Raw genomic sequence first — 56,479 nt, forward strand, 5'->3', positions numbered from 1 at the left:
AGTCGGGACATTGGCTCTCTCTTTCTTTGGCGGCAGGAGTTCGCAGAGACGGGATGCGGCACCTCTCACCCCGGTCGAGCGGGTGCAGCCGGCCCTCTCGTTCCGGAGGCGATGGCTAGGTCCGGACGCTTTCCCAGTGCTGTGTCAGCGCGTCGGCGAGTTCGCGCGGGCGTTGGACCGGTCCCCAGTGGCCGCTGTCCAGGCGGACGACGTTCGTGGCCCTGACGCTCTTGGCGAGAATGTCGGCGCGTTCCACCGGCTCGAACTGGTCGGCGATGCCCCAGAACACGAGGGAGGGGCTCATAAGGCTCGCCAGACCCATCTCCCATTCGTCACCGACGTGGGCAGCGGAGCGGTAGAGGCGAAGGATGCTCTCCTTCATCGTGGTGTCCAGCCGGCTTGCGGTCTGCTCGGCGCGATGGGTGGGCACGCCGCTGGCCTGCAGCAGCTTGCTCAGCTTGGGCGCGTCGAACTCGGCCATCCACTGCTCTCCGGCCTTGGGGGTCTGCCAGATCTTCCCGAGGTCGTGCCACTCGACCGCACCGCTGACCGAAGCGTCGCCGCCGGCCCAGGTTCTGACCAGGTCGGGACGCAGCGAGGCGACGCGTGCGGTGAGGGCGCAGCCCCAGTCGTGGCCGACGAGGTCGGCCGGGCTGCCGAGTCCCTCCAGCCGGGCGATGATCCAGTCGACGTACTCCTCCTTGGTGGAGGTGAAGCCTTCCGGTACGGGGCATCCGAAGCCGGGCAGTGCGAGGGTGAGGACATCGGTTCGTGGCAGGTGGTCAAGGACGTCGTCCCATACGTGGTGGGTGTCCGGGACGCCATGAACGAGTACGGCAGGCACAGGTCTCTCCGCTCGGCTGTTGGCTCGCAGGGGGGGTGCTGGGGTCCGGGCTCGGTGTCGTGGAAGCCCAAGGCAAGGGGGTGTGCCGACGAGCTGAGCGGGCCCGGGGGTGGCCCGCAACGTCACAACGTCAGCAGGGCGCGGGCAACTTCACGACCGGTCGTCCCGGGTGAGTGCCGATGCGGGCAGGGCCCGTCGTCAGATGGGTGAGGGACGGCGGCGGCAGTCAGGCGGCTTTCCAACGGCTCTTTGCTGCCGGTCAGTTGATCGCCCAGCGGGGCGCCGCAGCAACACCGGTAGTGGTGGTGTCGGTTACCGCCGGAGAGCGAGGTGTCTCACGCTCGGCCTTGTGCCCGATCGGGACCGGCGCGTCGTTCGGCGAGCGCGGCAGGGGCGCGAGCAAACGCTGCCCGAATGGTTCAGGGGCAGCGCGTGGTGCTGATCGCCGAGAGCCGGCCAGGACCGGGTGACGGCATCCGTGGTGACGGCCCTTCCGGCGTCCTCCGGAGTGAACTGCTCGGTGCCGGTGAGCTGTTCACTCGGGTCGAGCGGTAATCGATCACTTCGGCGGCTCGACGTGATCGCTGCGCGGTGGTGTCGGACGGCTCGGCCGCCTGCTGAAGCGCTCATGGCACACCTCGTCGTGTGACGGCCCCCGTCTCGGCGGCGGCCGGTGGAGCGGTGCTCGGCCATCTGATCCGAGCCGGCCGCCCACGTGCTCACGCTCGTTTGCGGGCTCGGGGGCTCACAGTAGGAGAGTCACTACCATCATGCAAGTGACTGGTTGTGGTGATCGTGGTCACCGTGCGATCACGAGGTCTGCCGATTCCTCCACTCGAGTACGGCTCGGAGCCGGTCGTCCGCGGACGGGCCCGGCATGAACGTGGTGTGTTCCTCGTCGATGGGGTGGCCGGTCGTCCGGTCGATCAGCAGCGGATCGACGTCGTTGCCCGACTCCTTGTCCACCAGGCGGACGTTCGGCTCGTTCGGCGGAAAGTGCTTGGTGCCAAAGGCGTACAGGGTGGTGAGGACCGGCTGGAATGCATGGCCGGCCTCGGTCAGGACGTACTCGTCCCTCGGGGGGCGCTCGCTGTAGCGGCGGCGCTCGAGAAGGCCGGCCTCGACGAGCGCGCCGAGCCGGCGCGTCAGGGAGTTCGGTGAGATGCCCAGGCTCTTCTGGAACCCGTCGAACCGGGTGATGCCATGGCTCGCGTCGCGCAGGATGAGGATGCTCCACCACTCGCCGACCCGTTCCAGCGCCAGCGCGACCGGGCAGCTCATGTCCTGAAAGCTCTTCCGTTCCATGATGGAAGTCTACGGACGGGGCAGCGGCGCCCGACGCGCCGGCACGGGTCGAACCGGCCGTCTCCGTAGTCCGCAGCAGGGCGATCGGCCGGGCCGGTGCGGTCACGTCGAGCCCGGTGCCATGGGCTGGAGGTGGCGGTGTCACCGATCGCGCAGGGTCGAAGGACCCTGCAGCGAGGATTCAGGACAGCCGGGCGGGCTCCGCCTCTGGCGTGCCCCGCCTGCGTGCGCGCAGTTGTCGGGGCGTTTCGCCGTACCACCGTCGGCAGGCCCGCGTGTAGCTGCTGGTCTCGGAGTAGCCGAGCATGGTCGCGATCCGGGAGATCTGCATGCCGGTGGCGGAGAGGTCCCATGCCATGTCGCGCCGCACGTCGTCGAGGATCTCCTCGAAGGACGTGCCCGACTCGGCGAGCCTGCGCTGGAGCACCCGCGGGTGCAGGGACATCGCCCTGGCGACCGCGACCAGGTCGGCGTGGTTGACGACCAGAAGCCGCTGGGCCATGCCGCGCACGTGATCGGCGACCGCCAGGTCGGGCCGTATGCCCGCGAGGTAGTTCTCGGCCAGGGCCAGCGCCGCCTCGTCCCGACCGCGGATCGACTGGTGCAACGAGTGCGGCGGCAGGTGGACGGAGTTCACCTCCCGCTCGAACTCGACCGGGCACCCGAACATCTCGCGATAGCTCGCCATCGGTGCGATGCGGCGGTGCTGCAGTGTGACCCGGAGCGGAACGAAGCTCTCGCCGAGCATCAAGCGGAAGGCGTCCATCGCGATGCCGAGGCCCTTCTCGACCATCTGGTCGCGATGAGCGAGACGTCGCAGGTTCGTCGAGAACGTGAAGATCGCCGCGTCCGGCTCGCGGATCAGTTCCGTGGAGTCGGGAGGCGCGAGGTGGTGCAGGCAGCGGGAGACCCCCTCGATCGCCGCCTGCACCGTTTCCGCGTTGCGGATGATGACCGCGACGGGGCCCAGCATCCGGATGCCCTGCCTGCGGGCCAGCCGCATCCCGAAATCGGGGCAGTCGAGTTCCCGGGCCGCCTCCCCGATCACGGCGGCCACCGACGGATACGGAAGAAACGTGTCGTAGTCGCCTGCCGCCCCGGGGTCGACACCGTGCGCCCGCATGAGGGCGTGGGGATCGCCGCCGAGACTGGACACCAGATCAGCGACGTTGAGGAGCGCGAGACCACGGATCAGGTCGGTCACAGTCGCCAAGTGTCAACTAATAGTCGCATCAAGACAAGTTTCAGAGCTTCTCCCGCTGCCAGCATCCTCATCGGCGTCACCTCGCCAGCGTGACGGATCTCCGTCTTCGAGGAAGCAGACAGAGCCATGCACAACCACGTTCATGCAGAACAGACCCTCGGCGCCAGCGGTCGCTGCGACGCCGGCGCGAGGAGCATCTCATGTCGATGAAGGCAGTCGTCATGATCAACAGCGGCCTCGAGGTGGTCCAGGCACCGCTCCCGCAGCCCGGCCCCGGAGAAGCCCTCGTCAAGGTCCTCGCGGCCGGGATCTGCGGCAGTGACCTGCACTGCGTCACCCACGGCGCCCAGCTGCTGGACAGCGCCAAACAGGCGGCGGGAGTAGAGCTGTTCAAGCTGGACGAACCGGTCGTCCTCGGCCATGAGTTCTGTGCCGAGATCGTCGAGTACGGTCCCGGCTGCCGCGAGACGCTCGCCCCCGGCAGCCGCGTCGTCTCGGTGCCGTTCCTGCTGCGGCCGGAACCTGTCACCCTCGGCTTCGGGGGACCGGGCACCCCCGGTGCGTACGCCGAGTACATGCTCCTGTCGGAGGATCTCCTCGTCCCGGTGCCCGACCACGTCCCCGACGACATCGCCACCCTCGCCGAGCCGCTCGCGGTCGCCCTGCACGCGGTCAACCGCGGCGGTCTGGGGCCCGACGACGTGCCGCTCGTGATCGGCTGCGGTCCCATCGGGCTCGCGGTGATCGCGGTTCTGAAGATGCGGGGCATCGGCCCGATCGTGGCGTCGGACTTCTCGCCCTCGCGCAGGGCGATGGCCGCCGCCCTCGGCGCCGATGTCGTGGTCGACCCGCGCGAGACGTCGCCCTACGAGTCCTGGCAGGAGGTCGCCGCCTCCTCCGACACGACGCGGTGGGGCCGTCAGACCCCGATGTTCCCCGGGGCGGGATTGCGTCCGTCCGTCGTCTTCGAGTGCGTCGGCGTCCCCGGCATCATCCAGCAGATCCTGGCCGGGGCCGCGGCCTGTTCGAAGGTCGTCGTCGCGGGCCTGTGCATGGTGCAGGACTCCTTCTACCCGAGCTTCGCGATCATGAAGGAGATCGACCTGGCCTTCTGCATCTCCTACACGCCCGAGGAGTTCGCCCAGGCGCTGGGACACATCGCCTCCGGAGAGCTGCAGGTCGAGGCGTTCATCACCAGCCGCGTCGGACTCGACGACGTGCCCGAGGCCTTCGCGAGGCTGGCCGACCCCGAGAAGGACGCCAAGATCATCGTCCTTCCCTGAGCCGATCCCGGTCCGACCGCCCTCCCGTCCCCTGCCGACGAGGGGACCCGCCTCGCAAGGCCGAGGCCATCGTGAGAAAGCAGGCACCCGCCATGACCGCTGAACTGACCGCCGACAAGGTCCCCGTCGTCTCGCTCCCGCAGACCGAGCTGCTCACGGTCAACGTGAACGAGATTCCCGTCCTGAAGGACTCCCTGGGCCCCGGGATCGACTTCCAGCCCCTGTTCCTCGATCCCGAGGTCGGGGTGTGGGTCATCCTCGGCACCTTCGCACCCGGTGTGGAGCTGCCCATCCACCTCCACACCGGCCCCGTGCACGGTTACACCCTGAGCGGGGAGTGGATCTACAAGGAGTACGCGGACCAGCCGCAGACCGCCGGGTCGTACCTCTACGAACCCGCCTCCTCGGTCCACACCTTCGCCGTGCCGGAGACGACCACCGAGCCCACGGTCGTGCTCTTCATCGTGTACGGCGCCAACGTCGGCTTCACCGACGACGGTCAGTTCCACTCCGTCCTCGACGCTGTCACCGTCCAGAAGCTGACCGCGGACTGCGCGCGGGCGCAGGGCCTGGGCCCCATCAGGTACCTGACCGGTGGGACCGCCAGGTTCACCGACGCGTAACCGGGACCGGCGGTGCGGCACCGGGCCGAAGCGGCGGCCCGCTGCCGCACCGCCCTCCAACCGGGGCGGCACGACGGGACCGTGCCGCCCCGGGAAACGTTCCATCACTCAAGAGCAGCACGGAGGCCGCCCATGCCCCTCTCAGACTGGGAACAGCGCACCGTCCGGGTCAACGGACAGCGCATCCACCTGCGGATCGCCGGCACGTCCGGCCCGATCGTCCTGATGGTCCACGGTTTCCCCGAGTCCTGGCACTCGTGGCGGCACCAGATGGATGCGCTGTCCGGCGCCGGCTATCGCGCCGTGGCGATGGACATGCGGGGATACGGCCGCTCGTCCAAACCCGCCGAGGTGGCCGCCTACCGGATCACCGAGTCGGTCGCGGACTGCGTCGGCGTGGTCGAGGCCCTGGGCGAGTCGACCGCCGTGATCGTCGGCCACGACTACGGGGCCCCGGTGGCGTGGGCCTCGGCGTGGACCCGGCCCGACGTCTTCCGCGGGGTCGTGGCGCTGAGCGTGCCGTTCGGCGGCCGGGGCCAGGCGGCGCTGCCGGGCAACGCCTTCGGTGAGCGCCGGCCGAGCGAGGTCTTCCGCGAGCTGGCGGGCCCCGACATGCTGTTCTATCAGGAGTACTTCGCGCTCCCCAGCGGCGTTGCGCAGCAGGAGATCGAAGAGGACGTGCGGTCGTGGGTCATCAGCGGCCTCTACAGCCTGTCCGCGGATCGTCCCCTGCCGCCGGAACTCGCCGGCGTCGACCTCACCTCGCTGCCGCCGGACTTCCTCCGCGAGTTCGTACGAGGTGCCATGTGCGTGCCCCGTACGGAGAAGTTCGGCGCGAGGCTGGAACTGCCGGAGAAACTGCCCCACTGGATCGGCCAGGACGAGGTGGACTTCTTGGTGGCCGAACTGGAGCACAGCGGGCTGACCGGCCCGCTCAACTACTACCGCAACCACGACCTGAACTGGGAGGTCCTCGGCGAGTACGAGGACAGGCCGGTGACTGTGCCCGCGCTCTTCATCGGGGGCGACCGGGACGTGGCGACGATCTGGAGTCAGGAGGCGATCGCCCGGATCGGGGAGAAGGTCCAGGACCTGCGGGGATCGGTGATCCTTTCCGACTGCGGGCACTGGATTCAGCAGGAGCAGCCCGAGGCCGTCAACAGGGAACTCCTCGGCTTTCTCGGCGGTCTCTGAGGCCGCGCATCGGTCGTCTGCGAACCGGGGACGGGCACACCGGCCGGGCTGGGCGGCGGTGAGGGTCGTCGCCGCCCGCCCCTCAGCTCGGCGTTCAACCTCGCAGGCACTCGTTCCTGCCTGCCTGCGGTTCTTCACGGGACAGCGGAGGCGGCCGTTCTCCACGCTTCGAGTGCACGAGGGAACGGCCTGCGTGCGGGGCTGTTGTCGGCAATGCCCGGAATCGAGGCGTTGGGCTTGTAGTCCCGCTTCGGGCCGAGTTCTCTGGGGCGAGGCCCGTCTGCCATGGCCCCGGCCCGGGCAGCAGGCCGGGGGCTCGCGTTCAATTCCCACGAACACGACGCGCTGGTCCTTGACCGCCCGATAGGCGGCGTCGAACGGCCGCGTCACCTACGTTGATCAGGGCCGGGCCGAGAGGGCGGCGTGGCCGGCACGCAACGAGGTCTTGTCGATCTTGCCGACCGCGTTCTTCGGGATGGCTTCCACCACGTGGAACGCGGTCGGGCGCTTGTAGCCGGTGAGGCTGCGCGCACAGAGGGCTTTCAGGGCCGACGGATCGACGGTCGACCCCGGTCGTGGTTGGACGTAGGCGACGACCACCTCTCCCCACTTCTCGTCGGGTACGCCGATCACCGCGGCCTCGAGCACCGAAGGGTCACCTGCGAGCACGTCCTCGATCTCCTTGGGGTAGATGTTCTCCCCACCCCGGATGATCATGTCCTTCGAGCGCCCGACCAGGGTCAGATAGCCGTCGGCGTCGAGATGGCCCACGTCGCCCGTGTGCAACCAGCCGTCGACGATGACCTTGGCCGTTTCGTCCGGGCGGCCCAGATAGCCACGCATGACATTGGCTCCCCGTACGACGACCTCGCCGTCACCGCCCGGCTCCACCTCGACACCGTCGGCGCCGACGATCCGTATCTCCTGGCCGGGGAAGGGCAGCCCCACGGTTCCGGCGCGTCGAGGGCCCGAGACGGGATTGATGGTGGAGCCGCAGGTCCCTTCGGACAGTCCGTACCCCTCGACGAGCGGAAACCCGTACCGGGCCTCGAACCGGGTCAGCAGCTCGGCGGAGGCGGGCGCCGCGCCGCAGACCCCGAAACGCAGGGATGAGGTGTCGGGGCGCACCTCGTCCGGGAGCGCCGCGAGCATGCTGTAGATCGTCGGCACCGCGCTGAAGAAACTGGGACGTTCCCGCTCGACGAGGTCGAAGAAGGTGCGGGGATCGAACCGGCCCGCGATGACGACACTCGCCCCCACGAGCAGAGGCATGAGCACGCTGACCACGATGCCGTTGACGTGGAAGAGCGGCAGGATCAGCAGGCACCGGTCGGCCGGCCCGACCTCCAGCGCCTGGCGTCCCATCTCCACCATGGCGTCGATGTTGGCGTGGTCGAGCATCACCCCCTTGGGCACGCCGGTCGTACCGCTGGTGTAGATGAGCAGGGCCAGCGTGGCCGGGTCCAGAAGCGGTGCCTGATCCGGCTCCGCCGTTCCTTCGTGCAGCGAGCCGACGGAGAGCAGTCCGACGCCCTGCGCCACTGCGGTCGAACCGTCCTCGACCACCAGCAGCCGCGCACCGGAGTCCTTCAGCTGTCGGACCACTTCGACGTCGGTCATGTTCGGGTTGACCGGTGTGATGGTGGCACCGAGCCGCCAGGCGGCGAACAGCACAAGCACGAACTCGACGCGGTTGGTCAGCTTGAGGGCCACGACGTCACCGGGACCTATTCCGAGGTCCTGGAGCTGACGCGCCGCCGCTCGGACCCGGCTCAGCAACTGGACGTTGGTGAGGGCCTGGCGGCCGTCGGAGACCGCGGCGCCGTCGGGGTCGAGGGCCGCGCGGCGGTCGGGCAGAGATGCGAAATTCATGGCGAGGCGTACCTGTCTCGGTGTGATGCGATCCGGTCACGGAGTCGACGCGGCTGCTGCCGGCGCCAACTGGCGGACGAGGAACTCGGTCTGGTCGCGCACCAGTTGCTCGAAGGTCTCGCCGGTGTAGAAGTCGAAGTGGCCGGCGTCGTACCGCTTGACCTCTCCGCGGGGCGCGGTGCGCGCGTAGCGGAGGGTCTGGGCGGGGGGTGTGACCGAGTCGGTGTTGCTGACACAGAAGAGGATCGGCATGGTGACCTTCTTCGCCGCGCGCCCGGGCCGGTAGGCGGCGATGGTCGGGATCACCCGAGCCGCCACCTCGTTGCGGAACGACGTCCCGGCCGGCTGCAGCGCCTGGTATCCGGGCAGGGCGTCCGAGGCGTTCATGAGGGCCGGTGAGCCGGGGGCGGCGGCGATGGGAACCAGCACGGGCGCTTTGCCGCGCACTCTGGCCGCCAGGTCCCGGGCGAGTACGGGGGTCATCCTGAGGGAAGCGACCGGGCCGAGCGCGAGCGCGGAGGCGAGGCCGTCGGTGAAGGGGCACTGGGCCACGGCCGCGCGCAGTTCGGGATGGCGTGAGGCGACGGTGATGGCGTGGCCGCCGCCGAAGGAGCTGCCCCACACCGCAACGCGTGTGCGGTCGAGGTCGGGGCGGCCTGTGACGTAGGCGAGCGCGGCATCCCAGTCGGCGAGCTGACGCCTGATCGACAGGAGCTGGCGCGGGTGGCCGCCGCTGTCACCGAAATGCCGGTAGGTGAAGGCCACGGCGGCGATGCCGGCCTGCGCAAAACGCTCCGCGAAGGCGTCCAGCCGCATCTCACGGGTGGCGCCCAGGCCGTGCCCGAGGACGACGACGGGCGGGCAGGGGACACCCGTGGGGAGGTAGAGCCACCCCGCACATCTGCTGTCACCGGAGGGGAACGTGATGTCGTGACGGATGAACGAGCGCACGGTGCTCACCGTCCGCTCGTCGAGCGGTGCCCGGGCACACTGCCCGAGGCGAGCGCCTGCGCATAGGCGTCCTGCCGGTAGAGCGGGAGCTCGCCGGTGGCGTCCGTCGTCTCCATGTAGTCGAGCATCAGCTGCTGCCCTTCCTTCGACATGACTCGCGTGAAGAACTCGGCGCGTTCGACGTGCAGGCCGTCCTCCAGTGACATCGAGCCGCCGAAGTACACCGACCTCTTGGCGGCCGCCACCGACCCCTTCGACCGCTTGCCGAAGCGTTCCGCGAGTTCGACCGCCTGGGCGAGCACCTTGTCCTGGGATACGACCTGGTCGACCGCCCCGTTGGCCAGAGCCTCCGCGGGGGTGAACGGCTTGCCCTCGAGGATCGCGGCCAGGGACCGATGGGTGCCGATCAGGCGGGTCAGCCGCTGGGTGCCGCCGCCGCCCGGGATGATGCCGAGGAGGATCTCCGGCTGGCCGATGAAGACGTCCCCGTCGGCCATGACCCGCAGATCGCACGCCCAGGCGAACTCCGCGCCGAGGCCGAGAGCCGAACCGTTGAGGGCGGCGACGAAGAGCACACCACTGGCGTTCATCCGCAGGAAGGTCGTGTGCAGACGTTCCAACTGCAGGGCTCCGCGCATCGGGGTCCTGCGCAGCACGGACCCGAGGAGACGGGACCGGTCCACGTACTTCGCGGCGCGTACGACGGCTGCGGCACCGCGCCGGCCGACCGTCGGGCTCGCGGCGCCCTCTTCCTGTAGCCACTGGACCGCGGCATGGCTGACGAACCGCTCGGGATGTGCCCCGGTGAAGACGACGGCACGGACGCTCGGATCGCGGTCGACCCGGTTCACCAGCTCGTCCAGCTGCTGGGCGATGTCGAGGCCGAACTCCTGGTGCGGGCCCCCGTCGACGCGGACGATCAGGACGGCCCCGCGATCTTCGATCTTCAGACGGCCCTTGTCTTTGTACGGCATGAATTCTGCTCCCGTGCTGAGTTCATGGGGGTGGGAAAGTACGTGGGGACAGCCGCGGATGCGTGTCGCAGCGATGAGGTCGGCTTCGCCCCAACAAGCTGTGTCCGCACGGGCGGCAGGAGACTGGACCAGCGCGGATGACGTGATCGAGGACGAAGGGTGTATCCGAGACGGCACGTCACGCACGATGTGTACTATTGCCGTGAAGAATTACATAACCAAGTTATTTCTGGTGTGTCAACGGTGGAGGCGTGCGGGATGGCAGGGCGGGCGAGGCTCGATGACGCTCCGGAACGGCTGGTGCGGGCGGCCGTCGGCCTGCTGGCCGAGCAGGGTCCGTCGGCTTTGAAGGTGCGCACGGTGGCCTCCGCGAGCGGACTGTCGACGATGGTGGTCTACAGCCACTTCGGCGGGATCCCCGAGCTGATGAGTGCTGTCGCCGACCACGGCTTCAAGGAACTCGGCGCGGCGTTCGCCCGGGTACCGGCGACGCAGGACCCGATCGCGGATCTCTTTGCCATGGCCTTGAGCTGCCGTCGGCTGGCCCGCGAGAATCCGCACCTCTACGACCTGATGTTCGGACTGTCCACCCGGGCGACGTACCGGCCTCTGCCGGATGCGGACCTTCGCCTGAGCGGGCATTCCCCGGCCTTTCGAGAAGCCCACGCTCATGTCACCGCGGCGTGTGAACGGCTCGTGGACTCCGGCAGGGTCGAGCGGCAGAACCCCGAACTCGTCGCCGCCCAGCTGTGGAGTCTGGTGCACGGTTACATCACCCTTGAACTGGCTGAACATTTCGTCGAGTTCGACGACGCCGTGGTGCAGGTGCTCCGGCCGATGGGTGTGAACTTCTCTGTCGGGCTGGGCGACGAACGGGAACGTGCGGAGGCCTCCCACGAGGCCGGCGCGCGCCTGTACGACTCGATCGTCCACGGCCGCTGAGAAGTCGGGCGGGGCGCTGCCTTGCTCAAGGCCGGGACGGCCTGGTCTTCACGGCAGGGGTGCCGGTGCCCGGAGTGAGCTGGTCGTGCCTGCCCAGGGCTGCAACCTCCCGTTCGAGGGAGGGAACCGCCCGGGCCGCGAAGCGCTTCGCCCAGGGCCAGGCCAGCGGTGAATTCAGCGCCGCCTTGGCCCAGTTGGCCACGACGACCGCGCGCGGCACGTACACGCGGCTGCGTCGGCGCACGAGCCCGTCCACGATCGCGGCGGCCGCCCGGTCGGAGCTCGTGGTGACGTTGCCCGGATAGGGCAGCCGTGCGCGCAGGCCCTGGAACGAGGGGAGGTCCGCCTCGGCGCCCCGGACGAGGTCCGTGTCGATCCAGGAGGGGTGCACCAGGCCGACCGTGACTCCGAGGTGTGCCACCTCCTGCCGGTAGGTCAGGGCGAGCAGTTCGGCCGCGGCCTTGCTCGCTCCGTAGGAGGCCATCGCGGCCAACGGCATGAACGACAGCGCGGACGCCACGACCAGCACGTGGCCCCGGCTTCGTTCCAGATGGGGTGTGGCGTACTTGAGGGTGCGGAACACGCCGTTGAGGTTGATGTCCAGGACCCGCTCGAACGATGCCTCGTCCGTCTGCCGTACCGTCCCGTACGCGACGACGCCGGCGTTGGCGACGACGAGGTCGATGCCGCCCATGACCTCGGCGGCCTCGTCGATCGCCGCTCGTAGGGCGGCTCCGTCGCGCACATCGGCCTCCCGCCAGGCAGCGGCGGGGCCCAGCTCGCCGGCGAGGGCGCGCAGCCGCTCGGCTTCGAGGCCGATCACGGTCACCTGGGCCCCTCGGGCGGCGGCCAGGCGGGCCACCTTCTCGCCGATGCCGCGCGCCGCTCCGGTGACAACCAGCCTTCTGCCCACCAAGTCACGTTTCATGGCGGCAACATAACTTCGTTATTGATGGAACACAAGAGACCGTGCGCCGGGCCGCTCCACGGTCACCTGCTGGGTCTCACGACGGGACGAACCTATGCTGGCCCTCATGAGGCGGACATCCTTTGCGCAGTGGCCTTGCTCGATCGCGCGGACCATGGACCTGCTCGGGGACTGGTGGACGCCGCTGGTGCTGCGTGAGGCGTTCTACGGGATCCGGCGGTTCGACGCGTTCCAGGAGTCGCTCGGGATCGCCCGCAACACGCTGGCGGACCGGCTGCGCCGACTGGTGGAGGAGGGGCTGCTGGAGAAGCGGCCGTACCAGACGGAGCCGGTCCGCCATGACTACGTGCTCACCGAGAAGGGGCGCGACTTCTTCGGCGTGCTGCTGGTGATGAACCGCTGGGGAGACCGCTGGCTGTCGGGCGAAGCGGGGCCGCCGGTGGCGATGCGCCACGAGGCCTGCGGGCAGGAGAGCCATGCCGCAGTGGTGTGCGCCGCCTGCGGTGAGCCCATGACCGCAGACAACACCCGCCCCCGGATGGGGCCCGGCTATCCACCGCACCTGGCCGAACGGCCGGATGTGCGGGAGCGGTTCGCGGACTGATTCGGCAGCCTTGTCGTACTCACGTCACCCTTGACAGGTGAATCTATCTACGCAACTTTACTGGCCAGGCGCTCATACGGGTGTTCTTGGCGGACAGGAAGGCTGCAGGGGCATGGAGTGGACGGGCGCGCGCTATGCGGACAGGCCGACGGCAGAGGTCCAGACCTGGATCGCCGCATCGCCGGCTCAGGTGTGGGCCGTGGTGTCCGACATCGAGCTGATGCCGCGCATGAGTTCCGAACTGCAGTCGGTGCAATGGCTGGACGGCAGGAGCGGCCCTGCTCTGGGGGCCCGGTTCGTCGGCCGGAGCAGGCATGAAGCCCTGGGGGAGTGGGCCACCACCTCCCACATCGTCGAGTACGAGCCGCCGGCGAGGCTTGCATGGGCGGTCGAGGATCCCCAACACCCCACCGCTCTGTGGCGGTTCACCCTGGAGCCGCAGAACGGCGGCACTCTGCTGCGGGAATGGATGCAGATGGGACCCGCCCGCTCCGGTCTGTCGTTCGCCATCGACCGCATGCCGGACAAGGAGCAGAAGATCGTCTTCGTGCGCATGCGGGAGTTCGAAGCCAACATGGCCTTCACACTCGAAGAAGCCAAGAAGCTGGCCGAAAGCGCCCAGGCCGCGGCCGAGGCGGCTGTCTGATGCGTACCTCCACCACGATCGAAGCCTCCGGGGGCGACTGGCGGGAGATCGTCGACTACGTCACGGAGGCGGAGAAACTCGGTCTGGACATCTGCTGGGTGGCGGAGGCGTGGGGCTCCGAGGCGCCCTCGCCGTTGGGCTACCTCGCCGCGAAGACGCAGCGCATGCTTCTCGGATCGGGCATCATCCAGCTCGGCACCCGAACACCGATGGCCATCGCCCGCGCCGCCATCACGCTGTCCCAGATCTCCGAGGGCCGCTTCCTCCTCGGACTGGGGCCCTCAGGGCCACAGGTGATCGAGGGGCTGCACGGAGTGCCTTTCGACCGGCCGCTGTCCCGGATGTGCGAGACCGTCGAGATCGTGCGGCAGGCCGCCTCGGGGGAGAAGGTCTCCCACTCCGGCCGTGAATTCCAGATCCCGCTGCCGGGCGGAGAGGGCAGGCCCATGCGCCTGTCCATGCGCGCCGAGCACGACATCCCCGTCTACCTGGCGACCCTCTCGCCGAAGATGCTGCACCTGACCGGTGAGATCGCCGACGGCTGGCTGGGCACCAGTTTCGTACCCGAGGGCGCCAAGGAGGCGTACTTCGACCACCTGGACCGGGGCCTGGCCAACGCCGGTCGTACGCGCGCCGACCTCGACATCTGCCAGGGCGCCGAGGTCGCCTTCGCGGACGACGAGGACGCGCTGCGCGCGATGGTGGCCGGACGCAAGAAGGAGCTGGCCTTCAGTCTCGGCGGCATGGGATCGGCGACCACGAACTACTACAACAACGCCTACAGCCGCCAGGGTTGGGCCGAAGTGGCGGCCGAGGTCCGGACCCGCTGGCAGGCCGGGGACCGGGACGGCGCAGCCGGCCTGATCACCGACGAGATGGTGCTGGCGACCACGCTGATCGGAACCGAGGACATGGTGCGCGAGCGGCTGCGCGTGTGGCGCGACGCCGGTGTCGACACCGTCCGTTTCTACCCCGCCGGCGTGACCCTCGACGCCAGACTCACCACCCTGGGCCGGGCCATCGACCTGGCCCGCGGCATCGAGGACGAGACAACGCGGTAGCGGCAGGCCGAGGCGGGTCGCCGCATACCGACGCCGCCCGCTGGATTGCGGTGCAGATCAGCCACGGGCGCCGTCGGCCGCAAGGCCCGACATCAGCAGGCTGATCGCATGGAACGTCCTGTTCAGGGCTTCCTCCCGGTCCGCCGAGGCGGCGATGATCTGGTTGCCCTCGCACAGACCGGCCAGCAGCAGCCGGGCGACAGTGGCGAGGGGAACGTCCGGTCGCAGTTCACCGCGCTCGGCCAGCACGGTCAGCAGCCGCTCGATCGGAGGCTGGGCGACGGTGTCGTTGATGTGCCGGTACTGCCCGCCCAGGACCGAGGGCGCCTGGACCATCAGCTCCCGGTGCAGGGGATCGTCGATGGTCCGCCGCAGGAAGGCGTGGGTGAGGTCGGCGACCGCAGTCATGGCGGGCTGGCCCGGCAGCGTGGCACGAAGCGCCTCGCACGTCGCGTCGCCCAGGGCGCCGACCTGCTCGAGCAGCTCGGTGTAGAGCTCGGCGAACATCGCCTTCTTGTCCGGGAAGTGGCTGTAGAAGGTGCCCTTGCTCACCCGGGCCGCCCCGGTGATGGCCTCGACCGACGTGTGGGCGAACCCGCTGTCCACGAACAGCTTCCGGGCGGCCGCCACCAGGTCCGCCCGGGTCTGCTCCGCATACATCTGTCGTCGGTTTGGCCTTTGCATGCGCACCATCGTATATTCAATGACCTGAGGTCAGTGAATGACTAAGGGTCATCAGGGTCGTGGCAGTGCCCTCCCGAAAGCAGGCGGAGCCGTGGAAAAGCGCAGGATCGTGTTGCTGGGTGCGACGGGGTACACCGGGCAGCGCGTGCTCCGGGAACTGCTCGCGCGAGGGGAGAAACCGACCCTGGCCGGGCGGAGCCGGACCAGGATGCTGACCCTGGCCGACCGCTTCGAGGCGGACCTGCCGGTGGCCGAGGTCGACGTCACCTCGACGGCCGACCTCACTCGCCTCGTGGAGCCCGGCGATGTCGTCGTCTCCACGATCGGACCGTTCATGCGGCTCGGTATGGCCGCGGTCACGGCTGCTGCGCGGGCGGGGGCACACTACTTCGACTCCACCGGGGAAGGGACCTTCGCCCGCCGCGTCCTCCTCGAACTGGACGCCGTCGCGGCCGTCCGGGGAGCAACCCTCGTGCCCGCGTTCGGCTACGACTACGTGCCGGGCAATCTCGCCGGCGCGCTCGCCCTGACGAAGGCGGGCGAGCGGGCACGCCACGTGGAGGCCGGCTACTTCATCACCCGTTCCGGACACGGGGACGAACTGCTCTACCGCAGCACCCTGCGAGACGCGTACACCCTGACCACGCCAGGCACGCGTCAGACGCTGGTCGCCGCGGCGGCCGAGGACGGGTTCGCCTACCGCAGCCCGCGCCCCTGGGCCGCCGCCCGAGTGGTCGACGAACGCGTGGGCAAGCGGGTGCGCACCTTCCACTACGGCGGCGTGAAACGTGCGGCCATGACCGCCCCGGGCACGGAGCATCTCGGACTGCCGGAGGTCTTCCCCCGGTTGGAGAGCGTCGAGGTGGGCCTCGGGTGGTTCGGACGCTGGACGCGCCCGGTACAGATCGCCGCCGCGATCCAGGCGCCCCTGTTGCGCTCGGCGAAGGTGCGGGCCGCTCTGGAACGGTGGTCCGAGCGGCTCCCGGGATCACAGCGCGAGCCGGACCCCGACGGCCGTTCCCTGGTGATCGCTGTCGCCCGCGACAGCCGGGGCCGGCCGCTGGCCACGGCGGCCCTGACCGGACCCGATCCGTACGAGATGACGGGAACCCTCCTGGCATGGGGTGCCGTCCACGCGGCCCAGTCGGATGCTGTCCTCAAGCCCGGCGTCCACGGCCCGGTCGCCGCCTTCGGCCTCGACACTCTCAGACTCGGTGCCGCCGAGGCCGGAGTACACGAAGTCGACGGGGCTCGCGGTCGGTGATGGCCGCATGGGCGTACGCCATGGCACCGGGGAGCTGAAGCGGATGTGCCAGGCCATCACCGACCGCCGGCACTGTCGGCTTCGCGCGCGATCTCGTAGCAGCTGGTGGGCTGGGCGGGCATAGATCACCGTGCCGCTGCGCTGAAGCTGACGTCCGGGGAGCTGCTGCCGGGATGGCGGACCATACGACCGCCTCCGGCGGTTTTCCGCGGCGAGCGTTGGCGGATGCCACCGCCGGCACGTTGGTGAACAGATTCTTCGATCGGGAGTGAGTCCGCCCCTCGCGTGGGTCGGCTGCCCCAGCGGAAAGGAAGCCGTCCATGGACGAGCAGGGTGAGCGCTTCGACGTCGTCGTACTCGGTGCGGGCCCCGGCGGGTACGTAGCCGCCATCCGGGCCGCCCAACTGGGCAAGCGTGTAGCAGTCGTCGAGGAGAGGTACTGGGGCGGCGTCTGCCTGAACGTGGGCTGCATCCCCACCAAGGCCCTGCTGCGCAACGCCGAACTGGCGCACCTCTTCACGCGCGAGGCGAAGACGTTCGGCATCAAGGTCGAGGGTGAGGTCTCCTTCGACTACGGGGAGGCCTTCCGCCGCAGCCGGAAGGTCGCCGACGGCCGCGTCAAGGGCGTCCACTTCCTGATGAAGAAGAACAAGATCACCGAAGTCAGCGGACGCGGCTCGTTCCTCGACCCGCACACACTCCAGGTGGCCGACTACGACGGCAACACCCGCACCATCGGCTTCGATCACTGCATCATCGCCGCCGGGGCGACCCCCAAGCTGCTGCCCGGCACCAAGCGCAGCGCGCGCGTGGTGACGTTCGAGGAGCAGATCCTCGCCGAGGACCTGCCGCAGTCGATCGTCATCGCGGGCGCCGGGGCCATCGGCGTCGAGTTCGCCTACGTGCTGCACAACTACGGCGTCAAGGTCACCATCGTCGAGTTCCTGGACCGGATCGCCCCGCTGGAGGACGCCGAGGTCTCCGCCGAACTGGCCAAGCAATACCGGAAGTTGGGCATCGACGTCCTCACCTCGACCCGCGTCGAGTCGATCGACGAGTCCGGCCCGCAGGTCCAGGTCACCGTCACCGGCAAGGACGGCACCCAGCAGGTCCTGGAAGCCGACAAGGTCCTCCAGGCGATCGGCTTCGCCCCGAACGTCACCGGCTACGGCCTGGAGAACACCGGCGTGCGCGTCACCGAGCGCGGCGCGATCGACGTCGACGGCCGCTGCCGCACCTCCGTTCCCCACATCTACGCCATCGGCGACGTCACCGCGAAGCTGATGCTCGCGCACGCCGCCGAGGCGATGGGCGTTCTCGCCGCCGAGACGATCGCGGACGCCGAGACCATGGAACTGGACTACGTGATGATCCCGCGGTCCACCTTCTGCCAGCCGCAGATCGCCAGCTTCGGCTACACCGAGGCGCAGGCCAGGGAGAAGGGCTTCGACGTCCAGGTCGCCAAGTTCCCCTTCACCGCGAACGCCAAGGCCCACGGACTGGGCGACGCGACCGGCTTCGTGAAGCTGATCAGCGACGCCAAGTACGGCGAGCTCCTCGGCGGCCACCTCATCGGCCCCGACGTCACCGAACTCCTGCCCGAGCTGACCCTGGCCCAGCAGTGGGACCTCACGGTCCACGAGGTCGCCCGCAACGTCCACGCCCACCCCACCCTGGGCGAGGCGGTCAAGGAAGCCGTGCACGGCCTCGCCGGCCACATGATCAACATGTAGCGCTGCGCGTCGGGTCGGGTTCGCCGCTGTCCTGGCCCCGGGCCGTCCGGCCCGGGGCCAGGACAGCTTCAGACGAGGGACGGAGGCGGCACGAAGCCGTCCACTTCCCGGCCGAGCAGCGCGGCGAATTCGATGGTGGTGAGATCGCCTCCGCTCGGGCCCATGGCCTGCAGCCCGATGGGCAGTCCGCTCCTGCCCCTGCGCACCGGGATGGTCGTTGCCGGCCCTCCGGAGACGTTGGCGACAGCGCTCCACTTGACCTGGTCCCAGTAGGGGCGTCGTACACCGTCGACCTCGAACGGCCGCCCGAACCAGTCGATGAGTTTGTGGTGATGGGCGGGCGCTGCCGTCGGCGTGACCGGCATGAGCACGATGTCGAAGTCCTGGAAGAACTCGAACCAGCGCTGCCGGATCTCGTTGCGCACCATATGGGCCTGCAGCCAGTGGAAGTGGGACTGGAAGGTTCCGCGCAGTGCGGGTCCGGCATCGCCCCGCGGATGCTGGACGAACCGGGCCAGCGTCGCGGCACTGGGGGCAGGAGCGAGGCCGGTGCGGTCGCCCGCGCCGAAGAGCAGAGGCAGAAAGGCCTTCCGGTGATTCGTCGCGAGGTCGACGGGGAGGCTCGCGGGCTGGACGGTGATCTTCGCACCGGCCGTACGCAGGACGGTGACCGCATCATCCATGGCTTGCACGATGTCGCTGTCGACCGGACATGAGGGATCCTCACTCCAGACGGCGACCCGGAAGTCGGCGAGTCTGGTCGCGCGCGGAGGTGTAAGCGTGTAGCTGAAACCGCCGTCGTAGTCGGCCGGCCCGGTGGTCGCCCGCAGGATCGGAACGAGATCGCGGGCGTCGCGGACCTGCGCGCCGCCGCAGGCCATGTCGGCTTCCGTCCACCGTCCTGCGCCCGGGCCGTAGGGCACATGCCCGATGAGCGGTATCGACCGCCAGGTCGACTTGTGCCCGTACAAGCCGTTGAAATGGGACGGGATTCTGGTCGACCCACCGATCTCCGAGCCGAAGTCGAACGTGGTGAGGCCCGCGGCGGTGGCGACGGCGCCGCCTCCGGCGGATCCGCCGGAGGTGCGGGTGGTGTCCCAGGGGTTCGATGAGGGGCCGAACACCGGGTTGTCGGCCTGGACGTCCTGGTTGCCCGGAGGCATGTTGCTCTTGCCCATGATCACGGCACCGGCCGCGCGCAACCGCTTGACGGCCTCGGCGTCCTGGTCGGGCACGTAGTCCTTGAGGTCCGTGCGCCCGCAGACGGTGCGCATGCCCGCGGTCTCGTAGCTGTCCTTGACCGTGATCGGCACGCCGTGCAGCGGGCCGAGGTCCTGCCCCGCCGCCCGCGCGGCGTCGGCTTGTCCCGCCTCGCGTCGGGCACGTTCCGCATCCAGGGTCACCACCGCGTTCAACGCGGGGTTGTGGACGGCGATCCGCTCAAGACAGATCTCGACGAGTTCCCGGCTTGAGATCTCACCCGTGGCCAGCGCGCGTGACTGCTGCACGGCGGACCGGAAGGGGACGTCACTCACGGCATGCCTCATCTCTGGATCTGGCGGCGCCGAATTGAATGGCAGTCATAATATTACATTCGGTAGACCATGGCCGGGGTGGGTGGAAGGCAATGGCCTCGCAGGGGGATTCTGCGGCGCCGTACGGACGGGACATGCGGGAACGGACCAGCGGGATGCCCGGCCGGCGGCTCCGGCATCCACGCTGATGTCGAATGCCGGTTGGCCGCCGAGGCTTCTGGGTGCATTCCTCGCCCAGGGGCGGCTTCGTCGCCGGCGGGCGCACGACACCGAGCGCTGTCGGCGTCGCCTGCGCCTCGTCGATACGGGGCAGTCGACCGGAGTGCACAGCGGCAACCTGCCCGGGCCCGCTTCAGCCCGCATGGGGGGGCTGGGGATGGGACTCCGTGCGATCGGTTGGCGGATGGGTTTCCCGGTGGCTCCGGCTCATGCACCTCACGGGGCCGGACAGTGGACGGCATCCATCAGCAGGTCGAGCATCCGGCTCAGTTGGCCCCGTCGGCCCGCCGGTGAGGTCGTCGTGAACATGCCGACGAGCGTGGCGACGATGTCCTCGGCGTGGACATCTGCGCGCAGCGTCCCGTTGGCTGTTCCGGCGGCCAGGATCGTTTGCACCGCGGTACAGAGTTGTGCGTGTGCCGGTGATGCACTCGCGATGTCGGACGCGAGGACGGCGCGCAGCGCGTCTGCCGTCTCTCGTCTGGTACTCGCGTGGTCGGCGAAGTGGTCCATCCAGCTGCGCAGCGCGTGGGCTGGATCTTCGGTGTGGAGGAGGGCCTCGGCCTCGGCGCACAAATCGTCGAGCTCCTGCTGGTAGATCGCTTCGACCAGTGCTTCTCGTGTGGGGAAGTGCCGGTACAGCGTGGCTATCCCCACGCCTGCGTCCCGCGCAATCTGCTTCAGGGATGCCGGTGCCTCGGATGCGAACGCGATGTGCGCGGCGTCGAGCAGTCGGGTGCGGTTGCGTGCAGCATCCGCACGGACGGGTTTGGGTGTGTCACGGATCGGCATGGTTCCACGGAGCCTTCGGCTGTTTCTGCGGTGAGAAGCGGAGGAGCCTCCGCCGGCGCCGCGCGCGAGCGGGAAGGCGGATGACGTTCAGGGGTGCATCAAGGCCGAGGAGTGTCGCAGGGAAGGTGGAAGGCTGTTGTGGCAAGCGCGTCGTCCGTGCTCGGCCCGTGCCGGACTTTAAGCTTATGATCATAATGCTGCGAGCGGGGCCCTGGCCGTCGCAGGCTGGGTGGACTTTGGTGGTCAGCCCTCCGCGGGATCGGCCGAGGGCGTGATCGTCTGGTTCGTCCTGCTCATGGCTCCCCCCTTTTCGGTCCGTCGCGGCGGCGTGCTGGTGGGCGCGGGCGATGCTCGAGTCGATCTGGACCAGTCAGTCGATGTCGCCGGCCGCGTCGGTCCGGGCCTGTATCTGCTGCAGGGCCCGGGTGAACAGGCCGTCAGGGCGTAGCGGCGAAAGCGGGTGTAGACCCGGTGTAAACCGTCTTTCACGTCCTGTAGCGTTCCGGCAGGTCACGCCAGGAGATCCCGGTCCGGATCTTGTAGACCATCCCGTTGACGACCTGCCGGTCTCCCACCCTCGCTCCTCCCGTGTCGGCCCGCGGTGTCAGCGGAGCGAGTAACTCTCCCTCCCGGTCGCTGAGTTCGTGACGCCGTATCACCCCGCATGATCAATCCCCGGGTGATTCGCATAAGAGGGGTGCCCTCGCTCCACGCGTTACCGTTCGCTAGACGCTCGGGTGGGGCCGGAGGGCCCTGCGCTTGTAAGCCAGGCCCCCACGGGCCCGTACGGAGCCGTAAGCCGTGGGGGTGGCAACCGGAGTAGCCAGAGAGGCGCCCATCCAACTGTTGGGCCGCGACGCTGTAGCGCTGCACCCCGAGACCGATCACGGACGGCTCGGTGCCAGGGGCGCTGGCATACGAGGCTTCCGAAGACTGTGTCGAGGAGATCACCACGGCCGCCCGCGCACCGGGACCGGATGCCCGAGAGCCGCGGGCGGCCGACCCTCAACTACACGGAACACCGCACATAGCCGTAGTACAGGATGGTGCCGTCGAGCGAGTACGTGTGCACCTCGGCCGCGTTGACGCGTCCCCCCTTGTTGGTGCACTCGCGCTGGAGGTCGGGGAGATCCTTCTGCGCCTCTGCGGCAGTGCGGCGGTTCACGCCCAGGATCTGCGACTCTGCCTGGGCCGCTGTCGCGGAGACGCCGACGAGTCCTACGGCGGCTATTGCGGCCACCGCCGTGCTGCGGGCCACCCGCATCTTCACGCCACTGTTCTTCATCGTTCGGACCGCCATCACACATCTCCTTGCTCGTGGGGGGGAGCAGGGCCGCTGGCCACGGCTACGTAGGTCGGGGCCCCACCCGATTGAATTACGACCATAATCAAAATGCTGAGGCGCCTGCAACTGCAAGTGGCTTGGTTTTGCTGCGAGTTGACCTTGCTCCCCTTCCGGGACGTCCAGGGTGTGTATCGAGGCGTGATCAATTTCCGGGCGCTGACGGCATGATGTTTCATCAACTCCTACGGAGCCGATGCGGTCATGAAGGCCGTCAGCGGCGACCCCACGGGCGCGGCGGCGAGCAGCGTCGAGGACTACGTCGGCCGGTTCGCCTACGACGCCGCCACCGTCATGCTCTTCACCAGCTCGTTCGCGCTCGCCCTAGCGGCGCACAACATCACGTCGCGCTACATGTTCAACCTCGGTGACCCGCGCTGTCGTCCTGGCGGCCCGGCCTGAGTTCGGCCGGGCCGCCAGGACACCCACCATCGATATCCGATGGTTACCGGGCAGGCCTGGCCGTCGTTCGTGGCGGCCTATCCGTGAACACGTTGGCGGCCGATCGGCCGTGCCCGCCTGTCGGCGAGGTCGTCGTGAAGACGCCGACGAGAGTGACGACGACATCGGGAACAGTGCGAGCCGTGCCGGGGATCACCTGTGCTCACACGGCGGCATAGGCGGCGGTGGCCGGCGGACTGGGGGACAGGGCGCCGCGGAAGGTGCGCCGGTAGGCAATGGGGGAGACGCCGATGGCGGCGTGCAGGTGTTCGCGCAGCGAGGTGCCGCCGGCGAAGCCGACCTGGCCGGCGATCTCGTCCACGGGGAGGTCGGTGGTCTCCAGGAGGTGCCGGGCCCGCTCGACGCGCTGCTTGATCAGCCAGCGTCCCGGGCTCGTGCCCACCTCCTCGGTGAAGCGGCGGGCGAAGGTGCGCAGGCTCATGTGGGAGTGCTCGGCGAGGTCGGCCAGGGTCATGGGCTCGTGGAGGTTCTCCAGTGCCCACTGCCGGGTCGGTGCCGTGCCGGTGGCCGTGGTCTCGGGCACCGGGTGCTGGATGTACTGCGCCTGTCCTCCGTCACGCCATGGAGGCGTGACGCACATCCGGGCAACCTGGTTGGCGACCTCGCTGCCGTGATCCCTGCGGATGAGGTGCAGGCAGACATCGAGCCCGGAGGCGGCACCGGCCGAGGTCAGCACGTCCCCGTCGTCGATGAACAGGACGTTCGGGTCCAGCGAGACCTGGGGAAACCAGGCGCGGAAGAGGTCCGCGACCACCCAGTGGGTGGTTGCCGGCCGTCCGTCGAGGAGCCCGGCGGCGGCAAGGACGAAGGCGCCGGTGCAGATCGATACGAGGCGGGCGCCGGGAGCCCTGGACGCGAGTGCCTCCACCATGGCCCGCGGTACTTCCGGGGTGACGGCGGTGGTGACGAAGGGCGGGACGACGACGGTGTCCGCGGTGCTCAGCGCCTCCGGGCCGTGCTCGACGGTGATCGAGAAATCGGAATTGGTGCGGACCGGGCGGCCGTCGACGCTGCAGGTGAGGACCTCGTAACGACCCTCTGCGGCCCCGAAGACCCGGCTGGGAATGCCCAGTTCGAAGGGATATACCCCGTCGACGGCCAGAACGGCGATGCGGTGAACACGAGACATGGCACGATCCCGTCGAAAGTTGACTTTCATGCCATGGTACCGAACGACGGCGGCGGCCACGCTGGACGCATGACGAACACCGCCGCCATGCGGGTCACTGGCCAAGATGCCTACGGTTCCCCCGAGTTCGGAGAAGTGAGCCCTGTGAACACCACCACGTCCGTCCGCCGTCGTACCCTCGCCGCCGCGGTCATGGCCGTCGCTCTCACGGCTGCCGCCGTCCCCTCGACGGCTGCCGCGCTCTCTCGGACTCCCGGCCCCGGCCGAGCGGCCGGGATCCCCGTCGCCGGGCGCGGCGAGAGTGCGCGCCTCGGCTACCAGAAGGCTGTCGTCGTCCAGGTGATGAGGGGCGTGTTCGAACGGGGCGACACCTCGGTGGTCGACCGCTTCGTACGACCGGACTACATCCAGCACAGCCCGCTGGCCCCCGACGGCGCCGAGGCGCTCAAAGCGTTCGGGTCCGCCTTCCGAGGGCAGTACCCGGATGCCAGGTTCGACATCAGGCGGGTCATCTCCGAGGGTGACCTGGTGCTCGTGCACTCCCACGTCGTCCTGACCCCCGGCACACGCGGCATCGCCGTGTTCGACATCTTCCGCTTCCAAGGCGGGAGGATCGCCGAGCACTGGGACGTCGTGCAGGACGTGCCGGCGACCACGGCCAACGGCAACGACATGTTCTCCACGCTCAGCAGGCCACAGACCGAGGCGCCCGGCCCCGCGCGGCTCACCGAGTACAACAAGAAGCTGGTCACCGCGTTCGTCGAGCAGTACCTGGTGAAGAAGGATCTGTCCGCCATCGACACCTACGTGGGCCCCGAGTATCACCAGCACAACCCCTACATCCCGGACGGCGTGGCGGGCGCGAAGGCCGGACTGGGGGCCTACTACGCGCAGTTCCCGCAGCTGGTCGCCGCTCCCAAGCGGGTGATCGCCGAGGGCGACCTGGTGGCCGTCCACAGCCACACCGTCAACGTGCCCGGCGAGCGGGGTCAGGCGGTCGTGGATCTCTTCCGGGTACGGGGCGGAAGGATCGTCGAGCACTGGGACGTGGTGCAGGACGTGCCGGAGACCTCCGCCAACGACAACACGATGTTCTGACGGCCGAGCGGGCCGTGCCCGTCACGGCTCCGGCCGCCGACGATTTATGAACTCAGCGAGCGTATGTGACGTCCGAACCGGCTGCCCCTTCAAGAGGTCCTCGCTGCTGACGCGTTCGCGGAAGGAAGCCGATGATGAGGGGGCGGGGCGGGCCGCTGAAGGCCCGGGGCGGGTTGCCGAAAGTGCCGGATCCCGAGCACCCCTCACCTGGGGTTTCTTGGCCAACGGCCGGAGGGCGACATGGCGCTCATGCACCATGGCGTGATCCCGTTGAAAATTGGCATTCATGCCATGGTGCCGAACGAGGGCTGACGGCGAGGCTGAGCGCATGACGAATTCCCACATCCCCACCATGCGTGCCGTCCGCCAGGAGAGCCACGGTTCCCCCGAGGTGCTCCAGGTGGTCGAAGTTCCCCGTCCCGTGCCGGGCCCGAGCGAGATCCTGGTCGCCGTCCGCGCGGCCGGCGTCAACCCGACGGACTGGTACAACCGCGCTCAGCCCCTGACCATCGACCGCATGCCGCTGGTCCTGGGCTGGGACGTCTCCGGAGTCGTCGAGGCCGTCGGGGTGGGCGTCACCCTGTTCAAGCCGGGCGACGAGGTCTTCGGCATGCTGCCCTACCCGCACGGCGCCGGAGCCCACGCCGAGTACGTGACGGCTCCCGCCCGGGCCTTCACCCGCAAGCCCGAGAGCATCGACCACGTCCAGGCCGGCGCCCTCCCGCTCGCCGCCCTCACCGCCTACCAGGCCCTCGTCGACACTGCCGACGTCCAGCCCGGCCAGCGCGTCCTCATCCACGCGGCCGCCGGCGGCGTCGGCCATCTCGCCGTCCAGATCGCCAAGTCCCGCGGCGCGTACGTCATCGGGACCGCCAGCGCCGGCAAGCACGACTTCCTGCGCTCCCTCGGGGCCGACGAGGTCATCGACTACCACACGGTCGACTTCACCGAGGTACTCACGGACATCGACGTGGTCCTCGACCCGATCTCCCTGGACTCCGCGGCCCGTGCCCGCTCCCTGGCCGTCCTGCGCCCGGGCGGCACCCTCGTCTCGATCCTGCCCGTCCCCGTCGAGGCCGACGAGCTCGCGAAGATCGCCGAGCTCGGCATCCGCTTCGAGTCCCTCCTCGTCGAGGCCGACCAGGTGGGCATGCGGGCCATCGCCGCCCTCGTCGAGGACGGTGCCCTACGCGCCCATGTCGAGGCCGTCTTCCCGCTCGCCGAGGCCGCCAAGGCGCACGCTCTGGGCGAGACCGGGCGTACCACCGGGAAGATCGTGCTGACGGTGGAGGGGTCCCGGCCGGCGGAACTCGTCGCCAGGGTGCTGCGGGCCGCCTTCGAAGCGGGCGACACGAGTGTCATCGACCGGTACATCCGGCCCGACTACATCCAGCACAACCCGCTCGCCGCCGACGGCCCCGACGCCATGAAGGCCTTCGGCGCCGCATGGAAGCAGCAGTACCCGGACGCCACGTACGAGGAGAAGCGGGCCGTCACCGATGGCGACATGGTGCTCCTGCACTCCCATGGCGTCCTGGTCCCCGGCAACCCCGACGTCCCCGAGCTCGCGGTCTTCGACCTCTTCCGTTTCCAGGACGGGAAGATCGCCGAGCACTGGGACATCCTGCAGCAGGTGCCCGCTGCCACGGCCGACGGCCACGACCTGTTCTCCACCCTCAGCGAGCCGCGGACCCGCAAGCCCGCGCAGCCGTGGCTCACCGCGTACAACAAGAAGATCGTCACCGACTACGTCGAACGGCTCATGGTGAAGAAGGACCTGAGCGCCATCGACGCGTACATGAGCCCCGAGCGGCACGAGCACAACCCGGGCGTCCCGGCCGGCGCGGCGGAGCTGAAGGCCGGGCTGCAGGCGTACACCGAAGAGTTCCCGGAGCTGAAGATCAGCCTGAAGCGGGTCATCGGCGAGGGCGACCTGGTGGCGGCCCACCTCCACGTCGTCAACACGCCCGGCGAGCGCGGCACGTCGGTCATCGACCTCTTCCGGGTGCGGGACGGAAAGATCGTCGAGCACTGGGACGCCTCGCAGGACGTGCCGGAGACCGCCGCGAACGACAACACGATGTTCTGACGGCCACCGGTTCGCCGCACCCAGAGAGGACAGATCCATGACCGGACTGCGCTACGACGTCTTCGTGACACCCGCCATCGCGCAGAGCAGCGGCACCCTGAACCTTCCCGACGGGGAGGCGATGGTGTGGTCGCCGATCGCGACGACGCTGATCTACGGCGAGCACGACGCCATCCTCGTCGACCCGCCCTTCACCACCGACACCACCCGCGAGGTGCTGGCCTGGGTGGAGAAGACCGGCCGCACTCTCACGGACATCTACATCACGCACGGCCACGGCGACCACTGGCTCGGCGTTCCCGTCCTGCTCGAACGCTTTCCCCACGCGGTGGTCCGTGCGACGGCGGGAACCAAGGCCCACATCACCGCCCTGTCCACGCCCGAGGCCCGCGCGCCCTTCTGGGAGGCCCTGTTCCCGGGCCAGATCCCGACGGGCCCGGTCGATGTGCGGGTCGTCGGGGAGGAGGGGCTGAGCCTGGAGGGCCACGCGCTTATCCCCGTCGAGGTCGGGCACAGCGACGGCGACGACACGACTGTGCTCTGGGTGCCGGGCCTGAAGCTGGCCGTGGCCGGTGACGTCGTCTACAACGGCGTGCACCCGGCGCTGTCCGACTCCGCGGGCGGAGGCCTCGACGCGTGGCGCCGTGCCCTGGACCAGGTCGAGGCGCTGGGCCCCCAGTTCGTGGTGGCCGGCCACAAGGACCCCGCCCGCCCGGACGACCCCGCCGACATCGGCCGCACCCGGCTCTACCTCGACGACGCGGACCGGCTGTTGCAGGGTTCGCCCACGCCGACGGAGTTCTTCGAGGAGATGCGGCGCCTGCATCCCGAGCGCATCAACCCGGGCATCCTCTGGTTCGGCGCCCTCAGTCTCCTGGGCGCTGAGCCGGCGCCGTAGGCACTGCTCCTCAGGGAGCTCGCCGGCCTGCGGGTCACGGACCGACCGGTATTTGACCCGCAGGTACAGAAAGGCTTACGGTGGGTGTCATGGGAAGGCCCAAGCAATTCGATCCGGATGCGGCGGTCGAGCAGGCGATGCAGGTGTTCTGGCGTCATGGCTACGGCGCCACCACACCTCAAGGCCTGGTCGACGCCCTGGGGATCGGCAAGGGCAGTCTGTACAACGCCTTCGGTGGTAAGCGTCAGCTGTTCGACCTGGCACTGCGCCGCTACCTCGATCTGCAGAACGTGACTGTGGCGCAGCTGCTGGACGGCTCCGGGCCGGTCAAGGAGCGGCTGCGTGAGGCGCTGCACTTCATCGCCCAGACGGACCTTGCCGACCCCGATCGCCGTGGTTGCATGGCACTGAACAGTGCCATGGAGTTCGGCCGCACGGACGCGGCCGTGACGGCGCAGGTGCAGGGCATGTTCGACCGCATGGAGGGCGCGTTCTGCGCCCTGATCGAAGAGGGGCAGCGTGCCGGGGAGATCGCTCCCGGGCGTGACGCGAAGGCCCTGGCCGGCCTGCTGCTGAACACCGTGAACGGCATGAAGCTCACGGCCCGCGTCGAGTCGGGACCGGATCGCCTCCGCAGGGTGATCGACACCACCGTCGACCTCATCTGACCCCTGCCACCGGCCTGACCGTGCACGGACCACCTGCGGCCAAATTTTGTACCTACGATTCAAAAAAGGATTGATCATGAACTTCGACCTGGCGAACAAGACCGCCGTCGTGACCGGAGCCAGTCGTGGCATCGGACTGGCCACCGTCCAGGCGCTGACGGCCGAGGGGGTCCGTGTCCTCGGTGCCGCCCGCACGATCACCGGCGAGCTCAAGGAGACCGGAGCCATCACGGTGAGCGCCGACCTCGGCACCGCAGGGGGCGCGCGCACCCTGATCGACACGGCCCTGACCGAGCTGGGCGGTATCGACCTGCTGGTCAACAACGTCGGCGGCGGCGACGACCTCGCCGTCAAGGGCTTCCTCGACACCGACGACGAGCAGTGGGCGTCCATCCTGGGCATCAACCTGTTCAGCACCGTCCGGGTCAGCCGGGCCGCCCTCCCCAGTCTCATCGAGCGCAAGGGCGCGATCGTCAACGTGTCCTCGCTGGTCGCCCACCTGCCGGGCCTCGGCCCCGTCCCCTACTCCACCGCCAAAGCGGCACTCACCGCACTCGGAAAGGCCCTGGCCGACGAGTTCGGCCCCCAGGGGGTGCGGGTCAACACCGTCTCTCCCGGACTGGTGCGCAGCTCCATCTACGACAGCCCGGAGAAGTTCGGCGGGCAGATCGCGGCGGCATTCGGAATGGACATCGCCACCTTCGTCGAGCAGGCGCCCGCAGCGATCGGCATGACCACCGGCCGCCTGGTCGAGCCGAAGGAAGTGGCATCCCTCATCACCTTCCTCCTGTCCGGCGCCGCCGGCAGTGTCGCGGGTGCGGACTACGTGATCGACGGCGGGCAGCTCAAGGCTGTCTGACCATGCTGCACGGCGCGGCCGGCCGACGGTCTCTTCTCGGGTGTCCGGAGTTCGGTTACTCTCATTAAAGTATGAATGTAATTTAAAAGAGCCAGGAGCTAGTCATGACAGCAAACAGGCCGGTGGCGCTCGTGACGGGCGCGTCCTCGGGTGTCGGCAAGGAAGCGGCGCGCGCCCTCGTCGACGCCGGGTTCGACGTGGTCGGCACGAGCCGGAAGGCGACGGGGGACACCACGCGCGGCGTGACGTTCCTCCCCCTCGACGTGACCAGCGACGACTCGGTCGACAGCCTCGTCCGGCAGGTCATCGAGCGGTTCGGACGCATCGACGTCCTGGTCAACAACGCCGGGGTCGGCGCCAACGGTGCCGCCGAGGAGATCTCCGTCGCCCAGGCGCAGTACCTCTTCGACGTCAACGTCTTCGGCCTCATGCGCATGACCAACGCCGTCCTGCCGCACATGCGCGGCCAGGGACGCGGACGGATCATCAACGTCTCCTCCGTAGGAGGGTTCGTCCCCAACCCCTTCATGGCCATCTACGTCGCGACCAAACACGCGGTCGAGGGCTACTCCGAGTCCCTGGACCACGAGGTCCGCGAGCAGGGCATCCGGGTGCTGCGCGTCCAGCCCGGCCCCATCAACACCCCGTTCGACCAGAACATGGTCCAGGCCGACAACCCTCTGCCGGTCTACGCACGCCAACGGGCCGTCTTCGACGAGGTGGTGCAGGAGCAGATGAAGGGCGGTGACCATCCCGCCGCGATCGCCAAGGTGATCGTCGCAGCGGCGACCGCAACGAAGCCGAAGCTGAGCTATCCCGCCGGCTCGATAGCCGCTCGCGTGAGCGTGCTGCGCCGCATCGTCCCCGCCCGCGCCTTCGACAAGAGCGTCCGCAAACTCAACCGGATGACCAGCTGACCGCCACGGGGAAACCTGTCAGAGGTGCCCCACACGCAGTTCCCGGTGCACCTGATGCCGCCCGGTCGGCAGCCCGGGTTCTGCGCGAGAGGCCCGCGGCCGCGACAGCGGCGCCGGTCCGCCGGAATCCACCCGGCCGAAGACCGTCCGACACCGGATGGTTCACGGGCTCGGTGTCTCCGCACTCGGGGAAGCTGATGCGGTGGCGCACCGCGCACGTCTCCCGCCCTTCGCCGGCGCTCACACCGCCGGTGGCCGAACGGCCAAAGAACCACACCCGTTGGAAAGAAGGAACATCACATGCCCTCCCTCGATGGAGCAGTCGTCCTCGTCACCGGCGCCAACGGCGGTATCGGCACCCACTTCGTCCACGAGGCCCTGGCTCGCGGCGCCGCCAAGGTCTACGCCACCGCCCGCTCCCCCCGCACCTGGGACGACGAACGCATCGTCCCCCTGACTCTCGATGTCACCGACCGCGCGTCGATCGACGCGGCCGTCGCCGCCGCGGCGGACGTCACCGTGCTCGTCAACAACGCGGGCGCGAACCCGCCGAGCGCGAGTCTGCTGGACGTCACCGAGGCGGACATCCGGGCGAACATGGAGACGAACTTCTTCGGACCCGTCTTCCTCGCCCGCGCCTTCGCACCGATCCTCACGGCCAAGCCGGCGTCAGTCCTCGTCGACGTGCACTCCGTCGCCAGCTGGTACGCCTTCGGCGGCATCTACAGCGCGTCCAAGGCCGCACTGTGGTCGGCCACCAACTCATTGCGCATCGAGCTCGCACCCAAGGGCGTCCATGTGACGGGTGTGCACATGGGCTACGTCGACACCCGGATGGCCGCGCACGCCGACGGACCCAAGATGGAGCCGGCCCAGCTCGTGACGACGGTCTACGACGCTGTCGAAGCCGGCGAGTACGAGGTCCTGGCCGACGAGTTGACCCAGGGGGTCAAGGCGGCTCTGAGCGGCCCGGTCGAGGCACTGTACCCGGACCTGCGCAACACGGACGCCTGAGCTTGTCCTTCGGTCCCGACAGGTATCTCTTCACGTCGGGACCCCGCGATCCATGGCGTTCCAACAGATGACCGGCGTCGAGGAGGCGTGCACCGCCCCGTCCGTCGAGCCGCCGACGATATCGTCGGCGGCTCGACCCGGCAGCAGCCCGATCAGCAGCGCGGCGGCGACCAGGTCTGCGCCCAGGGGGAGGAATGCCCGGTTGATCTGGGCTTCGGCCGAGGCGAGTGAGGTGTGGTCGCACACGTTGATCGCGTCCGCCCAGGCCGGCTGCGTCTGCTTGCGTCCGTGCAGGTCGCGAGCGCCGACTGGAAGACGACTTCCGCTGCACCGTCGATCTTCCGGTGGTCGGGGACCGAGTCTCGACCCCGTCGGTCACCAGCCATGGGCCCGGGTTGTGGTCGGGGAGGCGGATCTGCCGATGAGTGGTCGGCCTGCCGGGCGGCAAGGCCCTGCGCCCTCAGCGCCGGCCGTCCACGGGGCCGCCACGGCCGGGCGTCCGACCGCGCTTCACCGACGCTGCCGGGCACATGGTCGGTGTTCGCTTCGGGCGCTGGCCCGACACGTTCCGATGACGGAGGCCGGGACCGAGGACCACATTCGGGCCGCCCTGCCATGGGCTGCGTGCCCCGCGCCCGCACGACGCCGCGCGCAACGAGACCCGGAAGGCAGCCGCCCGGCCCGGAACCGCCGTGACGGTCCGCCGGTCGGCCTGGCGGACCGTCACGGCCTGCGGTACCGGCACTGCGCTGTCGGCGCTACTCGTCGAGGAACTGGACCGCGTGCTTCAGGAACCGCTCGGGGTACTGGAACTGCGCTCCGTGCCCGGCGTCGGGGTAGATGATCAGCTGAGCATCGGGAATGTTCTGGGCGAGATGCCAGGAGTTGATCGAGGGGATCATCACATCGTTCTCGCCGTTGATGACCAGCGTCGGCTGGGTGATCGCGTTCAGGTAGACGAAGGGCGTCTCGCCCGGTCGCAGCGGCGCGTAGGTGTGGGCCGCCTCCGCCTGCGCGTTCATGAGTTCGGGCGAGCTCGGCGGGTCCTGGTCGACTCGCTGGTGACGCCGCTCCCAGAAGGCCTTGCCCGCTTGCCGCGCGGCCTCCGAACGGCCGAAGAACAGGTAGAGGAAGTCATCCAGGGTCGGTACCGGATTCAGCGCGTAGCCGGGCACCTCGGTGTCGGTGGACTCCTCCCCGCCCCGCAGGCCGGTGCCGATCAGCAGTAGCTTGCGCACCAACCCGGGGTGGCGCAGCGCGACCTCCTGGGACTCGATGCCGCCGATCGAGAAGCCCAGCAGGTCGACCTGCTCCAGCCCCAGCGCCCGGATGACAGCGGCGATGTCGTCGGCCATGTCCTCGATCCGGTTGCGCGGCGTGCCGGACGACGAGGCGGTGCCACGGCCGTTGAACAGGATGACCTCACGGCCCTCGGCCAGGCCGTCGGTGATCAGCGGATCCCAGTTGTCCATCCCCCCGCGGAAGTGCTGGACGAAGAAGAGCGGAACGCCGGAGGGCTTCCCCCACCGCCGGTAGGCGAACCGGTCGCCGTCGACCTCGATGTACTGAGTCGGTGCGGTCACATGCGTGTCACTCATGGCTTGGCCCTTTCTCGGCCGATGAACTTTACAAGTATGGTCATAATTTAAAGTGGGTGCCGCCGTCGCCGACGTGTCGGCCCACTCGGCCGGCGCCGTCGCGCGCGACGTCTGCCGAGCGGCGATACCCGTGTCACTGGCCCACGGAGACGGCAGCCAGGCAGCAGTACGTGAGCCGAGAGGGGGTACGTACCGTGGACACCGACCCGGTCCGGTGCGCCGGATTCACGTAGGGGCCCCTGTTTTCTGCTCAAGGAGTTCCAGCGCGATGTCGGCCAGCATGTCCTCCTGTCCGGCGATGAGTTTGCGGCGCCCGGCTTCAACGAGAATCTGCCGTGTCGACAGCCCGCTCCGCTCCGCCACGTGCTCGGCGTGGCGCAGGTAGCTGGAATAGACACCGACATAGCCGAGGGTCAGGGTCTCCCGGTCGACCCGTACCGGCCGGTCCTGGACGGGGCGGACCAGGTCGTCGGCCGCGTCCTGGAGCGCCCAGACGTCACAGCCGTGCTCCCAGCCGTACAGGTTCGCGGCCGCGACGAACGCCTCGATCGGGCAGTTGCCCGCTCCGGCGCCGTGCCCGGCCAGTGACGCGTCGACCCGCACCGCCCCCGCCTCGACGGCAGCGAGGGAGTTCGCGACCGAGAGGGAGAGGTTCTCGTGGGCATGGATGCCGATCTCGGTGTTCTCGTCGAGGACGTCGCGGTAGGCGAGGATGCGGTCACGGACGCCGTGGGGGGTGAGGTGACCCGCGGAGTCGGTGACATACACGCAGTTCGCCCCGGCGGCCTCCATCGTCCGGGCGTTGGCGGCCAGTTCCTTGGGCTCGAGGCCGTGCGACATCATCAGGAACGCGGCGACGTCCATGCCGAGTTCGCGGGCGCGGCCGATGTGCTGGAGAGCCACGTCGGGCTCGGTGCAGTGGGTGGCGACCCGGACCGAGGTGACGCCGAGTTCGAACGCGGCCTCCAGATCCCCGATCCGGCCCAGGCCCGGCACCAGCAACGTGGCGACCCGGGCCCGCTGGACGGTCTCGGTCACCGCGCGGATCCACTCCTCGTCGGTGTGGCTGCTGGAGCCGAAGGTGAGCGTCGAGCCCGCGAGGCCGTCGCCGTGGGCGATTTCGATCGAGTCGACGCCCGCGCGGTCGAGTGCGCCCGCGATTTCGCGGATGGTCTCGGGCTCCATGCGATGACGTATGGCATGCATGCCATCACGCAAGGTCACGTCCTGGATGAAGACTCGGGTCACGAGACACGCTCCACAAGGTCCTCGGTCCGCCGGTGCCGTCGCTCGGCGGCTCCGACGGCTGCGGCGGTCATGATGTCGAGGTTGCCGGCATAGGCCGGCAGATAGTCGGCCGCGCCTTCCACCTCCAGGTAGGCGGTCACCTGCAGTCGCTCCCTCGGCTCGAGTGACGGCCTGATGCCCCGCAGCGGGACGTCGGTGCCGATGGTTGCGAACTGCACCTCGTGCTTGAGCCGGTAGCCGGGCACGTACGAGGACACCTCCCGGACCATGTCGTGGACCGAGGCGCGGACAGCCTCACGGTCGGTCCCGGCGTCGACCAGGCAGTGCACGGTGTCGCGCATATGGACGGGCGGGTCGGCGGGATTGAGGATCACGAAGGCCTTCCCTGTCCGTGCGCCGCCCACCACCCGCAGTGCCCGGGACGTGGTGATGGTGGTCTCGTCGATGTTGGCCCGGGTTCCGGGCCCGGCCGAACGCGACGAGATGGAGGCAACGATCTCCGCGTACTCGACCGGCACGACCCGCGACACCGCGGCCACCACGGGGATCGTCGCCTGACCGGCGCAGGTCACCATGTTGATGTCGTCGGCCTCGGCATGGTCGCCGCCGTTGACGGACGGGACGACCATGGGGCCGGCCGCGGCGGGTGTCAGGTCGATCATCCGTATTCCGCGCGCGGTCAGCGGCGCGGTGTTGTCCGCGTGGGCAGCGGCGGAGGTGGCGTCGAAGGCCAACTCGATCCCGTCGACGTCCGGCCAGGCGAGCATGCCCGCGACGCCCTCCGCGGTGGTCCGGATCCCGAGATCGCGCATGCGGCGCAGACCGTCGGACTTCGGGTCGATTCCGACGACGCCGGCGAGCTCCAGCACGGAACTGCGCATGACCTTGAAAGCGAGGTCGGTGCCGATGTTGCCGGAGCCGATGATGACGACTCGTGCCATTCCTTCTCCTGAGATACGTGAGTGTGCTGTCAGTGGCTCTCGCGGGGGATGCCCGCGGGCCGGCGGCCTACGAGGAAATCGAGATCCGCACCCCGGTCGGCCTGAAGGACGTGTTGGTGGTGGAGGAACCCGTAGCCCGAGCGGGGTGCGTCGCCCGGTGGCGCCGCACCGGCGGCCCGGACAGCCAACTCGGCGTCGTCGACGATCAGGTCCAGACGTCGGCGGTCGACGTCAAGGGCGATCCGGTCCCCGTCCCGGACCAGGCTCAGCGGGCCGCCGGCCGCGGACTCCGGTGCCACGTGCAGCACCACTGTCCCGAACGCGGTCCCGCTCATCCGCGCGTCGGAGATCCGCACCATGTCGCTGACCCCGCGCCGCAGCAGCTTGGCGGGAATGGGCAGGTTCCCGATCTCGGGCATTCCCGGATATCCCTGTGGCCCCGAGTTGCGCAGGACGAGCACGGAGTCCTCGCTGACGGGCAGGTCGGGGTCGTCGATGCGCCGGTGGAGGTCCTCCCGGTCCTCGAAGACGAGGGCGGGACCCTCGTGGCGGAGCAGGTGCTCACTGGCGGCCGCTGGCTTGATCACCGCGCCCGAGGGGGCGAGGTTGCCCCGGAGTACCGCCAGGCCGGCGCCCTTCTTCAGCGGGTCGTCCCGGCGGCGGATGACCGGGTCGTACCATTCCCGCTGCGCGGGCAAATGGTCACCCAGGCAGCCGGTGACGGTGACCGCCTCCACGTCGAGCAGCTCGCGCAGTTCGTGGAGGAGGACCGGGACGCCCCCGGCCTCGAAGAAGTCCTCCATGAGGTGCTTCCCCGCCGGTTGCAGATCGACCAGGAGGGGCACTCCCCGCGCCGCCCGATCGATGTCGTCCAGGCCGAACGGCACCCCGACGCGGCCCGCGATCGCGATCAGGTGGAGTACGGCGTTGGTCGAGCCCCCTGTGGCCGCCAGCGCCACCACGGCGTTACGGAAGGCCTCCGGGGTCAGTACGTCCGAGAGACGCGTCCCGCTGCGCACCAGTTCCACGGCCTGCCGCCCGCTGTCCTGGGCGAGAACCCGGCGGCGCGCGTCGACAGCGGGGATCGCCGCGTTTCCGGGCAGGGCGAGCCCGAGGACTTCCATGAGAACGGCCATGCTCGACGCCGTTCCCATGGTGTTGCAGTGACCGTTGGCACGCCACATACAGGACTCCGCACGGACGAACTCCTCCTCGCTCATCCGTCCCGCCCGCACCTCGTCGCTCATCCGGTACACGGCGGTTCCGGAAGCCAGCGGCTGCCCTCGGTAGCGGCCGGTCAGGGTGGGGCCACCGGAGACCACCACCGTGGGCAGATCGGCGCTGGCCGCCCCCATGACGAGGGCGGGCGTGGTCTTGTCGCAGCCACCGAGAAGGACGACTCCGTCGAGAGGGTTCGCCCGGATGGACTCCTCGACGTCCATACTGGCCAGGTTGCGGTACAGCATCGTCGTGGGGCGCATCAGCGTCTCGCCGAGCGACATCACCGGGAACTCGACCGGGTACCCCCCGGCCTCGTACACACCGCGCTTGACGGCCTCGGCGAGTTCGCGGAGATGCGCGTTGCACGGCGTGAGCTCGGACCAGGTGTTGCAGATGCCGATGACGGGGCGGCCGTCGAACATCCGATGCGGCACACCCTGTGCCTTCATCCCGGAACGCCGGGCGAACGCGATCTTCTCCGTTCCACCGAACCAGGCCTGCGACCGTCTCTCCGGGTGCAGTACGTCAGGGTTCTCTGCTGCCGGCACGGTGTCTCCTCGCTGCGTCGGATCGCCCTCGATCCGGTCTCGAAGTGTGGTGGCGCCGCCGCCAGGGGGCGAGTGGCCGCCGCGCATCTCGCATACCTTCCGCGCGGCGTGCGACTATCTCGCAACGGTGGATCGTGGCGATGCATGTGGAGGCAGGGATGGGCCTGAAGACCATCGAGCGTCTCGGTGACTTATTCGCGCTGTTCACGGCGGCCCGGCCGGAGTGGAGTCTGGCAGAGGTCGCACGGGAACTGCAGGTGCCGCGTTCCACTGCGCACGGGCTGTTGGTCTCGGTCGCCGCCACCGGGCTGCTCGACCCGGTGGGGCAGGGCCGGTACCGCCTCGGCCCCCGCATCACCGAGCTGAACGACGTCCGCATGCGGCGGCGTGACGTCGGCGAGGTGGCGGGGGACGTGCTGCATTCGCTGACCGCGGAGACCGGGGAGACCAGCAACCTGGGCGTGCTGACCGGCTCCCGCCTCCTCTTCCTCGATTCGGTGCCCGGCCGCCATCACGTCAGCGTGACCGGCGCCCGCCCCGGCACCCAGCTCGCCGCCGTCCGCACGGCGATGGGCAAGATCCTCCTAGCGCACCGGGCAGAGCCTCGGGCCGCCCTCACCGAGGAGCGGGCCGCCGAGGTGCTCGCCGGCGCAGGCCTGCGCCGAACGGCGGCCGAAGCCATCCGCCGGGACGGCATCGCCTACGACCTGGGCGACGTGTCGCCCGAGATCCGGTGCGTGGCCGCCCCGGTCCGCTGCGAGGCGGGGACGGTCGTCGCCGCCCTCAGTATCTCGACGACGGCCACGCGCTTCGCGCAGCACCACGACCGGCTCACCGACCAGGTGAGGGAGGCGGCCGCTCTGCTGGGTGAGCGGCTCCGTTCCGGTGGAGCCTGAACCGCGCGACCAAGCTGCTACAGTCCGGCTGCCGCACCGGTCGGCGGCACCACAGCCCATGCCCGGTTCTGCCACCGCTGCGCAGGGCCACGTGCGGAACCACACGACAGCCGTGAGTTCATGCAGTGCGCTGTTTCGCCTTGGCAAGCATCGACCGCCACGGCCCACGCCTCGCATGACCTCGCCTCCGGCGGCAACCTCCGCCGGCACAACACACACGTGCGCATATCCGGCGCAAGTGGAACGCCACTACTTGACGTGCGCCAGGCGAAATGCATTACGATCATCATATGAACATTCGAGCGCTGGTGTTTGATGTGTTCGGCACGGTCGTGGACTGGCGCTCCTGCGTCGCACGGGACATCCGTCGGCTGGTACCCGACGTGGACGCCGAGGCGTTCGCCGACGCATGGCGCGGCCGGTACCTCCCCTCACTGGACCGGGTACGGCGTGGCGAGCTGCCCTGGACGAACCTGGACGAGTTGCACCGGGCGTCGCTGGACGAGTTGCTCGCCGAGCACGGGGTCCCGGACACGCCCGAGAGTGTGCGCGCCGAGCTCGTGCGGGCCTGGCACCGGCTGGACCCCTGGCCCGACTCCGTGCCCGGGCTGGAGCGGCTGAAGAAGCGGTTCGTCATCGCGTCCCTGTCCAACGGCCACGTCGCACTGCTCGTGAACATGGCCAAGCACGGCGGGCTGCCCTGGGACACCGTGCTGTCCGCAGAACTCTTCGAGCACTACAAGGGTGACCCCGAGGCCTACCTGGGCGCCGCGCGACTGCTCGGACTCCCGCCGGAGCAGGTCATGATGGTTGCCGCGCACGTCGACGACCTCGCCGCCGCCCGGGCGTGCGGTCTGCGCACCGCCTACGTACACCGCCCTCAGGAGTACGGCTCGCAGCCGGCTGTCCCGCCACCGAGCAGCGACCCGGAGGCCGACGTGTCGGTGGCCTCGCTGACGGAACTCGCCGACCACCTGAACGCCTGAGATCCGGCACCGATCCCGGGTCGAACTGTCCCGTGCCCTTGAAGACGGCAGCTTTGCGCACCTGCGAGTCATCTGCCTGCGGAGTCGGGTCACCGGCCAGGAGGCTGAGGGCGCCGAACCACAGGATGCCCGGGTCGATGAGCTCCGGATGAAGGCTCGGTATTCCTTCGCGGTACTCCTTGGGGTGGCTAGGGCGATGTCATTTGGGCTCTGGCACAGATCTTGTGGAGTCGTCGCAGAGCGTCACTGTGGTGTTCGAATGTGGAGAACCGCTTCCCCGTGAGACCGCGTGCGCCGTGCCCCCGAACAACGGATACTGACGCCCCATCAAGTCGGTGCAGAACTCCGCTTTCCGCAGCGGCAGCCAGTGAGGGTGCAGGTCATGCAGACCGACGCACTGTTCTGGAAGACGCTCGTGTTCGACGGGATCGCCGAGATGGACGTCGAGAAGGTGACCGCCGCCTTCGGAACGATCGACATCGTGGCCAAAGGCCGTACGACGGGCGCGACCTGCCCTGACTGCGGCAGCCCCTCAGATCGGGTGCACGGCTCCTACCAGCGCAGACTGCGGGATCTGCCGCTCGGTGAGCGGAGTGTCGTGATCCTGCTGAAGGTCCGGCGCTTCGTCTGTGACACAAGGACATGTCCGCGCCGCACGTTCGTCGAATCGTTCGCATGGCTGACGTGCCCGTACTCGCGTTTCACCACCCGGCTCGGCCGTCTCCTGGAGCACATCGGGCTCGCACTGGCCGGACGGGCTGGCGCCCGGATGGCGGCCCAACTGGGCCTTGATGCCGGTCGGATGACGCTTCTGCGCCGGGTGACGGCCTTGCCGGATCCGCAGTTCAACACGCCGCAGGCGGTCGGGGTCGACGATTTCGCCACCCGCCGCGGCCACTCGTACGCCACCGTGATCACGGACGGTGAACGCCACCGCCCCATCGATGTGTTGCCGGGCCGCGAGGCCGCGCCGCTGGCGGCTTGGCTGAGGGCGCATCCAGGAGTAGAAGTGATCTGCAGGGACCGTGCGGGCGCGTATGCCGAGGGTGCCGCGCTCGGCGCCCCGGACGCGCTGCAGGTCGCGGACCGGTTCCATATTCTCCAGAACCTCAACCAGGCCGTCGAGAAGTGCGTCGCGGCGCATCGCGACTGCCTTCGCATCGCCGCCCCGCCACCGGCTCCTGCGACCACCAGCACACGGACCACCGAGATCGAGCTGCCCGCCGGCCGCAGGGCCGAGCGGATGCGGGCCCATCATGCCCTGGTCCACGGCCTGTTGAGGGAGGGAATGGGGCTGCGGGCCATCGCCCGCCACCTCGGCTGGGGACGGCACACCGTCCAGCGATACGCACGGGCCGCCCGCTGGCAGGACATGGTCACCGGACGCCGAACCCGTTCCAGCCACCTCGACGTGCACCAGTCCTACCTGCAACGGCGCATCGACGACACCGACGGCGTGATCACTATCAAGGACCTGCGCGAGGAACTCGCCACGCGAGGCCACCGCGTGCCCTACAGCAGCCTGCGAGACTGGGCCCGCAGCCGCTTGGAGTGGCCCGATGCACCCACGCCGACCGCTGCGGCGCCGTCCGTGCGCACCGTCGTCGGCTGGATCACCCGCCACCCCGACACCCTCACCGAAGACGAAACCACCCAGCTCAAGGCCGTCCTCGACGCCTGCCCCGAGCTGGATCAAACCCACCAACTCGTACGCGCCTTCACCCAGATGCTCGCCCGGCGCACCGGCGCCGACCTGCCGGACTGGATCAGCACCGCCCGCGCTACACGGCTGCCGGGGATGACCGGCTTCGCCCACGGACTCACCACCGACCTCGAAGCCGTGATCGCCGGACTCACGGTGCACTGGAGCTCCGGCGGCACAGAAGGTGCCGTGAACCGCATCAAGAAGATCAAGAGGCAGCTCTACGGCCGTGCCGGATTCGAACTCCTCCGCAAGATGATCCTGCTCCAATAGAGTCTCACCACAGGCTCTGCAGCCAACCTTGGGCACGTCAGCGGCGGTGACGGGCTGAGAAGATCGCCGCGAGACTTCAGATTCCCTCGAGACCAAGAAGGACAGGAATGCCGAGGAGACTGCCCATAGAGCAGGCCCAGGAGCGACTTCGATGTGAAGTGAGCCCTGGACAACGGCCTTTCGCCGAACTGGACTTGGACGAGGTGTGGCTGAGGTTCGTGCGCTTCGGCTCACAACGATTCGACACCGCGAACACACCCGACGCAGATGGCCTGCTCTGTCAGTACGGGACCCACGCCTTCGACGGGCCGCCTGCCTTCACTCTGGACTTTGCCCGGCAGTTCGAGGTCAACGATGCCTCAGGCGAGCATGATCATTACATCCAGCTCCACTGCGAACTTCGGTACGAACCCGTCCCTCAACTTCGGGCGCTGGGGCACTTCGAGTCCTGGTTCTTCCACGACACGGACGAGGAACTCGACCGCTGGGTTGATGGCCTCGGGCTTCACGAGTTCTGGACGATCGTCCGCAATTTCCATCCCACGGAAATCAGGGTCTACCAGGAACAGGTGTGAGCACGCCCGCGAATCGACCTCCCGGGTGACGCTCTGCGACGACTCCACAAGATCTGTGCCAGAGCCCGAAAGAAGCCGCCCTAGCCACCTTGGGGGTGGGCGCGCCGCGTACAGCAGTCGGTCCGCGCCATCGTGGTCCGGGCTCAGGGACGTGTCGACGGAAGCCAGGGTCCTTGCGTACCAGGAGTTGGTCGACGTAGTCGGTGACGAGCTTCTTCCTCGACCGCGGCCCGGAGCGCCCGGACCGCGGTCTGCGCCTTTCCGGTCCCTTTCACCGTCAGCACGATCCTGCCCGTTGTACGACCGGTCTCGCCCCGGGTATGTGCCTGGGCAGCCTCGGCCAGTGGGAACATGGCCTCGATGTGGACGCGCAAGGCCCCGCTCTCCACGAGACCGGCAACGGCTTGTACACCGACCCGGTCGGCCCCGACGAGGAGGGACCCGAAGCGGATACCCCGCTCGCCGATCTTCGTCAGCTCCTCGGCCTCGACGGGGACGGGCAGGATCGAGACGAGGGTGCCGCCCAGGCGCAGGACCGCGAGGCAGCGGGCACGGGCGTCGGTGTCGAGCGAGATCGGGTCGAGGACCACGTCGATGCCCTTGAGGACCTCGGCGAAGCCGACCCAGTGATAGTCGACGTACCCGCCGCCGGGATCGCCGCCATCGACATCTTCCGTTTCAGGGTGGGAAGATCGCCGAGCATCGGCACGCGCTGCAATCCAGCATTCCTGGGGTCGGACGTGACCTGCGAATCGGCTGCACACATCCCAAGGCACCGTCGCTCCTGCATGTCCAGCGGCGGGCCTTGGGCGAGTCGACACCGAACCGGTCGGGCTCGGATGACGGTGTGCGCGACGATGTCGTCGGCCGGATCTGCGACACCGATGCGGCTGCGGAGCGAGAACCTGCGGATGCCGTCCTTCGCTAATGATCCCGGCCATCGCGGAAGAAGGCGTGAAGACTGGCGTCGCCCTCGGTGATGAGGTCGCGAAGCGCTCGGATGTTCGTCTCCCGATCGTGTTGAGGCTGCACGTCGAAGTGCGCGGTCCAGCGGATGAAGGTGCGCGGCCCGTCGTCCAGCGGTACGAGCTGCACCGTCAGGACGAAGTCGTCATAGGGCATGGAGGCGTTCTCGAACCCATAGCTCAAGGTCCGGTTCCCATCGTCCATCGACAGCAGTCGCTCGCGCAGCGGATTGCCGTCGGACAGCACCATGCTGCGGACGGATCCGACCGTGCTCTGGGGGAGGCCGTCTTCGATGGCGCTCTGCGTGACGGCTGGGAACCATGTGGCGATATCGCCGAAGCGGCGCAGCACCCCCCAGACGCGGTCGGCCTCGGCATCGATGACGGTGGCGTAATCGATTGTCGACATCAGGACTTCCTTCTCTCGTGTTGGCAATTCCCTGCGGTCGCTGGCTCTGCCACGCAGTCAGGGCGTCGGCAGTCGTGCCGTTGCCCGCGGCACCGGCCCCGCCGTCGCCGAGCCGGCTCCGCACCGGTGACCGGCGGCCCTCGTCCAACCTGAGGCTCGTGCCGCCACGGAGCAGATGGCTGGAGAGATTCGCGACAGGGCCACCCGGCGGGGGAGCGGGCACCGTCATGCCGACGGCGAGCGCCGATGAACTAGATCCTCATCAGGGGGCCGGTTCCTCCGGCACTCGCCCCGCCGTCGATGACCAGCTCCGCACCGGTGACGTAGCGGCTCTCGTCGGAGGCGAGCCACAGCACGCCGTTCGCGATGTCGAGCGGAAGACCGCTGGTACCCAGCGGAACGGCGGCGGCGCTCATCGTGCCGAGGTCGGGGGCGCCGTTGGGCTCCCAGATCGGTGTGTCGATGATCCCTGGATGGACCGAATTGACTCGTATTCCCGTTCGGCCTGCAGCGCATTCCAGCGCGACCGCCTTGGTGAGCACGCGCACGCCTCCCTTGGTCGCGCCATAGGTGGCCATCATCGGCTGGCCGATGATGCCGACCGTCGAGGACATGTTGACGATGCTGCCGCCGCCGCCCTCGGACATGAACGGGATCGCGTACTTGATGCCCAGGAACACGCCTTCGAGATTGACCGCGATCTGCCGCCGGAAGTCGGCGAGCGTCGTATCGAGTACGGGCCCCATGACTCCGATGCCGGCATTGTTCACCAGCACGTCGAGCCGACCGTGGCGGGCGCGCACCTGGTCGAGTACGCCGGCCCAGGCCGTTTCCTCCGCCACGTCGTGGCGGAGGTACTCCACGCGTCCGCCGGACTTGCGGATGGCCTGCGCCGTCTGCTCTCCGAGGTCGTCCTGCACGTCGGTGACGACGACGATCGCGCCTTCGTCGGCCAGCCGTTGGGCACTGGCGCGACCGATGCCGCTCGCTCCTCCGGTCACCACGCAAACCTTGCCTTCGACACGTCCGGTCATTCGCTTCTCCTGTCGGTGATCTCTGTTCTCGGCCGCTGCGGGCCCTGCTGTCCCTGCGGCACGGTCACGCCGTCTGCGACGCCACGGGGCTCGCAGCATGCTTCTGGAGGAACCCGCCGACGAGCGCGTACAGCTGCTGCACCTCAGGAATGACGGCGGTCATGGTGAGGGCACCGTGGAACAGGCCGTCGAACCGGTGCTGCTCCACGGGAACACCGGCCGCAGCGAGCGCGCTCGCGTACTGCTCTGCCTCGTCGCGCAAGGGGTCGACCTCGACGGTCACGACCAGTGCGGGTGCGACTCCCGCCGGCGTCTGCGCCCGGTTCGGCGCTGCCAGCGCGGTGACCTCGCCGCCGCTCAGGTACGCCGCCCACATGCTGTCGATCGCGGCGGCGCCGAGGATCGGACCTTCGGCGAACTCGCTGCGCGACGCGGTAGACGCCGCGGGGTCGATGGGCGGGCACACGAGAACCTGCCCGGCGAGATCGATCCCTGCGTCGAGGGCGCGCAGCGCGGCGACCGCCGCCAGGTTCGCGCCGGAGCTGTCACCCATGAGCACGATCCGCTCGGGATCTCCGCCGTACTCCCCGATGTTGTCGTGGACCCATCGGAGGGCGTCGAAGGCGTCGTCGGGGGCGGCGGGGAACGGATGCTCGGGCGCCAGCCGGTATCCGGCGGCCACGACCACCGCGCCGAGGTTCGCTGCGAGCAGGCGAGCGGGGCTGTCGGCCAGCTCGAGCGATCCCGCGAGGAAGCCGCCGCCGTGGTAGTAGACCAGTACGGGGAGCGGGCCGTCGGCATCGGGGATGTAGACCCGGGCCTGCGGGTGGTCGATCGACTCGACGCGCATCTGCGGTCCGGGCATCTGGAGTTGGGACAATCCCGCGCTCCGCGCCCGGACGTCCTCCAGGGTCATCTCCTGCGGCGCCGGGGAATCGCCGACGAGCGTGGTGCCGAGCACCAACGCGGCGGCGGGGCTCAGCTTGAGCAACGGAGACAGCGGCGCGGAGTTTCCGCCCAGCGCGAATCCCGCATAGTCGCGGTGCGCGATCTCGGCCTGGATCGCCCGGTACAGCGGCGCGCCACCGACGAACATGTAGGCCCCGCGGGCTTTGCCAGCGATGTTCCCGCCCCGCCACCATGCCTTCTCGGCCTGGGGTATCAGGGTGAGGTCGAGGATGCCCGCGCACAGCTCTCCCCAGACGCGCTCGGCCTCCGGCGTCGGCTCGATCGTCCCGGCGGCGTCCGCCTCGACGCGCGCGATGGCCCCCGCGGTGAAGTCGACGGCATCCTCGATCGCCAGGGGCGCGTTGTAGAAGACGGCCGTGCTCTGCGGACCGACGATCATGAAGAAGTTGGGGAAGCCTGAGACTTGCGAACCGAGCAGACTGGTCGGGCCGTCGGCCCACTTCTCACCCAGTGTCACTCCGTCGCGTCCGGTGACGTTGAGCATGACCTGGGGAGCGGTGATGGCGTCGAATCCGGTCGCGAGGATGATCACGTCGAAATCCCGGCTCCCGTCGCTGGTGCGCACGCCAGTCGGGGTGATCGCCTCGATCGGGGCCTTGCGGACGTCCACCAGGTCGACGTTCGGCCGGTTGTAGACCTCGTAGTAGTCCGTTTCGAACGGCGGTCGCTTGGAGCCGTACGGGTGGTCGGTCGGCGTGAGCAGTTCGGCCGTCGCGGGATCCTTGACCCGTTCACGGATGCGCTCCCGGACGTAGTCGGCGATCGTGTCGTTGGCCTCCTTCGAGAACAGAATGTCCGTGAACGTCGAGACCAGGAGGGAAAACCCGCCCTTGTCGTAGTATTTGTCGAGGATCTCGCGCCGCTCCTGCGGGGTCGCCGCCAGGGCCGGCCCGGCCGCCAGGTCATAGGGGACGCCGATGAAGCGCTGGCGGGACCCGGCGCGCAGCTCGGCATGGTGATCGGCGTTCCACCGCCGTTGCGCGGGATCGACCGGCCCGTTGCCCAGCGGCGCCGCATAGGCAGGCGACCGCTGGAACACGGTGAGGTGCGCGGCTTCCTTGGCGACCTCCTGGATCACCTGGATGCCGGTCGAGCCGGTGCCGATCACCGCGACACGCTTGCCAGTGAAGTCGACGGGTTCGTGCGGCCAGCTGCTCGTTCGGTACAGCTCGCCTTCAAAGCTGTCCACGCCGGTGAACTCCGGGTTCTTCGGCACGGACAGGACCCCGACACCGCTGACGACATAACGTGCGGTGTGGGTCCAGCCGTCATCGGTCCGGACGATCCAGCGCGACACGTCCTCGTCCCAGGCCACCGAGGTCACGCGCGTGTTGAACGTGAAAGACCTGCGCAGATCGAGCCGGTCGGCCACCCACTCGAGGTAGGCGAGTATCTCCGGTTGTGAAGCGAAGCGCTCCGACCACTCCCACTCGCGCTGCAGGTCATCGGAGAACGAGTAGCTGTAGTGGACCGACTCGAAATCGCATCGGCAGCCGGGATAGCGGTTCCACCACCAGGTACCGCCAACGCCGCCGGCGGTGTCGAATCCCTGAACATCGAGTCCGAGCTCATCCCGCAGCTTGTGCACCGCATACAAACCGGAGAATCCGGCCCCAATAATGACGACGTCATGTTCATTGACCATCAGTTGCTCTCTCCGCAATCTCTGAGCCGATTTCCGCTGCCTATGGGAGCAATCGGAGATCACCGTAGTCATGACATCCGGGCCGCGTCTTCGGTCATCCGGTCACAAATACTGGCGGAGATTGACCACTTGGCTACCGCGTCGTGCGCGCCTCGCTCAAGCCGGAAGTATCTGAAATTCCGAGTAGCCTCATCGAGCGCGTGAAGTGGGTCTTCGAATTTGGCCTCGATCTTTCGTGAGGTCCGTCGGCTCCGCCGACGGACCTTTTCGGGGGTCTGTGAAGCGAGCGGCTCTGGCCTGTAGTCGGTGGTGACACTGGGTGTCTGTCAGGGCAGGAGGATGCGGTGGCGGAGGAGGTCGAATCCGGCGCGTCCGCGCATCTGTCTCATGATCCTTCTGGCGCGGGTGTTGACGTCTTCGGTACGCCGTCGTGGTAGCACAAAGTGAGGCCGGCGTTCAGGGCGGCCCGGTCGATTCCGAGACCGTTGATGAAGCTGTGCAGGTGGGGCATGCCGACGGCGCGGGCGGCTGTGATCCGCTCGGTGAGTCTCGCGTCGTTGTCCTCGGCCTGGCGGATACAGCCGCGCAGGGCCTCCGGGTGCACGCCGAGGTCGACAGCAAGCTTCTTGATCTGCGGCTTCCGCTCGGCGGTGCGATACATCCGCACCGCACGCTCACCCAACTCCAGCGAGTACTTCCTGGGGGGCAGCCACGGTCACGGGTCCTCTCGTGAGTCCCATCTGCCCCTCTGTCACCATTCTCGGCATCTCGGAGTGCCTCTGTGTTTTGTCAAGTAGTTTGAGGCAGCGGGTGTTTGGACCTGCGTTCGTCGGTGATCATGACGCGCCACACATGGTCGGCGAGACGGCGTTTCAGGCAGCGTTTGGCTTCCCTCGGTGTCTTCCCTTCGGAGAGTTTCCGCTGGTAGTAGGCATGCCCTGGGGCCTTCGGCATCCTGATCTGAGTGACGGCGATGGTGTGGAGGACGGAGTTGAGCTGACGGTCGCCGGAGCGTGAGAGCCGGTGGCGGGCCTTGTCCGCGCTGGCGATCTCGACCGGGGCGACGCCGGTGTAGTTCGCGAACGCCGCCGCAGTGGCGAACCGGCTGGCGCGTCCGACGCGGCCGACGAGCCGTGCCGCCAGCACCGGCCCGACGCCGGGCGTGTTCATCAGCGTGCTGCCCGAGGAGGCGACGAGTTCCTCCATGCGTACGGCGTTCTCTGCCAGCCGCTTGTCCAGCGCCCGGATCTCCGTGACCAGGTCGCGGGCAAGGTCCTTGCGGATCTTTTCGACGTTGCCGGCGGGGCGGACCGTGCGCAGCAGGGCGGCGGCCTGGTCCGCCGACAGCTGAGGCGGAGCCCCGCCGGGCAGCAGATCGCGCAGCACGGCGTGCAGCTGGTTGATGGTGCGGACCCGGGCCTGGGCAAGGTTGACGCGTCGTTCGTCGAGCAGGGCCAGGGCCGTGGTGTGGTCGTCCGCGTTCACCTCGCGCCCGTCTCCGTGGATGTGGGCCGTGGCCGCGGCGGCAGCGTCGATCCGGTCGTTCTTGCGGCCACCGCCACGGGTGAGTTGACGGACGCGGCTGGTCGCCGAGGCGGGTACATCGACGACGCTCTCGCCGCGGGCGACGAGCCACTGGGCCAAGTGGCGGCCGAGCCCGTTGGCGTTCTCCACCACCCACTTGCGCAGCGGCCAGCGGCGGCCCCAGGTCAAGAGCCGCCGGTAGTCCGCCAGGCTCGCGTCGATCCTCAGCGAGCCCGCCTGCTGATTCGAGACAGGGTCGACGGCGGTGGCGGTGTGCGTGGACTTGTGCGGGTCAACACCGAGCAATATCACGGGAGTTCGTTCCTCACGGCCGGACGACAGGACGTCCACGGCCGACACGCCGACTTCGGGAACCGCTGCCGGGACACGCCTCTGTTGAGTCAGACCGTGGCCGGACACCGGGCCGGCGGCACACCCCGAGCGGGCCAGCCCCGAAGGGCGGCAGGAACCTCACGAGCCATCCAACCCAGCCTCCTGACGGAACGCTACGAGCGGCCAACCCGACCGCGCTCCGCTACGGCCAATACAAGTCGGGAACCTCAGGAGTGCACGCAGTCCGGCTCCGTCCCGCCCCCCGGGCAGACAGCTGCGGCATCGTCCCGGGCCCGGGTCCGCGATCCGCAACAGATCACCGCTGGCCTCCGCCCGATCGACCCGTACCACGACCGGCTGCGGTAGCAGGTTTTCCAGCCGTATCGCACACACCACCAGGATGGGTCAGGAAGGCTGCGAGCTGGTCGGTGACCGGGCTGCTGCCCGGATCCGGCACGCCCAGCGCGGCCGCCGTGGCATTCGCCACCAAGGACGGGTCCCGCACCGGTGCCAGATCCACCAGCCACACCCTGGCCGGGAACTCCGCAGCCGCTACGGCGGCCACCACCAGCGCCAGCCGGGTCCTGCCCGCCCCGCCTGCACCGGTGAGCGTCCGCAGCCGGCGGCGCACTTCGGCGAGTTCCGGGCCTCTCCCCTGATCACTCCGCGATCTCCGCCGCCCGCTACCGCTTCCACGCTCATGCCGCCGACCATGCCCACCTGCCCGAACTCCTCGTACCCGCCGAGACCGTCGAGCAGTGGTGGAACGGCATCGAGACCTACCTGACCACCGGGATCACCAACGCCGCCTCCGAAGGCGACAACCGCCTCATCAAGCTTGAAGCCGCAACGCCTTCGGCTTCCGCAACCGAGCGAACCAACGCCTCCGCTCACGCTGTGCAACCATCTGCCGGAGCCGACGAGAAGCGTACCCCCGCTGAATTCGAAGACTCCGTGAAGTAGCCACATGGTCAATCAACGCCCGACTCTCTGACCACCTGACCGAAGACACCAATCGCCGTGATGCATACCGTGATCCGGACCCCTTTTTTCACTTCGAGTGAAGAAATTCGAGTGAAGAAAACTTTCAAGAGAAAGCAAAAGCGCACCCATGCCTCGTCACGCGAACTTCTTGCCGCAGGGCGTCATCCCCGCCGTGCTGCTTCCCTTCCATGACGACCTGTCCATCGACGAGCAGGCGTTCCGTGAGCATCTGCGCGATGTGGCGTCGACCGAGGGAATCTCGGCGATCTCGATCAATGCGCACTCGACGGAAGTGGCCTCGTGCACGTTCGACGAACAGCGCCGCGTGCTGGAGATCGCGCAGGAAGAGGTCGGCGACAGGCTGCCGCTCGTCCACGGCATCTACGCCGACGGCAGCCTCGAGGCCGCGCGACTGGCCCGGACGGCCGCCGAGGGCGGCGCCTCTGCGCTGCTGGTCTTCCCGCCCGCACCCTTGGCGAGGGGCCAGTACCCCGACATGGCGATCACGCACTTCACGCGCATCGCCGATGCGTGCGACCTTCCGCTGATCGCCTTCCAGTACGGACTCACCACCGGGCTGGCCTACAGCGAGGACACGCTGTTGCGCCTGTGCGACGAGGTGCCCTCCGTGAGGGCGATCAAGGACTCGTCGAACAGCGTGACGCACCATGAGTGGAACATCCGCACGCTGCAGTCGTTGCCCCGCCCCGTTACGGTGCTCACGACGCATTCGGCGTGGCTGCTGTCCTCGCTCGTACTCGGCTGCGGCGGCGTGTTGTCCGGCAGCGGAAGCGTGGTCCACGAACTCCAGGTCAAGCTGTTCCGTGCGGTTCAGGCGAAGGATCTGGCCGAGGCGCAGCGGCTGAACGACCTCATCTATCCGACCGCGCGGGTCTTCTACGACACGCCCGCCACCGATATGCACAACCGCATGAAGGAAGCGCTCGTCCTGATGGGAAAACTGCCGCGTGCAACGGTTCGGCCGCCGCTGGTCACCCTCGGCGAGGCCGAGGTCGAGCGCATCCGAGCCGCGCTGATCGAGGCCGGGCTCCTGGGCGAAGCCGAGCGGCGCTCCGCGGCGTGACCACGGGTCGAGCCCGGCTGCCGTCCTCGCACCGTCCACCATGCCCGTCGGCACGACACCCGCCTCGAAGCGTGCACGGATCTCCAGGGAGAACGACTTGTCCATGTCCCCGTCATCATCGCTCTCGGTGAAGAGCACGAAGCATTTCGACGTCGTGATAGTCGGTGCGGGCTTCGCCGGCATGTACATGCTGCACAAGTCGCGTGAGCTGGGTCTGACGGCGCGTGCGTACGAATCCGGCGGCGGAGTGGGGGGAACCTGGTACTGGAACCGCTATCCGGGCGCTCGCTGTGATATCGAGAGCATGCAGTACTCCTATTCGTTCTCGGAAGAGCTTCAGCAGGAATGGGACTGGTCCGAGCGTTACGCGGCGCAGCCCGAGCTGTTGAGCTATGCCAACCATGTCGCGGATCGTTTCGGGCTGAGGTCGGATATTCAGTTCGATACGCGGATCGATCGCGCCGAGTTCGACGGGAGCCGTGAAACATGGCGGGTGACCGCCTCGGACGGCGACACGGTCACCGCGACATTCGTGATCCTCGCCACCGGCGTCCTGTCCAGCGCACAACTGCCCACGATCAAAGGGATCGACAGCTTCGCGGGCGACATTCATCACACCGCGCGCTGGCCGCATGAACCGGTCGACTTCACCGGCCGTCGTGTCGGCCTCATCGGCACCGGTTCGTCCGGAGTGCAGGCCACCCCGGTGATCGCCGGCCAGGCGGATCATCTGACCGTCTTCCAGCGGACCGCGAACTTCTCCCTTCCGGCTCGCAACGCGGAGCTGACCGACCGGCAGCGCCAGGAGATCCGTGCGAACTATCCGGAGATCCGCCGCTTCATGCGCGAGCAGTCCCGCACGGGCGTGTACGTCCCGCTGCCCGATCGAGGTGCGCTCGACGACAGCGAACAGACGCGCCGCGCCAAGTACGAGGCGCAGTGGGAGCGGGGCGGCCTGGGCTTCCTGTCGCTGTACAACGACCTGTTGCGGAACCAGGCGTCCAATGACACGGCCGCCGAGTTCGTACGCGGGAAGATCGCTGAGATCGTCGAGGACGAACGGACAGCGAAACTCCTGCAGCCGACGACCCATCCGCTCGGCGCGAAGCGCATCTGTGTCGACACGGACTACTTCGCTGCCTTCAACCGTCCCAACGTCTCTCTCGTGGACATCAGAGCGGATCCGATCGAGGAGATCGGTCCGGACGGGGTCCGCACCGCCGAAGGGGATCACAAGATCGATATCCTGGTGTTCGCGACAGGCTTCGACGCGGTCACCGGCTCCGTCCTGAAGATCGACATCCGCGGCCGTGACGGACAGCGCCTGCAGGAGAAGTGGGCGGAAGGGCCACGCACCTATCTCGGGCTGATGAGCTCAGGCTTTCCCAATCTGTTCATCATCACGGGGCCCGGCAGCCCAGCGGGCCTGACGAATGCCATCGTCTCGATCGAACAGCACGTCGAGTGGATCGGCGACTGCCTGGCCCACCTGAAAGCTCACGACATCACGACCATCGAGGCGAGCAGGGAAGCCGAGGACGAATGGGTCGCCCAGGTGAATGAGGCCGCGTCGAAGACGCTCTATCCCCTGGCCGACTCCTGGTTCATGGGTGCGAACATCCCGGGTAAACCGCGAGTCTTCCTGCCCTATGTCGAAAGCGTCGCCCGCTATCGCCAGATCTGTCTCGACGTGGCCGAGCAGGGCTACAAGGGATTTGTGACGAAAGGTGCACGGTAGGCGCGGTGGGCCGCCGCAACGTCATCCCTCTCCTCCACGCATGCGCGATTCGGGCAGCTCCGGTCGGGCCGATGCCGTCCGTGTGCATGCAGGTGACATGAGCAACGAAAGGAAAGCCTCCATGCGCTATCAGGATGTCCTGCTGCACATCGACGGCACCTGGCGACCGGCCGGATCTCGCAGGGAGATCCCGATCGTGAACCCGGCGACGGAAGAGGTCATCGGGACGGTCGCACATGCCGACCGGGCCGATCTCGACGAAGCGCTCGCTGCGGCCGAGAAAGGTTTCAGGGCTTGGCGTGCCATCGCCCCCTTCGACCGCGCCAAGCTGATGCGCAAGGCAGCCGATCTGTTGCGCGAGCGTGCGGACACGATCGCGCCACTGATGGTGCAGGAGCAGGGCAAGCCGCTGTCCGAAGCCCGCGGAGAGGTGATGACGGCTGCCGACGTCATCGATTGGCTGGCCGACGAAGGCCGGCGCGTCTACGGGCGCGTCATTCCGGCGCGCACGCCGGGCGTCCACCAGCTCTCGCTCCGTGAGCCGGTCGGCCCGGTCGCCGCGTTCACCCCGTGGAACAACCCCGTCAACCAAGTCGTCCGCAAGGTCGCGGCCGCGCTTGCCACGGGATGCTCGATCATCGTCAAGGGACCGGAGGAGACTCCGGCCTCACCGGCTCACCTGGTGGCCGCGTTCGTCGATGCCGGCGTCCCGGCCGGCGTCATCAACCTTGTGTACGGCATCCCTGCTGAGATCTCGGAGTATCTGATACCGCATCCGGTCATCAAGAAGATCTCGTTCACCGGCTCGACGATCGTCGGAAAGCACCTCGCGGCGCTCGCTGGACAGCACATGAAGCGCGCCACCATGGAGCTCGGCGGCCACGCGCCGGCGATCGTGTTCGACGATGCCGATGTAGCCAAGGCCGCAGCGACGCTGTCAGCGTTGAAGCACCGCAACGCCGGCCAGGTCTGCGTGTCGCCGACGCGCTTCTTGGTCCACGAGCAGGTCTACGACGAGTTCGTCGAGAGGTTCGTGGCCGAGGCGAAGGCCGTCAAGGTCGGCGACGGTCTCGACGAGGGGTCCCGCATGGGCCCTCTGGCGAACGCGCGCCGCCTCGCCGCTATGGAGACCATGGTGTCGGACGCCGTCGGGATGGGCGCGACCTGTGTGACCGGCGGCCGGCGGATCGGCGGCAGAGGCTATTTCTACGAGCCGACCGTGATCACGGGCGTTCCGAGGACGGCACGGGCGATGAACGAGGAGCCGTTCGGCCCATTGGCACTGATCTCGTCGTTCTCGACCTTCGAGGAAGCAGTGGCCGAGGCGAACCGACTGCCTTTCGGCCTTGCTGCTTATGCCTTCACGAACTCGGTGACAACATCGACAGCGTTGGGCGAGGCGATCGAGAGCGGCATGGTCGCGATCAACGGAGCGCCGCTGGCCCTGCCGGAGGTGCCGTTCAGCGGTGTCAAGGATTCGGGCAATGGCTCAGAAGGCGGTACGGAAGCGCTGGAGGGCTACCTCACCATCAAGTACGTCACGCAGGCGGGGGCGTGACACCGCGTCGGGACCCGGTGTCACGCCCCCGCCTGTCTCAACCGGCCACCGGGGTGGGCTGGTAGGCCAGAAGCCGCCAGCCGTCGGTGGTGTGCTTCCAGACCGCCAGGCTCTTGTTGCGCAGCGTCCTGTCCTTGCCCCCGGCGGTGACATGGGCGTTCATCCCGCCGACCACCAACGCGACGTCGTCGACAACGCGGATGAAGTCGAGGGGATGGTCGATGCGGTGGTACACGAAGAAGCCCGCACGGACTTTCTCGAGGTAGGAGTCCAGCGTGTCGGTGTCGCCGGTCGCGTGCGTGTAAGCCAGCTCGGGGTGGCACAGCCGGGCGAAGCGGTCCCAGTCGCTGTCGACGAGCGCCTGGTAGCGAATGTCTTCGAGCTTGCGGATCTCGGTGACGACGTCGTGGATCGTGGTCATGGCAGGGCTCCCGTCCGGATGACTCGGTCGAACCCGCTCCCTGGCGGAGGGGTCAGCCGCGGATCGCTGAGGCGAAGACTCTCGGCAGCGCCGTCAGGCGAGGTGATGCGAAGAAGCGGGTCAGCAGCCGCCCCGTCGAGGCGGCAGTGCGGTTCGTGACGAACCACGGAGGCCGGGGGGAGATCGAGAGCTCCCCGTGGAGGATCGAGCGCTGCAGGGGCCGGAACGGACCGCGCAGTACCGTCCGCTCCGGCCCGTCCAGGAGCAGCGCGTTGTGCACGATGCCGATTCCGCTTTGCACGTCGTCCAGCGTGTGCCCGGGGAAAGCACCCCAGCTGGCGGTCGCGGTGAGGAATCCCACGCCCGTCCATACGTTCAGGCCTACGGTGCCGTAGCGGAGTTCGGCGATGGCTTCGTCGATCGTCGCGCCGAGTTCCTTGATGGTGCGAGGGTGCGCGATCAGGTTGACGCCCAGCGTTCCGGCGAACTGCTCGTTGGCCGTTTTCACCGCCTCGGCCAGGAACGGCCCGGCCCGGCCCGGCAGTTCGAGCACCCCCAGCACGGGTGCGAAGTACTCGGTGGTCAGGGCATGCCCTGGGTTCTCCGGGTCCAGATCCGCTACCAGCACACGTTCGCCGATGCGTTCCGCCTCCGGGTACGACGCGATGGCCTGCGCGACCCGGTCGTCGCTTCCCGGGTAATAGGCAGCACGCACCGGCGCCGCGGCGAACTCGGCCCGCAGATATGCCAGGAACCGGTCTTTCTGCGCCCAGTCCGAGCTGACGACGACGACCTGGCTCGCACAGCAGTTGTAGCCTCCATTGTGCAGCCGCTGGGTGACGACGTGCTCGGCCTGGAACCGCAGATCCGCGTCGGACCACTCTCCCGGCACCACGATCGTGGGCGATACGCCGCCCAGCTCACTGGTGACGGGCTTGTCGATGCGCGGCGTGCCCGCCGCCTTGCGCGACGCTCCTTCAACACCGGGACCGTAGACGATCGCGTCGTGGGTCGCCTGGCTGCCGGTCATGTGGACGTGGGCGACTTTCGGATGGTTCACCAGATAGGCGCCGACATCGGCGCCGCCGGTCAGAATACGCACCGCACCGATCTCGATGAGGGGAGCCAGGACTTGCGTGAAGACCGCCCGCAGCCCGTCGGTCACCGGATTCAGCTTGAGGGCGACGACACGGTTGTGCGCGTACAACTCGTAGAGCACGTCGAGGATCGGAATCGACGTGATGTTGCCGGCCCCGAGGACCACGCCGATGCCGGACGTCTCCCGCGGCCGTCGCAGAGCCAGGCCGGCCCGGCGTCGCACGGTCTTGGCGTCCACGCCCGGCGGCATCCAGACCTCGGCACTGAACCCGCTCAGCAGGAGCCGGTCCCAGATGCCGTGGGGCAGGACACGGACGGCGGCCCGGCCGCCGGGAGCGCGCCGGACGGCGCCCCGGTCGACAGGACTTCGCCCCTCCTCCAGCGCTTTCGTCGTTGCGGCGAGGGCGGACAGACTGGTCACGACGGGGTACGGTCCGGTGATCCACTCCTCGCCGATCAGCGGACTGTCCCTCGGCACATGCTTGTATGCGGCGGCGGCATCCACCCATGCCTCCGCCTGTGCGGCGGTCGCTGCATGCATCCTCTCCAGCAGCTCGCGCCGGCCCGCCAGATCTGTCTCGGCCCAGACGTCTTCGCCGGCGGCGAGCTCGGCGAGAGCCCGGTCGACCCCCACCGTCCAGGCGGCTGCCGACGACGGTGTCCCGGCCTCGCTCGCCGAAGCGTCTTCGGGGCCAACCGGTTTCTGCGGTACGGGATCAGGCATATCGCACTTTCCGATTCTCTTGTGTCGTGCGGAGGGCGAGGCGCCTCGATGACTGCGCCGACCGGTGTGACCGGGGCGGGGGCCACCCCGGCCCGTGGGCGCCGCCCCTGCGACGTCGGCTGCCTCGGGAGACGGCCGTCGCCGAGGCCGTCACTGCCGTGGAAGCAGCGGTCCTCGTGCGCGCCTGCGGGCCGTGGGAAGGCGTCTCGGCTTCGCCCGGAATCCAGGTACGACCGTGGACGGGCCCGATCGAAAGCGGTCGGGTTCCTCTTGCCGGCCCGGTGGGCAATCGTGGTCGACCCATCAGGCGTTGAGGAAGGCTCTCACCTCGGCGGCGAACGCCTTGGCGTGCTGGAACAGGAAGGCGTGGCCGGCATCGCTGTAGACCGACAGGCGCGCCGAGGACCCGATGTGCTCCACCGCGAAGAAGGACGCCACGGCGGGAATGAGCCAGTCCTTCATCCCGGCGGCGAACAGAACGGGATGCGTCATGGCTTCGAGATCGGACCGGACCTGGTCGACCGGTGTGGACGCGAACGCGAAGATGGCGGCCATGCCGGCCGCGCGAGCCTCCGGCGAGACACCCGGCACCTCGGGGGTCAGTCGTGTCGAGACCCTGCCGATGTGCTCGTACCCATGGGCACGGCCGGCCTCGGTCTCCGGGAAGAACAATGCCACCACGTCGTCCACGGTGGAATCGGGCTTGGACATGATGCTCGCGGCTCGCTCGGAAGCAGGCGGCGCACCCGGTGCCTGGCCACCCGCCGTACTGGCGGCCACGATCAGTCTGCGGACGAGGTCGGGGCGCCGCAGCGACACTCGCTGAGCGACCATTCCGCCCAGCGACCAGCCGAGAAGGTCGGCCTGCGCA

At 68.7% G+C, this 56,479-nt stretch carries 52 protein-coding genes and 3 pseudogenes (2 of these 55 cut by a window edge); 27 read left to right on the forward strand and 28 right to left on the reverse strand.

The features are described from left to right. The 4 genes from AQJ58_RS36610 to AQJ58_RS36625 form a co-directional block, all read right to left on the reverse strand. Window positions 1–11, reverse strand: partial view of a 3-hydroxyacyl-CoA dehydrogenase gene (locus AQJ58_RS36610; RefSeq protein WP_067258377.1) — the start only. It extends 946 nt beyond the left edge of the window; the window shows 11 of its 957 coding nt (coding positions 1–11); it begins with the start codon at window positions 9–11; the stop codon falls past the left edge of the window. 104 nt (window positions 12–115) lie between these two features. Next, window positions 116–844: an alpha/beta fold hydrolase gene (locus AQJ58_RS36615; protein ID WP_067258380.1), complete on the reverse strand. Its 729-nt coding sequence runs from the start codon at window positions 842–844 to the stop codon at window positions 116–118. Between the two features lie 810 nt (window positions 845–1,654). Continuing rightward, window positions 1,655–2,149 carry a winged helix-turn-helix transcriptional regulator gene (locus tag AQJ58_RS36620; protein WP_067258383.1) on the reverse strand — a complete coding sequence of 165 codons (495 nt, stop codon included), beginning with the start codon at window positions 2,147–2,149 and terminating at the stop codon, window positions 1,655–1,657. 181 nt (window positions 2,150–2,330) lie between these two features. Further along, entirely contained in the window at window positions 2,331–3,353 is a 1,023-nt protein-coding gene (locus tag AQJ58_RS36625; RefSeq protein ID WP_067258385.1) for an AraC family transcriptional regulator, read from the reverse strand. Between the two features lie 200 nt (window positions 3,354–3,553). Between AQJ58_RS36625 and AQJ58_RS36630 the strand changes: the two genes are divergently transcribed. The 3 genes from AQJ58_RS36630 to AQJ58_RS36640 all read left to right on the forward strand — a co-directional run bounded on the left by AQJ58_RS36630 (window position 3,554) and on the right by AQJ58_RS36640 (window position 6,453). Further along, window positions 3,554–4,636: a zinc-binding dehydrogenase gene (locus AQJ58_RS36630; RefSeq protein ID WP_199844772.1), complete on the forward strand. Its 1,083-nt coding sequence runs from the start codon at window positions 3,554–3,556 to the stop codon at window positions 4,634–4,636. 92 nt (window positions 4,637–4,728) lie between these two features. After that, window positions 4,729–5,259, forward strand: coding sequence for a 2,4'-dihydroxyacetophenone dioxygenase family protein (locus tag AQJ58_RS36635; protein ID WP_067258388.1), 531 nt, complete (start codon window positions 4,729–4,731; stop codon window positions 5,257–5,259). 132 nt (window positions 5,260–5,391) lie between these two features. Further along, window positions 5,392–6,453, forward strand: a complete 1,062-nt coding sequence (locus AQJ58_RS36640; protein ID WP_067258390.1) for an alpha/beta fold hydrolase — start codon at window positions 5,392–5,394, stop codon at window positions 6,451–6,453. Window positions 6,454–6,852: 399 nt separating this feature from the next. On the opposite strand, the gene AQJ58_RS36645 is transcribed toward AQJ58_RS36640, so the two are convergent. The 3 genes from AQJ58_RS36645 to AQJ58_RS36655 are packed head-to-tail and all read right to left on the reverse strand — an operon-like array spanning window position 6,853 to window position 10,250. Further along, window positions 6,853–8,325 carry a class I adenylate-forming enzyme family protein gene (locus AQJ58_RS36645; protein ID WP_067258392.1) on the reverse strand — a complete coding sequence of 491 codons (1,473 nt, stop codon included), beginning with the start codon at window positions 8,323–8,325 and terminating at the stop codon, window positions 6,853–6,855. Between the two features lie 36 nt (window positions 8,326–8,361). Beyond that, window positions 8,362–9,285, reverse strand: coding sequence for an alpha/beta hydrolase (locus tag AQJ58_RS36650; RefSeq protein ID WP_067258395.1), 924 nt, complete (start codon window positions 9,283–9,285; stop codon window positions 8,362–8,364). Then, window positions 9,282–10,250, reverse strand: a complete 969-nt coding sequence (locus tag AQJ58_RS36655; RefSeq protein ID WP_067258397.1) for an enoyl-CoA hydratase/isomerase family protein — start codon at window positions 10,248–10,250, stop codon at window positions 9,282–9,284. The genes AQJ58_RS36650 and AQJ58_RS36655 overlap by 4 nt, the downstream gene beginning before the upstream one ends. A gap of 300 nt (window positions 10,251–10,550) precedes the next feature. Between AQJ58_RS36655 and AQJ58_RS36660 the strand changes: the two genes are divergently transcribed. Next, window positions 10,551–11,192 carry a TetR/AcrR family transcriptional regulator gene (locus tag AQJ58_RS36660; protein ID WP_234360419.1) on the forward strand — a complete coding sequence of 214 codons (642 nt, stop codon included), beginning with the start codon at window positions 10,551–10,553 and terminating at the stop codon, window positions 11,190–11,192. A gap of 25 nt (window positions 11,193–11,217) precedes the next feature. Here AQJ58_RS36660 and AQJ58_RS36665 read toward each other — a convergent pair whose 3' ends face one another. Then, window positions 11,218–12,120 carry an SDR family oxidoreductase gene (locus AQJ58_RS36665; RefSeq protein ID WP_067258401.1) on the reverse strand — a complete coding sequence of 301 codons (903 nt, stop codon included), beginning with the start codon at window positions 12,118–12,120 and terminating at the stop codon, window positions 11,218–11,220. 106 nt (window positions 12,121–12,226) lie between these two features. Between AQJ58_RS36665 and AQJ58_RS36670 the strand changes: the two genes are divergently transcribed. From AQJ58_RS36670 to AQJ58_RS36680, 3 genes are all read left to right on the forward strand, one after another. Then, window positions 12,227–12,724: a winged helix-turn-helix transcriptional regulator gene (locus tag AQJ58_RS36670; RefSeq protein WP_067258513.1), complete on the forward strand. Its 498-nt coding sequence runs from the start codon at window positions 12,227–12,229 to the stop codon at window positions 12,722–12,724. A gap of 112 nt (window positions 12,725–12,836) precedes the next feature. Then, window positions 12,837–13,370, forward strand: coding sequence for an SRPBCC family protein (locus AQJ58_RS36675; protein WP_067258403.1), 534 nt, complete (start codon window positions 12,837–12,839; stop codon window positions 13,368–13,370). Continuing rightward, window positions 13,370–14,431, forward strand: coding sequence for an LLM class flavin-dependent oxidoreductase (locus tag AQJ58_RS36680; protein ID WP_067258405.1), 1,062 nt, complete (start codon window positions 13,370–13,372; stop codon window positions 14,429–14,431). The genes AQJ58_RS36675 and AQJ58_RS36680 overlap by 1 nt, the downstream gene beginning before the upstream one ends. Window positions 14,432–14,488: 57 nt before the next feature. Here AQJ58_RS36680 and AQJ58_RS36685 read toward each other — a convergent pair whose 3' ends face one another. Then, window positions 14,489–15,115: a TetR/AcrR family transcriptional regulator gene (locus tag AQJ58_RS36685; protein ID WP_159056382.1), complete on the reverse strand. Its 627-nt coding sequence runs from the start codon at window positions 15,113–15,115 to the stop codon at window positions 14,489–14,491. 91 nt (window positions 15,116–15,206) lie between these two features. Here AQJ58_RS36685 and AQJ58_RS36690 point away from each other — a divergent pair, with 91 nt between their 5' ends. After that, window positions 15,207–16,379: a saccharopine dehydrogenase NADP-binding domain-containing protein gene (locus AQJ58_RS36690; RefSeq protein ID WP_067258410.1), complete on the forward strand. Its 1,173-nt coding sequence runs from the start codon at window positions 15,207–15,209 to the stop codon at window positions 16,377–16,379. Window positions 16,380–16,699: 320 nt separating this feature from the next. Beyond that, window positions 16,700–18,112, forward strand: a complete 1,413-nt coding sequence (lpdA, locus tag AQJ58_RS36695) for a dihydrolipoyl dehydrogenase (RefSeq protein WP_067258412.1) — start codon at window positions 16,700–16,702, stop codon at window positions 18,110–18,112. A 68-nt stretch (window positions 18,113–18,180) separates the two neighbouring features. Here the strand turns inward: lpdA and AQJ58_RS36700 are convergent, their stop codons facing one another. Together AQJ58_RS36700 and AQJ58_RS36705 are read right to left on the reverse strand one after the other, a co-directional pair. After that, window positions 18,181–19,647, reverse strand: coding sequence for an amidase (locus AQJ58_RS36700; protein WP_199844773.1), 1,467 nt, complete (start codon window positions 19,645–19,647; stop codon window positions 18,181–18,183). A 435-nt stretch (window positions 19,648–20,082) separates the two neighbouring features. After that, a complete protein-coding gene (locus tag AQJ58_RS36705; RefSeq protein ID WP_067258417.1) occupies window positions 20,083–20,658 on the reverse strand; it encodes a TetR/AcrR family transcriptional regulator in 576 nt (191 codons plus the stop codon). Window positions 20,659–20,929: 271 nt separating this feature from the next. Between AQJ58_RS36705 and AQJ58_RS46070 the strand changes: the two genes are divergently transcribed. Further along, window positions 20,930–21,106, forward strand: coding sequence for a hypothetical protein (locus tag AQJ58_RS46070; protein ID WP_159056383.1), 177 nt, complete (start codon window positions 20,930–20,932; stop codon window positions 21,104–21,106). A 37-nt stretch (window positions 21,107–21,143) separates the two neighbouring features. On the opposite strand, the gene AQJ58_RS46075 is transcribed toward AQJ58_RS46070, so the two are convergent. Continuing rightward, window positions 21,144–21,317, reverse strand: coding sequence for a transposase (locus tag AQJ58_RS46075; RefSeq protein WP_079079449.1), 174 nt, complete (start codon window positions 21,315–21,317; stop codon window positions 21,144–21,146). Between the two features lie 350 nt (window positions 21,318–21,667). Next, on the reverse strand, window positions 21,668–21,958 hold the full coding sequence (locus tag AQJ58_RS36715) for a hypothetical protein (RefSeq protein WP_067258420.1): 291 nt from the start codon (window positions 21,956–21,958) through the stop codon (window positions 21,668–21,670). Window positions 21,959–22,204: 246 nt separating this feature from the next. Here AQJ58_RS36715 and AQJ58_RS36720 point away from each other — a divergent pair, with 246 nt between their 5' ends. Then, window positions 22,205–22,402, forward strand: a complete 198-nt coding sequence (locus tag AQJ58_RS36720; RefSeq protein WP_067258423.1) for a hypothetical protein — start codon at window positions 22,205–22,207, stop codon at window positions 22,400–22,402. 202 nt (window positions 22,403–22,604) lie between these two features. Here the strand turns inward: AQJ58_RS36720 and AQJ58_RS36725 are convergent, their stop codons facing one another. Beyond that, window positions 22,605–23,591, reverse strand: coding sequence for a GlxA family transcriptional regulator (locus AQJ58_RS36725; RefSeq protein ID WP_067258426.1), 987 nt, complete (start codon window positions 23,589–23,591; stop codon window positions 22,605–22,607). 144 nt (window positions 23,592–23,735) lie between these two features. On the opposite strand from AQJ58_RS36725, the gene AQJ58_RS36730 reads away from it, so the two are divergent. The 8 genes and pseudogenes from AQJ58_RS36730 (at window position 23,736) to AQJ58_RS36760 (ending at window position 31,134) form a co-directional block, all read left to right on the forward strand. Then, window positions 23,736–24,689 carry a nuclear transport factor 2 family protein gene (locus AQJ58_RS36730; RefSeq protein WP_234360420.1) on the forward strand — a complete coding sequence of 318 codons (954 nt, stop codon included), beginning with the start codon at window positions 23,736–23,738 and terminating at the stop codon, window positions 24,687–24,689. A 352-nt stretch (window positions 24,690–25,041) separates the two neighbouring features. Further along, window positions 25,042–25,980: pseudogene (locus tag AQJ58_RS45110) on the forward strand (NADP-dependent oxidoreductase); the annotation flags it as partial. A 30-nt stretch (window positions 25,981–26,010) separates the two neighbouring features. After that, window positions 26,011–26,778: pseudogene (locus AQJ58_RS45115) on the forward strand (nuclear transport factor 2 family protein); the annotation flags it as partial. A 37-nt stretch (window positions 26,779–26,815) separates the two neighbouring features. Further along, a complete protein-coding gene (locus AQJ58_RS36740) occupies window positions 26,816–27,676 on the forward strand; it encodes an MBL fold metallo-hydrolase (protein ID WP_067258429.1) in 861 nt (286 codons plus the stop codon). 89 nt (window positions 27,677–27,765) lie between these two features. Then, window positions 27,766–28,344, forward strand: coding sequence for a TetR/AcrR family transcriptional regulator (locus AQJ58_RS36745; protein WP_067258432.1), 579 nt, complete (start codon window positions 27,766–27,768; stop codon window positions 28,342–28,344). Window positions 28,345–28,420: 76 nt separating this feature from the next. Continuing rightward, window positions 28,421–29,203, forward strand: a complete 783-nt coding sequence (locus AQJ58_RS36750; protein ID WP_067258433.1) for an SDR family oxidoreductase — start codon at window positions 28,421–28,423, stop codon at window positions 29,201–29,203. Window positions 29,204–29,307: 104 nt separating this feature from the next. Continuing rightward, a complete protein-coding gene (locus AQJ58_RS36755; RefSeq protein ID WP_067258436.1) occupies window positions 29,308–30,120 on the forward strand; it encodes an oxidoreductase in 813 nt (270 codons plus the stop codon). A 300-nt stretch (window positions 30,121–30,420) separates the two neighbouring features. After that, window positions 30,421–31,134 carry an SDR family oxidoreductase gene (locus tag AQJ58_RS36760; protein WP_067258439.1) on the forward strand — a complete coding sequence of 238 codons (714 nt, stop codon included), beginning with the start codon at window positions 30,421–30,423 and terminating at the stop codon, window positions 31,132–31,134. A gap of 30 nt (window positions 31,135–31,164) precedes the next feature. Here AQJ58_RS36760 and AQJ58_RS36765 read toward each other — a convergent pair whose 3' ends face one another. The 5 genes from AQJ58_RS36765 to AQJ58_RS36785 form a co-directional block, all read right to left on the reverse strand. After that, window positions 31,165–31,380 carry a hypothetical protein gene (locus tag AQJ58_RS36765; RefSeq protein WP_067258442.1) on the reverse strand — a complete coding sequence of 72 codons (216 nt, stop codon included), beginning with the start codon at window positions 31,378–31,380 and terminating at the stop codon, window positions 31,165–31,167. Window positions 31,381–31,892: 512 nt separating this feature from the next. Beyond that, entirely contained in the window at window positions 31,893–32,732 is an 840-nt protein-coding gene (locus tag AQJ58_RS36770; RefSeq protein ID WP_067258444.1) for an alpha/beta fold hydrolase, read from the reverse strand. Between the two features lie 225 nt (window positions 32,733–32,957). Then, complete coding sequence (gene dmpG / locus AQJ58_RS36775) at window positions 32,958–33,980, reverse strand: 4-hydroxy-2-oxovalerate aldolase (protein WP_079079451.1); 1,023 nt, start codon at window positions 33,978–33,980, stop codon at window positions 32,958–32,960. Beyond that, the gene (locus AQJ58_RS36780; RefSeq protein ID WP_067258447.1) at window positions 33,977–34,921 is read right to left on the reverse strand and encodes an acetaldehyde dehydrogenase (acetylating); all 945 of its coding nucleotides are present in this window, start codon (window positions 34,919–34,921) and stop codon (window positions 33,977–33,979) included. The genes dmpG and AQJ58_RS36780 overlap by 4 nt, the downstream gene beginning before the upstream one ends. Before the next feature lie 29 nt (window positions 34,922–34,950). Next, window positions 34,951–36,663 (reverse strand): IlvD/Edd family dehydratase, encoded by a 1,713-nt coding sequence (locus AQJ58_RS36785; protein ID WP_067258517.1) that lies wholly within the window; start codon window positions 36,661–36,663, stop codon window positions 34,951–34,953. 185 nt (window positions 36,664–36,848) lie between these two features. Here AQJ58_RS36785 and AQJ58_RS36790 point away from each other — a divergent pair, with 185 nt between their 5' ends. From AQJ58_RS36790 to AQJ58_RS42000, 4 genes are all read left to right on the forward strand, one after another. Further along, window positions 36,849–37,586 (forward strand): IclR family transcriptional regulator, encoded by a 738-nt coding sequence (locus AQJ58_RS36790; protein WP_067258450.1) that lies wholly within the window; start codon window positions 36,849–36,851, stop codon window positions 37,584–37,586. Between the two features lie 290 nt (window positions 37,587–37,876). Beyond that, on the forward strand, window positions 37,877–38,572 hold the full coding sequence (locus AQJ58_RS36795) for a haloacid dehalogenase type II (RefSeq protein WP_067258452.1): 696 nt from the start codon (window positions 37,877–37,879) through the stop codon (window positions 38,570–38,572). Between the two features lie 382 nt (window positions 38,573–38,954). After that, complete coding sequence (locus tag AQJ58_RS36800; RefSeq protein ID WP_234360422.1) at window positions 38,955–40,547, forward strand: ISL3 family transposase; 1,593 nt, start codon at window positions 38,955–38,957, stop codon at window positions 40,545–40,547. Between the two features lie 107 nt (window positions 40,548–40,654). Then, complete coding sequence (locus AQJ58_RS42000) at window positions 40,655–41,122, forward strand: hypothetical protein (protein WP_079079454.1); 468 nt, start codon at window positions 40,655–40,657, stop codon at window positions 41,120–41,122. 143 nt (window positions 41,123–41,265) lie between these two features. Here AQJ58_RS42000 and AQJ58_RS42005 read toward each other — a convergent pair whose 3' ends face one another. The 6 genes and pseudogenes from AQJ58_RS42005 to AQJ58_RS36835 form a co-directional block, all read right to left on the reverse strand. Next, window positions 41,266–41,898 carry a zinc-binding dehydrogenase gene (locus tag AQJ58_RS42005; protein ID WP_234360423.1) on the reverse strand — a complete coding sequence of 211 codons (633 nt, stop codon included), beginning with the start codon at window positions 41,896–41,898 and terminating at the stop codon, window positions 41,266–41,268. Window positions 41,899–42,046: 148 nt separating this feature from the next. Further along, window positions 42,047–42,496, reverse strand: a complete 450-nt coding sequence (locus AQJ58_RS36815) for an SRPBCC family protein (RefSeq protein ID WP_067258458.1) — start codon at window positions 42,494–42,496, stop codon at window positions 42,047–42,049. Between the two features lie 251 nt (window positions 42,497–42,747). Further along, a complete protein-coding gene (locus tag AQJ58_RS36820; RefSeq protein WP_067258460.1) occupies window positions 42,748–43,530 on the reverse strand; it encodes an SDR family NAD(P)-dependent oxidoreductase in 783 nt (260 codons plus the stop codon). Window positions 43,531–43,594: 64 nt separating this feature from the next. After that, the gene (locus AQJ58_RS36825; protein ID WP_067258461.1) at window positions 43,595–46,144 is read right to left on the reverse strand and encodes a flavin-containing monooxygenase; all 2,550 of its coding nucleotides are present in this window, start codon (window positions 46,142–46,144) and stop codon (window positions 43,595–43,597) included. Window positions 46,145–46,470: 326 nt separating this feature from the next. Then, a pseudogene (locus AQJ58_RS42010) lies at window positions 46,471–46,706 on the reverse strand (ISL3 family transposase); the annotation flags it as partial. Window positions 46,707–46,933: 227 nt separating this feature from the next. Further along, window positions 46,934–47,980: an IS110 family RNA-guided transposase gene (locus AQJ58_RS36835; RefSeq protein WP_067258464.1), complete on the reverse strand. Its 1,047-nt coding sequence runs from the start codon at window positions 47,978–47,980 to the stop codon at window positions 46,934–46,936. A gap of 690 nt (window positions 47,981–48,670) precedes the next feature. Between AQJ58_RS36835 and AQJ58_RS46080 the strand changes: the two genes are divergently transcribed. The 4 genes from AQJ58_RS46080 to AQJ58_RS36850 all read left to right on the forward strand — a co-directional run bounded on the left by AQJ58_RS46080 (window position 48,671) and on the right by AQJ58_RS36850 (window position 53,365). After that, on the forward strand, window positions 48,671–48,964 hold the full coding sequence (locus AQJ58_RS46080; protein WP_199844777.1) for a transposase: 294 nt from the start codon (window positions 48,671–48,673) through the stop codon (window positions 48,962–48,964). 148 nt (window positions 48,965–49,112) lie between these two features. Further along, a complete protein-coding gene (locus AQJ58_RS36840; RefSeq protein ID WP_067258466.1) occupies window positions 49,113–50,069 on the forward strand; it encodes a dihydrodipicolinate synthase family protein in 957 nt (318 codons plus the stop codon). A gap of 127 nt (window positions 50,070–50,196) precedes the next feature. Then, entirely contained in the window at window positions 50,197–51,807 is a 1,611-nt protein-coding gene (locus AQJ58_RS36845) for a flavin-containing monooxygenase (protein ID WP_234360424.1), read from the forward strand. Window positions 51,808–51,928: 121 nt separating this feature from the next. Continuing rightward, window positions 51,929–53,365: an NAD-dependent succinate-semialdehyde dehydrogenase gene (locus AQJ58_RS36850; protein WP_067258471.1), complete on the forward strand. Its 1,437-nt coding sequence runs from the start codon at window positions 51,929–51,931 to the stop codon at window positions 53,363–53,365. A 37-nt stretch (window positions 53,366–53,402) separates the two neighbouring features. Here the strand turns inward: AQJ58_RS36850 and AQJ58_RS36855 are convergent, their stop codons facing one another. The 3 genes from AQJ58_RS36855 to AQJ58_RS36865 all read right to left on the reverse strand — a co-directional run. Then, complete coding sequence (locus AQJ58_RS36855; RefSeq protein WP_067258473.1) at window positions 53,403–53,786, reverse strand: nuclear transport factor 2 family protein; 384 nt, start codon at window positions 53,784–53,786, stop codon at window positions 53,403–53,405. A 52-nt stretch (window positions 53,787–53,838) separates the two neighbouring features. Next, complete coding sequence (locus tag AQJ58_RS36860) at window positions 53,839–55,608, reverse strand: aldehyde dehydrogenase family protein (RefSeq protein WP_079079456.1); 1,770 nt, start codon at window positions 55,606–55,608, stop codon at window positions 53,839–53,841. Window positions 55,609–55,911: 303 nt separating this feature from the next. Beyond that, window positions 55,912–56,479, reverse strand: partial view of an alpha/beta fold hydrolase gene (locus AQJ58_RS36865; RefSeq protein WP_067258478.1) — the 3' portion only. Its footprint extends 287 nt past the window's final position; the window shows 568 of its 855 coding nt (coding positions 288–855); its start codon lies beyond the right edge, outside the window; its stop codon occupies window positions 55,912–55,914.

It is taken from the genome of Streptomyces sp. DSM 15324 (genome assembly GCF_001514285.1).
In the GTDB taxonomy this organism is placed as follows: domain Bacteria; phylum Actinomycetota; class Actinomycetes; order Streptomycetales; family Streptomycetaceae; genus Streptomyces.

Excerpts from the sequence above, each read along its gene's own strand:
- AQJ58_RS36620 (WP_067258383.1), bottom strand. The coding sequence starts at position 2,149 with ATGGAACGGAAGAGCTTTCAGGACATGAGCTGCCCGGTCGCGCTGGCG.
- AQJ58_RS36630 (WP_199844772.1), top strand. The coding sequence starts at position 3,554 with ATGTCGATGAAGGCAGTCGTCATGATCAACAGCGGCCTCGAGGTGGTC.
- AQJ58_RS36635 (WP_067258388.1), top strand. The coding sequence starts at position 4,729 with ATGACCGCTGAACTGACCGCCGACAAGGTCCCCGTCGTCTCGCTCCCG.
- AQJ58_RS36640 (WP_067258390.1), top strand. The coding sequence starts at position 5,392 with ATGCCCCTCTCAGACTGGGAACAGCGCACCGTCCGGGTCAACGGACAG.
- AQJ58_RS36645 (WP_067258392.1), bottom strand. The coding sequence starts at position 8,325 with ATGAATTTCGCATCTCTGCCCGACCGCCGCGCGGCCCTCGACCCCGAC.
- AQJ58_RS36655 (WP_067258397.1), bottom strand. The coding sequence starts at position 10,250 with ATGCCGTACAAAGACAAGGGCCGTCTGAAGATCGAAGATCGCGGGGCC.
- AQJ58_RS36665 (WP_067258401.1), bottom strand. The coding sequence starts at position 12,120 with ATGAAACGTGACTTGGTGGGCAGAAGGCTGGTTGTCACCGGAGCGGCG.
- AQJ58_RS36670 (WP_067258513.1), top strand. The coding sequence starts at position 12,227 with ATGAGGCGGACATCCTTTGCGCAGTGGCCTTGCTCGATCGCGCGGACC.
- AQJ58_RS36675 (WP_067258403.1), top strand. The coding sequence starts at position 12,837 with ATGGAGTGGACGGGCGCGCGCTATGCGGACAGGCCGACGGCAGAGGTC.
- AQJ58_RS36680 (WP_067258405.1), top strand. The coding sequence starts at position 13,370 with ATGCGTACCTCCACCACGATCGAAGCCTCCGGGGGCGACTGGCGGGAG.
- AQJ58_RS36685 (WP_159056382.1), bottom strand. The coding sequence starts at position 15,115 with ATGCAAAGGCCAAACCGACGACAGATGTATGCGGAGCAGACCCGGGCG.
- lpdA (WP_067258412.1), top strand. The coding sequence starts at position 16,700 with ATGGACGAGCAGGGTGAGCGCTTCGACGTCGTCGTACTCGGTGCGGGC.
- AQJ58_RS36705 (WP_067258417.1), bottom strand. The coding sequence starts at position 20,658 with ATGCCGATCCGTGACACACCCAAACCCGTCCGTGCGGATGCTGCACGC.
- AQJ58_RS36715 (WP_067258420.1), bottom strand. The coding sequence starts at position 21,958 with ATGGCGGTCCGAACGATGAAGAACAGTGGCGTGAAGATGCGGGTGGCC.
- AQJ58_RS36720 (WP_067258423.1), top strand. The coding sequence starts at position 22,205 with ATGAAGGCCGTCAGCGGCGACCCCACGGGCGCGGCGGCGAGCAGCGTC.
- AQJ58_RS36725 (WP_067258426.1), bottom strand. The coding sequence starts at position 23,591 with ATGTCTCGTGTTCACCGCATCGCCGTTCTGGCCGTCGACGGGGTATAT.
- AQJ58_RS36740 (WP_067258429.1), top strand. The coding sequence starts at position 26,816 with ATGACCGGACTGCGCTACGACGTCTTCGTGACACCCGCCATCGCGCAG.
- AQJ58_RS36745 (WP_067258432.1), top strand. The coding sequence starts at position 27,766 with ATGGGAAGGCCCAAGCAATTCGATCCGGATGCGGCGGTCGAGCAGGCG.
- AQJ58_RS36750 (WP_067258433.1), top strand. The coding sequence starts at position 28,421 with ATGAACTTCGACCTGGCGAACAAGACCGCCGTCGTGACCGGAGCCAGT.
- AQJ58_RS36755 (WP_067258436.1), top strand. The coding sequence starts at position 29,308 with ATGACAGCAAACAGGCCGGTGGCGCTCGTGACGGGCGCGTCCTCGGGT.
- AQJ58_RS36760 (WP_067258439.1), top strand. The coding sequence starts at position 30,421 with ATGCCCTCCCTCGATGGAGCAGTCGTCCTCGTCACCGGCGCCAACGGC.
- AQJ58_RS36770 (WP_067258444.1), bottom strand. The coding sequence starts at position 32,732 with ATGAGTGACACGCATGTGACCGCACCGACTCAGTACATCGAGGTCGAC.
- AQJ58_RS36780 (WP_067258447.1), bottom strand. The coding sequence starts at position 34,921 with ATGGCACGAGTCGTCATCATCGGCTCCGGCAACATCGGCACCGACCTC.
- AQJ58_RS36790 (WP_067258450.1), top strand. The coding sequence starts at position 36,849 with ATGGGCCTGAAGACCATCGAGCGTCTCGGTGACTTATTCGCGCTGTTC.
- AQJ58_RS36795 (WP_067258452.1), top strand. The coding sequence starts at position 37,877 with ATGAACATTCGAGCGCTGGTGTTTGATGTGTTCGGCACGGTCGTGGAC.
- AQJ58_RS36800 (WP_234360422.1), top strand. The coding sequence starts at position 38,955 with ATGCAGACCGACGCACTGTTCTGGAAGACGCTCGTGTTCGACGGGATC.
- AQJ58_RS42000 (WP_079079454.1), top strand. The coding sequence starts at position 40,655 with ATGCCGAGGAGACTGCCCATAGAGCAGGCCCAGGAGCGACTTCGATGT.
- AQJ58_RS36815 (WP_067258458.1), bottom strand. The coding sequence starts at position 42,496 with ATGTCGACAATCGATTACGCCACCGTCATCGATGCCGAGGCCGACCGC.
- AQJ58_RS36820 (WP_067258460.1), bottom strand. The coding sequence starts at position 43,530 with ATGACCGGACGTGTCGAAGGCAAGGTTTGCGTGGTGACCGGAGGAGCG.
- AQJ58_RS36825 (WP_067258461.1), bottom strand. The coding sequence starts at position 46,144 with ATGGTCAATGAACATGACGTCGTCATTATTGGGGCCGGATTCTCCGGT.
- AQJ58_RS36840 (WP_067258466.1), top strand. The coding sequence starts at position 49,113 with ATGCCTCGTCACGCGAACTTCTTGCCGCAGGGCGTCATCCCCGCCGTG.
- AQJ58_RS36850 (WP_067258471.1), top strand. The coding sequence starts at position 51,929 with ATGCGCTATCAGGATGTCCTGCTGCACATCGACGGCACCTGGCGACCG.
- AQJ58_RS36855 (WP_067258473.1), bottom strand. The coding sequence starts at position 53,786 with ATGACCACGATCCACGACGTCGTCACCGAGATCCGCAAGCTCGAAGAC.
- AQJ58_RS36860 (WP_079079456.1), bottom strand. The coding sequence starts at position 55,608 with ATGCCTGATCCCGTACCGCAGAAACCGGTTGGCCCCGAAGACGCTTCG.